This window comes from Parvularculales bacterium (assembly GCA_036881865.1).
Taxonomy (GTDB): domain Bacteria; phylum Pseudomonadota; class Alphaproteobacteria; order JAPOUT01; family JBAJNM01; genus JBAJNM01.
In genome coordinates this window covers 1-55,750 of sequence record JBAJNM010000008.1, presented here as the reverse complement: position 1 = coordinate 55,750, position 55,750 = coordinate 1, and the positions used below count along the sequence as shown (strand labels likewise).

Below are 55,750 nucleotides of genomic sequence, written 5' to 3'. Positions count from 1 at the left end.
TTCATGGTGGTGGCCACAGGAGTCGCGGTTATGGATGACAGCCGTAATTTTATTGTTGCTGCAGTTTTGTGCATGTTGGTTCTGGTTGGCTGGCAGTATTTTGTGGCGGGGCCACAGATGGAGGCCGAGCGGGCGCGTCAGGAGGCTGTACAAGCGCAACGGGATTCTGATGAGAGTAAGGAAGCCGATAGAGTGCCGCAGGTATCGGATGTAACGCCGCGCACAGGTCCTATAGGCACGCCGGGGGTAACCCGGGCCGAGGTGCTTTCTGCCGGTGGTCAGCGGCTTAAAATTATCACTCCCGATATACAAGGCTCTATTGCTCTTAAAGGCGGGCGCTTTGATGATTTGACCTTGAATCGTTATCGGGAGACGGTAGCACCCACTAGTCCTGATATTGTGTTGTTGTCTCCGGGGGGTGTGCACCATACTTATTTTGCCGAGTTTGGCTGGACGGCAGCGGAAACGGCGCGAAGTAATTTGCCGGGGCCGGAAACAATATGGAGCGTTTCCTCGGATGCAGCCCTGACACCGGAAACCCCTGTGACGCTCTCGTGGGATAACGGCAAGGGTCTGCTGTTTAAGCGAATTATAATGGTGGATGAACATTATATGTTCACTATTAAGCAGTCTGTTGAAAACAATACTGGTGGGGAAGTTACGTTATTTCCTTATGGCCGTATCTCCCGTCATGGTGCACCACCAACAACGGGCTTTTGGATTTTGCATGAGGGGTTGATCGGAGTCTTTGACGGAGCAGGCCTTCAGGAAATTGATTATGATGATCTTCATGATACGTCACCGCAATCGCACCGCTCGATGGGTGGTTGGCTCGGCATTACGGATAAATATTGGAGTGCTGTTTTGGTGCCGGAGCAGACAGCCTCTTTTCGGGGTAGTTTCACCGGTCCCGTCAACAATGATAATATTTATCAGGCGGATTATCTGCGGGATGCTGTTACCATAAGGTCTAATAACACCGCTATAGTGACTAATTATCTGTTTGCTGGTGCAAAAGAGGTTTCAGTTATTGATGAGTATGAAACCCGCTTGGGTATATTGAATTTTGATTTACTGATTGATTGGGGTTGGTTTTATTTTTTAACCAAGCCGTTGTTTCAGGCTCTTGATTTTCTCTATCGGTTGGCGGGCAATTTTGGCATTGCCATTTTGTTGGTGACGATTGCTATTAAGCTGGTGTTTTTTCCATTGGCCAATCGTTCTTACGTGGCCATGAGCCGGATGAAAAAGCTACAACCCGAGATGATGCGTTTGCGCGAGGTCTATCAGGATGACAAAATGCAGCAACAGCAGAAATTGATGGAGTTGTATCGCAAAGAAAAGGTTAATCCGGCGGCGGGGTGTTTGCCGATTTTGATTCAGATACCGGTGTTTTTTGCCTTGTATAAAGTGTTGTTTGTCACGATTGAAATGCGCCATGCCCCTTTTTTTGGCTGGGTACATGACCTTTCCGCTCCTGACCCCACAACGATTTTTAATCTGTTCGGGCTTATCCCATGGACTCCCCCGGGGTTCCTGATTATAGGTGTGTGGCCGCTTATCATGGGAGTCACCATGATGATACAGATGAAAATGAACCCCGCGCCTCCGGACCCCATACAGCAAAAGATTTTCACATGGATGCCGGTCTTTTTCGTGTTTTTGCTAGCGAGTTTTCCGGCGGGTCTTGTTATTTACTGGGCGTGGAATAATTTACTGTCCATTATTCAGCAAGGCGTGATTATGCGCCGACAGGGAGTTCCGATTGAACTGTTTGATAATCTGCGCCCCAGTTGGATGACGGAAACAAAATCAGATAGCGCCGGGTCAGAGAGTAAGCCGGATGACGGGAGACAATGATAGGGGAGAGTGGCTATTCGCTCGTCCATTTGTGTTTGTGCGTGGCGTTGCCTCATTGGATGGGCTGCCGGAAGGTGATCGGCCGGAGGTTGCTTTTATTGGACGCTCCAACTGCGGTAAATCCAGTTTTCTAAACGGTCTTACGGGGCGGCGTAAGTTGGCGATTGTTTCGGTAACGCCCGGGCGTACGCGGCAGTTGAATTATTTTGCGCCTGAGATTGATAAGCCCGCCCTTTATATGGTCGATATGCCGGGCTATGGCCATGCCCGTGCGGGCCGGGAGGAGGTGCGCCGTTGGACGTCTTTAAGTCGAACGTATGTTCAGGGGCGTGCGTCGTTGGTTCGGATATTTCTTCTGGTGGATGCGCGGCGGGGTATTATGAATGTTGACCGGTCTTTCATGGAGATGATGGACGAGGTGGCGGTATCTTTTCAATTGGTTTTGACCAAGATAGATTGTCTAAAAACGGGTGAGTTAGAGGCGCGGCTTGAGGAGGTGGGTGCTGAATTATTGTGCCATGGAGCGGCGCATCCGGAGGTGTTGGCGACTTCTGGCCGGACGGGTGCAGGTATGGATGAAGCCCGCCGTGAGGTTGCTACGTTGGCTAATTTGGAGGTGATGGGGTATAACCCGCATTCTGGATTAACAGGTTAGCAAGGCCATGGTGATGCCTGACAAAGCGAAAACAGATGCAAGTGGTGAAAATGCCGATGATAATGATGTGCATCCGCTCTGGTTGGAGAAGGCTGATGCTCTTGTAGAGGCGTTACCTTTTATGCAGCGCTATGAGGGCGAGGTCGTGCTTATCAAGTACGGCGGTCAGGTGATGAGCGACGAGGGCTTAGCGGCTTCGTGCGCACGGGACATTGCCTTGTTAAGGCAAAGTGGTGTTTATCCTGTTGTGGTGCATGGTGGTGCTCCTCAGATTGGCACCATGTTGAGGGAGCTTGGTATTGATACTCGTTTTGAGGATGGCTTGCGGGTAACAGATTCTAAAACCATCAAGGTTGTTGAGATGGTTTTAGCAGGGTCTATCAACAAGCATATTGTGAATGCGATAACACAGGCGGGTGCGCGTGCGGTTGGGTTGTGTGGCAAGGATGGAGGCTTGATGGTAGCGCGTAAATTGGTTCATGAGGGGGGGGTTGATCTTGGTTTTGTTGGAGAACCGGCGCGGATTGACACGGAGATGGTGTGGTCTGTTTTGGAGGCTGGATTAATTCCGGTTATTGCGCCTATTGCGGCGTGTGATGGGGGGGATACGTATAACATTAACGCGGATACGGCGGCCGGGGCCATAGCGGTAGCGATGCAGGCGAGGCGTTTGCTTTTGTTAACAGATGTTTCCGGCGTATTGGGGGAGGATGGAGCGCTTGTTCCGGCGCTGAATTGTACCGAGGCGCGTACCATGATTGAAAAACAGATTATTACAGGCGGTATGATACCTAAAATGCAGACGTCTATTCGGGCTTTGGAGGAGGGTGTTGAGGCGGTGGCGATATTGGACGGTCGGCAACCCCATGCCGTTTTGCTGGAATTACTGACTAATCATGGTGCAGGAACGTTGATAAGCGCATCTTGAGGTTTGGGGTGGGTATTTTTTTAAGACTTGGATCTCTTGGGGTGTGGGTGATTTCTTTTTTGGGGATGCTTGTAGCGCAAGGCGCAACGGCGCAGGGCGGTTATCGGTTGTGCAATGAGACAAGTTACGTCCTCAAGAGTGCCATTGTTGTGGTCGATGGAGGATTAGCTCGTTCTCGTGGTTGGTTTGATATATTCCCGGGGGATTGCCGGGAGGTTTTACCTGATTCTCTTGGTGGTGGGCTTTCAGAAAATGAAGTCTATAGGGAAGGGAAACGTTATTATGTCTATGCCCGCACGTTTGATGTTTATCATGGGGGTGTAGGCCAGTTTGTGGGGGAGCATCCTTTCTGTGTAGGGGAGGGGAGTTTTGACATTGAGAATGCGGTAGCCATCGTAGGTGATGGTGTTAATTGCTCCCAAAGAGGGTTGGAGGTGGTGTCTTTTCGTGCGGCTGATGTTGACGGAGATGATTGGACGACGAATTTTGCGGAAGCTGAAGGATACAGCCTGCAGCGTGCAAAAGTTGCGGGCATTCAGCGGTTACTTGTAGAGAGGGGTAATAGAAAAATCCGGGTGGATGGCTATAAGGGTCGGTATACGATGCGGACCATTAAGGCATTTCAGCGTGTTCAGGACATGGCTGTCGAGGATAGTATCTCCGAGGCGCTTTTTGAGGTACTCCTCATTGAGGCTGAAAAAATTCGCAGTGATTATGGGCTTAAGTTGTGCAATACAACGCAATATCAGGTCTGGAGTGCGGTTGGCATTGAGGGGGAGGATAATTTTATCACCCGTGGCTGGATGATGATTGAGCCGGGTGATTGTTTGAAGGTGGTGCGTGATTCATTGGGGCAGGACAATTATTATATATTCGCCGAGGCTGTAGATGAGCAGGGTTTGGTGATTCATGGTGAGGATGGTCCACTTGCGTGGTGGGGCGAACGGTCATTGTGTGTTAAGCCGACACGTTTTATTATTCGCGGTCAGGATAATTGTCTTGCACGCGGGTTTGAGTATCAGGGTTTTAGGGCTGTTGAAAGCAAGGGAAAGCCGGGCATCACCATGACTTTGAGCGAGGGAAGTAAGAATTAGCGTTGGGGGGTTTCTTCGCGGTTTTTTCTGCGCCATACTTCCGGATAGGTGAAGGCCCATCCCCAGACCCCTTGGTCTCCTTTTTGGGCTTCACGTTCTTGCTCAATATATTTGTCACTGTAGCGGCGATAAGCAACGGCCCAGCCATGGCGAACAGACCATGCGCCTATGTCCTCGCCTTCTACGGTGCAGCTGGCTAACAGGCGGTTATAATTGTCGCGCCCTTCTGCATGGCAAGTGACGGGGCGGTTGTTGATGAAGGTTTCAAGAGCTTGTGCTGCTATTTGGCCACACGGAAATTCTCCCTCATTATCATTGCAGAGTTGTTGCATTTCGAGTGCATCTATACCGCGAAGTCTTATCTGTTCACCATTGATGATGAGGTCGTCGCCATCAACAATTTGTGCGTGCCCTGTAATGCGAGGCTCCTCTTTTGGCTGAGCGGACAGGCTGGCAATAACGGCAAGGGTAGCCGTTAATAGAGATAAAGTTATGAGGATAATGCGCTGCATGGTTTCTGGTTTTCTTTCTTATAAAGCAAAACGGCACTTATGCTCATCACCGCTCCGGTTATAGGGTCAATCTATAAGAAAACCGTTTAAGGGGTGACGTTTCAACTCCGATATTCTTTTCTGGAATACTTTACTTTTTGACTTTTTAGGAAATTGCTTTAACCATAGAGACCATGGACAATCATGAGACAATCATCAATCAGGCGTTTGATAACATAAATACTATTACACCTGAAACTCAAGGGCCAGTACGTGATGCTGTTAATGTAGCACTAAATGGTCTAGATGATGGGCAGCTACGGGTCGCCGAAAAAAGAGGGAATGAGTGGATAACTCATCAATGGCTCAAAAAAGCCGTTCTGCTGTCTTTTCGACTCAACGATATGACCGGCATTGATGGAGCACCGGGCCGCAAGGCGCAATGGTGGGATAAAGTTTCCCTCAAGTTTGAGGGCTGGGGAGAGACAGAGTTCAACGCTGCCGGATTTCGTGCTGTACCGGGGGCTATCGTGCGCCACTCCGCTTATATTGCACCGGGCGTGGTGATGATGCCTTGCTTCATTAATATAGGTGCGAGGGTTGATAGCGGGACCATGATAGATACATGGTCAACGGTAGGTTCTTGCGCGCAAATTGGCAAAAACGTTCACATTTCCGGTGGTGTCGGTATCGGGGGAGTGTTGGAACCTCTGCAAGCCAACCCTGTCATCATTGAGGACGATTGCTTTATTGGCGCACGTTCAGAGGTTGCCGAAGGCGTTATTTTGGGTGCCGGGTCAGTGCTGGCAACGGGTGTCTTTTTGACAGCATCTACAAAAATTATAGACCGTGCTACGGGAGAAACCCATCAAGGATATGTACCGTCAGGCTCCGTGGTGGTATCTGGCACTCTGCCGGGTAAACCCTTGCCCAACGGGAATGGAGAGCCCGGGCCCGGGTTAGCCTGTGCCGTTATTGTTAAAACGGTGGATGCTCAAACCCGTGCTAAAACTTCCGTTAATGATTTACTGCGGGAGACTCCCGTGCAATGACCACACCTGTTTCCGGTGATGGTCTTCATGACCCCGTTGAGTTGGTAACGGCGCTCATAGCGTGCCCCAGCGTCACGCCGGATGTCACAACAGGTCTGGATGTATTGCAGTCGTGGCTTGAGACGTTGGGCTTTTCATGCCGCCGCATGGTTTTTTCTGAAGCGGGGCAGTCGGACGTTGATAATCTTTACGGACGTCTTGGCTCTGACGCTCCTCATTTGTGCTTTGCAGGCCACATGGACGTAGTGCCGCCGGGAGATACATCCGAGTGGGGGAGTGATCCTTTTGCGGCTACCGTCCGCGATGGCATGCTTTATGGCCGGGGCGCGGCAGATATGAAAGGTGGCATTGCGGCTTTTGTTGCTGCCGTTGCCGCCTACCGCGAGCGTGCAGGCAACCCCCGTGGCTCCGTTAGTCTGCTGATTACCGGAGATGAAGAAGGCCCTGCCGTTAATGGCACCCGAAAAACGCTGATGTCTCTCGCCGCAGATGGTGAAACTATCGACGATTGCCTTGTGGGTGAACCAAGCAGCAAAGATGCATTAGGTGATGTCATTAAAATTGGCCGCCGGGGAAGTATGAACGCCGTACTGATGGTGTATGGTACGCAGGGTCATGTAGCCTACCCCCATTTAGCAGAAAATCCGTTAACTCACCTTGCCTCTATGTTAAGCGCGCTGACATCTTTGCATCTTGATGAGGGTACGGATCATTTTGAACCGAGCAATTTGGAACTCACCAGTATTGATACGGGCAATGATGCATCTAATGTCATACCGGCGAGTGTTCAGGTGCGGTTTAATATACGTTTCAATGACACACATTCTTCCTCTGATCTGGAAAAACAAATACGCGCTTTGCTTGATGAGGTGGTAGCTAAGACCGGTGGCCGCTACAAGTTAGATTTCACCGTCAGTGGAGAGGCATTTTTAACGCCGCCCGGTCCTTTTATTGACTTAGTCAAGGACGCTATTCATGAGACAATTGGACGTATGCCCGTGCTTTCCACCGGTGGTGGTACATCTGACGCACGTTTTATAAAAGATTATGCCCGCGTTCTTGAGTTTGGCTTGGTGGGTCAAACTATGCACAAAAAAAATGAAAGCATAGCCGTGGAGGACTTAACCGCTCTGGCCCGTGTTTATGGTAAAATATTGGACGATTATTTCGCGGGAGCGGAAACATCCCCATAAGAAACGGCCACCAAATATAATCCTTCCGCCGGAGCTACCGGTCCACAGGCTGTGCGATCTTGTACCTTAAGAGCTTGTGCCAATGTGGCTTCCGGCCATTTTCCGGAGCCTACCATCTTCAAACTACCCACCATGGAGCGCACTTGATGGTGCAAAAAAGACCGCGCTTGACATTCAATAACAATACTGTCGTTTGTTTGCTGCACCGTAATGGCATCCAGAGTTTTCACGGGCGAGCGTGCCTGACAACAGCTAGAACGAAACGTTGTGAAATCATGCTGTCCCACCAAACATTGCGCGGCACTATTCATGACGTTGATATCAAGGGGAGTGCTTACATGCCACGCCTGCCCCAGCTCTACTGAAAGCCGCGCACGGCGATTGATAATGCGATAGCGATAGTCGCGCCGTCGGGCACTAAAACGGGCATCAAAATCATCTGCTGTAGGGGTTACGGATAAAACGCTAACAGGTAAAGGACGGCTGTGAAAGTTTACGGCCTCTCGAATAACGTCCGGGTTATGCCTGCGGGTTAAGTCAATATGGGCCGTTTGACCAAGGGCGTGAACACCGGCATCGGTACGTCCGGCTCCATAGACGACAACTCGCTCGCCGCAAAAAGCCTCAATAGCATTTGTGAGAGCGTCCTGTACCGCACCGCCGTTGGCTTGAGATTGCCAACCGCAAAACGCACTGCCATCATATTCAATTGTTAACTTGTAGCGCGCCATGTAATTGTTACGCCTTACGTAAGGTGTGTGCCGCACCTCAAACGTGCGCCCCGCAAAAACACATCCACTGTCATGGCTTTGCGTCCGGCACGTTGAACTTCCAGAAGTTGCAATGCTCCCTGGCCACAGGCAATGGTTGCAGCGTCATCTAGGACTTCACCGCATACCCCCGCACTCTCAACAGGTTGTGCCCGTAGTACCCGAACCCGTTCGCCATCATTCATCTCAAACCACGCCCCGGGTGCGGGTGCCAAACCCCGCACGTGATACCATAAGTCTTGTGCGGGGCGACTCCAATCCAGACGAGTCTCGGACTTTTCAATGCGCCGCGCATATAAAGCATCGTTCTCTGATTGAGGCCGGGTCTTGAGACTCCCTCCCTCAAGATCTGACAACGCTTGCACCATCAAAAGCGCTCCGCACTCGGCTAGGCGCGCCCGCAACTGTTCTGCATTTTCCTGACGGTCAATAGAAACAGACTCAGACAATAAAACAGGCCCCGTATCCAACCCCTCATCCATCTTCATAATGTTAACACCTGTGATTTCATCTCCTGCCATTAAGGCTCGCTCAACCGGAGCCGCTCCCCGCCAGCGTGGTAGCAGGGAGGGGTGCAGATTCAAACATCCAAAATTAGGTTGATGTAAAATAGCAGATGGTAAAAGACATCCATAGGCTACGACCACGGTCGCGTCCACATTTAGAGCGGCGAACTCTTTGTGAGTTTCTTCTGACTTGAAATTATAGGGAGCCTTAAGGGGTAACCCATGAATTTGCGCTGTTTGCTCAACCGGAGAGGGGGTTATTTTAAGAGAGCGTCCGGCGGGTCGGGCAGGGCGTACATAAACGGCGGCTACATCATGGCCTGCTTCTATTACTTTCTCAAGGGTGGGGACGGCAAATTTGGGCGTTCCCATAAAGGCAATCCGTAGGGCCATAAGAGACTATGCCTGCACGGCGTTATTATCAGAGTCGTTCTGTCGCTTTTCCTTAGCCAGACGTTTTAAGATCATGTCCCTCTTTAATCGGGATAAATGATCCACAAACAAAACGCCATTCATGTGATCAACTTCATGTTGCATACAGACGGACATCAACCCTTGGCATTCCATCTCTTGGGACGTGCCTTCGCGATCCAGATACTGCACCCGACAGGTGGCGTGGCGTTCAATCTCCTCATAAACTCCGGGCACTGAAAGACAGCCCTCTTTACGGATAGACATCTCCGGTGAGATATCCAGAATCTCCGGATTAATAAAAAAATGTGGCTCCGGTTCAGATCTTGGCCGATCCCTGAAGTCTTCCTCTTCTGTGCTCTTATCTGCTTCGGCCTCATCCAGAGGTTCGCCGTAGGCCATGTTCATGACAACAATCCGCTTGGGCACGTTAATCTGGATTGCCGTTAACCCAACACCATCGGCATGGTTCATGGTTTCTACCATGTCATCCATCAGGGAGCGTATGTCATCGTCCACTGTCTCTACCGGCGTGCTGACCTGCCGTAATCGGGGGTCGGGTGCTACAAGAATTTCTCTTATTGCCATGTCTGTTACCTAAGTATTGAGTGCTCCTGCGTCAAGAGCCATTTTGACGCGGCATCTTGAGTGTGTCACAGTCATCTTTTACCATAGATTAACGGGTAGTGTAGGCTCGCACCACATTATTTTGCGCTGTCTTTCTGGGTTGTGTTTTTATGGATATTTTTATCTTGGTTATTGCGTTAGCGGTTATTCTGCTTGTAGGGACTGCGTTTTTCTTTGTGAGGCGCCTATCGGATCAGAAGACGGTAGAAAGTTTGCAGCAGTTGGTGGGGCAGGTGCAAACCTTGACCACCAATCAGGCTTCTATGCAGACGGCCTTAAATCAGCAGATGAGTCAATCGGCAAAAGAGACAGCTGAAACGTTGGGATCCATCACCACGCGTCTTAATGTCATTGACGAGGCTCAAAAAAAATTGACGGATTTATCCAGTCAGGTCTTAGGACTTCAGGATATTCTGGACAACAAGCAAGCGCGGGGTGCTTTTGGTGAGGTGCAGTTAGAGAACATCGTACGCAATGCGTTGCCGGAGCAGGCATATGATTTTCAGGCTGGTTTGAGTAACGGCAAGCGTGCGGATTGTCTTATACGCTTGCCGTATCCGCCTGGACCTATTGTGATTGATGCTAAGTTTCCGCTAGAGGCATATCATGCCTTGCGTAATGCTGAAGATGAGATGGATCGCAAACAGGCTGAGCGGCAATTTGCCGGCGATATAGGCAAACACGTGTCTGCTATTGCTGAGCGGTATATTATTCCGGGTGAGACGGCGGAATCAGCTCTAATGTTTTTGCCTTCTGAAGCGGTTTATGCGGAGCTTCATGCCAATCACCCTAATGTTGTAGAATCTTCTTATCAAACGCGGGTGTGGATTGTATCGCCCACAACTTTGATGGCAACGTTGAATACTATCCGCGCCGTTTTGCGAGATGTAAAGATGCGTGAACAGGCGGGACTTATTCAACAGGAGGTGGCAAGATTGATGGATGACGTAGAGCGGCTTGCTAAACGTGCCAGCAATCTAAAGCGTCATTTTAATCAGGCAGAGGATGATGTGAGACAGATTGAGACGTCTGCTGAAAAAATTATCCGGCGGGGCGAAAAAATACAGGCTTTGGATATGGAGGAAACCCCGCCTCCCTCTATTACGGGTGAGTAAGGATTACTCCGCGTTGACACCCGTCCCACCATTCATGGGGCGGCGGGCCCGGATGGCAGTGGTTAGAGTTCCTTCATCCATATAATCCAACTCACCGCCCACCGGTACGCCGTGGGCCAGACGCGAGAGGACGACATTACTTTCCTCCAAACTATCGGCAATATAATGAGCCGTTGTTTGACCGTCCACCGTGGCACTTAAGGCAAGAATAACCTCGCGGGCGCGTGCTGCACGTCTTACAAGGTCGGGAATACGCAAATCATCCGGCCCCACGCCATCAATGGCCGACAGTGCGCCCCCTAGAACATGATAGTGACCCTGAATAGCTCCCGCTCTCTCCAGCGCCCATAAATCGGCGACTGATTCCACCACACAAATCAGTTGGTTATCACGCTCACCGTTGGTGCAGATAGTGCAGGGGTTTTGGCTGTCTACATTGCCGCATTCTTGACACTCTGTGATGGTCTCCAGAACCGCATGTATCGCATCTCCCAAAGGTGCCATTAGAGTATCACGGCGGCGGATAAGAGCCAGCGCTGCCCTGCGAGCAGAGCGCGGCCCTAACCCCGGTAAGCGTGCGAGAAGTTGAATGAGACGTTCAACGTCAGATCCGGCAGACAAGCCCCGTGGCGCCATCAGGATTGACCAGTCGAGTCAGATGCGGGACGCACGGCCTTGATTTGTGCGCCGGGAAATATATCCATAACGCGGGTAACAAGGGGTGCCTTGTGGGCAGCCTCCCATAATTGCGCTTCACGGGCCTTGTTTTGTTCATGGATCGTAGGTGCACCGGCTTCTTCTGAGAGGTGAATATTCCATTGCTCGCCGGTCCATTCGTGTAAGCGGGTAATAAGGGTGCAAATGAAGTCATCCCGTCTGGATAAATCTTTCACCCGTACCGTCATAGTTCTCGGAGCAAAAGAGACCAGATGGATATTTCTTTCCAGCGCCGTGCTAAGACGAATATCACGCTTTTCTTTTACCAGCGCCACAAGAGCATCAAACGTTTCCGGTGAGGGAGATAAAGGCGTGTCAGGAGCAGGTCTCTGAATTTTTTGGTGTGATGCTACTTTTGTTGGAGAGGTAATTTTTTGAGTAGATAAATTTTGAGCGTGTGGATTTTCTCTTGGAGAAGGGGGTGGAGTACTATTATCTCCCCCGGATGGTATAGACCCTTCAGGTGTTTCAGAGAGTTGCCGTATAATATCGTCAGGGGTTGGCATGGTAGCCCCATGAGCCAAACGTATAAGTGCCATCTCGGCGGCTATAACAGGCCACGGCGCATTTTGTACCTCTAGAAGGCCCTTAAGCAGCATCTGCCAGGCACGGGTTAAAGCGCCTAGAGAAAATTGATCCGCCATGGCTTGTGCACGTTGCTCCTCTAAACCGGCTAAGGTCATCTCTTCACCGGCTCCCCCCAACCTTACCCGCGTTACCCAATGGGTGATGGTTGCCAAATCGCTCATAATCGCCACCGGAACAGCACCGGCATTATACTGCTCTCTCAACTCATCAAGGGCAGCATTTATATCGCCCTGCATCAAACTATCAAACAAATCCACCATGCGGGCTCTGTCGGCAAGGCCCAACATGTGATGCACCGGTGCTTCTTCAATGATTCCATCTCCCTGAACAATGGCTTGATCTAAAAGCGATAAAGCATCCCGCGCTGAACCATCTGCTGCCCGGGCGATAAGACGTAACGCGCCTTCTGTAATGGACACATCTTCGCTCTTGGCAACAGACGTCAAAAGACGACTAATATCATCCATGCCTAAACGCCGTAAATCAAACCGCTGACACCGAGAGAGCACTGTCACCGGCACTTTGCGAATTTCCGTGGTAGCAAAGATAAACTTTACATAGGGTGGGGGTTCCTCCAGCGTTTTTAGCAAGCCATTGAAAGCCGCTGTAGAGAGCATGTGAACCTCGTCAATAATATAAACTTTGTAACGCGCTGAAACCGGCAGATAGCGCACGGTGTCGAGAATCTCGCGAATGTCAGCAATGCCGGTATGAGAGGCGGCATCCATCTCCAGAACATCCATGTGGCGGGATTCCATTATGGCTTCGCAATGAGATCCAAAGGTAGGCATGGTGAGTGTCGGCCCGCTTTCCTTGTCTCCTGACGGGTCTTCATAATTAAGAGCGCGGGCTAAAATACGGGCGGTGGTCGTCTTGCCAACTCCACGCACTCCGGTCAGCATAAAAGCATGGGCAATGCGTCCGGTAGCAAACGCGTTATCAAGAGTGCGCACCATAGCATCTTGGCCGATGAGGTCGTCAAACGAGAGAGGTCGATATTTGCGCGCCAGCACTCTGTAACCGCCATCGGATTGGGTGGCGGGGGTTTCTGGTGTGCCGAGGTTAAACCCCTCTTGATTGGGTTCAACGTCAGGAACAAGACTCGAAGTGGTATCAGGTGTGCTATCTGTCACGGTATGGTTTATGGTCAATGAAAAAAGAACAAAGGCGGAAGGCTGAACAGCAACCCGCACCACACCCGTCTGGGCTGCTTCCTTCCGGACCTGACCCGATGGGCGGGGGATGCGTCCACCGCCAACCTTCCAGCCGGGAGTATATCATTGGCGCTACCGACTCTGGCAAGGGAAAGCACATCCGCCTACGCCTTGGAGCACCTTAGGGCCGTCTGGGTAAATCCCTTGCCTATCATTTCCATTCATGGCAAGCATGGAGACCATGGTCTTAACCCGTAATCCCAACATATTTGCCAATAATCCACTGGACCGCATGGGCCACAAACGGGGCGATGCGGCATGGCTTGAGGGCAAGCGTTGTGAGCCGGAAACGTTGGTGGTTCCGCTTTGGCATCTTATGCCTCTTGTTTTGCCGGAGCACACCCCGGGGGCTGGACGGGATACTGGCTGGCTACCGTTTACTTTGTTGGAAAGCATGTTCTTGCCGGAATCCTTGTTTGTTTTCCTTGGTATCAACCGCCGAGGCAAGGCTTTATTTGCGTTGGATATTAGCCATGCGAGAGATCCGGAGAATGAAGGTCCTGTTAGTGGCATGGGACGCTTTGAAGATTTGCGGGAACTGGCTATGGCGGGAGATATGCCCTCAGGTGAGTTAGCCATTATGGCGCAGGCCAGAGGCATGTTAGAGTGGCATCGGCGGCATGGTTTTTGTGCGGTTTGTGGGGGGGCTACCATCGTTGTGGAGGGGGGCTATAAAAGACACTGTGAGGCTTGTGGTGCGGAGCATTTTCCACGCACGGACCCCGTGGTGATTATGGCGGCTCTTCATCAGGGGCGGTGCTTTTTGGGGCGTCAAAGTGGCTGGCCACCGGGTATGTTTTCAGCGTTAGCGGGTTTTATGGAGCCAGGCGAGACCATTGAAGAGGCGGTTGCGCGAGAACTCCATGAAGAAGCCGGTCTTGAGATTAGTTCGGTGCGGTATCATTCCACGCAACCATGGCCGTGGCCGTCCTCTTTAATGATTGGCTGTTTTGCCGATGCAGTCTCGGAGGAAATTTATATTGACGGGGTGGAGCTTGAAGAAGGCCGGTGGTTTGAGCAGGCCGAACTTCGAGAGATGATAAACCGCCGTGCAGATCCGGAAGCGAACGAGGGTGGATTGATGGCCCCTCCGCCTATGGCGATAGCGCATCAGATTATCAAAGCTTTGGTGGATGAATAACACCTTATGAGCTGAATTCTTGGCGCAGGGGAGAAGCTTTGTAGACGCCCAGAATGCGCAATCTGGACGTAAAAAAAGAAAGGTCCTCTAAAGCCAGCTGAACAGAGCGATCTTCGGGGTGTCCTTCAATATCTGCATAGAATTGAGTGGCGTTAAAACTGCCTTCCAACTGATAGCTTTCCAGCTTGGTTATGTTAACACCGTTGGTAGCAAAACCCCCTAGTGCTTTGTAGAGGGCAGCGGGCACGTTGCGCACCTGAAACACGAGGCTGGTAATAATCGGCCCGTCGGTGACGTTGGCTTTATTGGGTTGGTTAGCAACAATAATAAAGCGTGTTGTGTTGTGACTGGCATCTTCTATGTTGGTGCGTACAATCTGAAGGCCATATAATGAAGCAGCCAGTTCGGTTGCAATAGCTGCGCATGATTTGTCGCCTTTTTCTGCTATCTCACGGGCAGAGCCTGCCGTGTCAGCTGCCGGTATGGGCTCTAAATCCATCTCTTGGATGATATCGCGGCATTGGCTCAACGCTTGTTCGTGACTTTGCACACTCTTTAATTTCTCAACGGGTGCATTAGGCAGAGTTAGTAATTGATGGTGCACCTTAAGGAAATGCTCTCCCACAATGAACAAATCCGAACGGGGCATGAGGTGATGAATATCGGCTACTCGCCCGGCAAGAGAGTTTTCAATAGGAATCATACCAAGTTGTGCTGTACCGGAAGAAACCGCCGTTAGAGTATCTTCAAAGGTGCGGCATGGCACAGGGGTCATATCCGGAAAAACTGCCTGACAGGCAATGTGAGAGTTGGCCCCTTGCTCGCCCTGAAAGACGATATTGTTGTTGGTAACGTTTGTCATATTGGTTTTCAATGGGTGTGATTGTGCACCTGATGGTATTTATGCCATCATTGAGCGTATCTTCTCAAGATCATCGGAAGTATCAACGCCGAGGGCTGTTTGTGCGACGCGGCGCACTATGATCTTTAATCCGGCTTCTAGAGCGCGCAACTGCTCAAGCTTTTCACGCTGCTCCAAAGGTGAGGGCGGGGTAGTCACAAATTTTTTGAGGGCAGCGCGTCGATAGCCGTAAAGGCCGATGTGATGATAATAAGGCCCCTCACCCCATGGAGCAGTAGCGCGGGTGAAGTAAAGGGCTTTGCCCCAATCGTCTCCCTCTTGAAAAGATACCACGGCTTTTACAACGGCGGAGTTATCCAACTCTGAGGGATCTGTTAGGGGGGCTGCCAAGGTTGATATATCGCACACCTCGCTGTATGCCTCAGTAAAAGGCTCCATGACCGCCTGCACAAGGGCAGGGTCTAAAGTTGGCATGTCTCCTTGCAGATTTATTACCGGATCATAGCGCTCTTCAGGGTCAAGATGGGCTAGGGTTGCGGCTATTCTGTCAGAGCCGGAGGCATGGGAGCCGTTTTCCACAATGGCTTTCCCTCCAGCCTTCCGCACCGCTTGTGCTATGGCCTCAGCGCTGGCGGCTACTACCACAGGACCACATTTTGCCTTCATAGCCTGTCGCCAGACATGAACAATCATGGGGGTTCCATGGATGTCTGCGAGAGGTTTGTCTGGTAGACGTTGAGACTCCATACGAGCGGGAATAACAATAATCGGATTCATTGTAAGGTTTCGCGGGGCTTTCTTGAGGATTTCTGCTGAACTTATAGCATGCTTCGGAGCGCAGAAGGAGGGTATGTAGACAAATGGTGGACGGAGGCCACCATTTCGGCTATAAAAACCTTCATATATTTCCGACAGGAGAAACCCCCAATGGCCGTTCCAAAAAGAAAAGTAACCCCATCCAAGCGCGGTATGCGTCGTGCTTCTCAGGCTCTTAAGCGTCCGGCCTATGTAGAAAACCCGGATAGCGGAGAGTTGCATCGCCCTCATCATATTGATTTAAAGAGTGGTATGTACCGCGGGCGGCAGGTTTTGCAGCCTCAGGGAGAGTAATTAGGGGTGAGTGCTGTGGCTTTCCTCTCATTAAGAGGAGATCGGCCGTACCGGTTTCGGTAACAAATCCAAACAACGGCACAGAGAGATAAGTCATGGATATTTTCTGGACTATCGTTCTACCAACATTTGTTACGTTATTTATCGTTATTGACCCTATAGGTATGTTGCCGGTCTTTGTGTCTTTGACTCAGGATGCTGATGCGGCGAAGAAACGTATTGTTGCAATACGCACCATTGTTGTTTCTGTGGGTGTCTTGATGTTTTTCGGCCTGTTGGGAACACCATTTCTTAAAGCCATAGGTGTTGGCTTGCCCGCTTTTCGGATTGCGGGGGGGACTCTTTTGTTTTTGATTGCTGTTGAGATGTTGTTTGGGCGGCGTACTGAGCGACGCAAGCGGTCTGTTGAAGAAGCACAGACGGAGTTTGATTATGATATTTCGGTTTTTCCGTTGGCTATACCCATGATCACCGGACCGGGGGCGGTTGCTACCATATTACTACTAATGAACGCTCAGGTCGGTGATGTCGTAGCACAGGGAGTTATTTTGTCTATTGGCATTGTCGTTTTGTTGCTGTGCTATATTTTGTTTCGGTTGTCTGATTTTATACAGAAAATTATCGGGGAGACTATAAGCAAGGTCATATCGCGTGTTTCGGGAATTATTCTGGCAGCTCTGGCCACACAATATGTTTTGGATGGTCTTCGGGCCTATTGGCTGGTTGCATAAAACAAAGTGTTGAAGTTCCGGAGAAGACCCGAAAGAGAATCTGGCTGTTGCAAGGAATGACCATTACAGCTTTTGGCAAATACCGCACCAGTGAGAGAATTAGTTAGCACTATGGCAGTGCATTGTTCCAACTGTGATGATGCGATGGATGTTTCTTGATACTGAATGCCGGATTTGTGAGCGGCATCTATAAAATGGCGTCGTGTTATGCCGGGCAGACAACCGTCATGGCAGGGCGGAGTCAGAAGTGTATTATCAATCCATATAAAAACATTGGCGGTGGTAGCACACGCCAAATTTCCTGCCGTGTTTAGCATTAAGGCATCATCGGAGTCAGCGGTAATGGCCTCTTGGCGTGCGATAATGTTGTCTGTATAGGAAAGGGTCTTAAGTTGGGCTGTGGGGTTTTTTTCGTTTCGGGTGGTAGTGTGTGCCGTGATGAGGGAAGGAGGTGTAGGCATGGGTCCAACTTCCGCCGTTGTGATGAGAAGTGTGGGAGAGACATCATCAGGCGGAGGAGCCAGACCACGTGGACCGGCACCACGGGTAAGAGTGATACGTATTCCTTGGTAGTTTTTGGCTTTGTTCGCTTCTATAACATCGCTACAAGCGGTCAGCAAATCGTCTTGTGAATAGGGTGTGGGTATGCCCAGTGTGAGTGCCCCATGAAAAAGGCGCCTGATATGCTCTTCTCCCCATATAATTTTTCCGTCAATGGTGAGCAGAGTTTCAAAGACGCCGTGAGCGAGCAAAAAGCCTCTATCGGCTGGATCAAGAGAGGTTGTTGTGGGTACGAGCGCTCCGTTATACCAGAAAGAATGTGTCATAGCCCTGTCTCATGCAGAAAATTACTCAGGAGTTGATGTCCGCCCTCACTGATAACAGACTCAGGGTGAAACTGAACTCCGTAAAGAGGGTGTGTCCGGTGGCGAAAAGCCATGATGATGTTGTCCATACTACAGGCAAGAGGCATCAGAGGGGTGTGGTCAGGTAAATCTATGGCTAGGGAATGATAACGGGCGGCCATCAAAGGAGAAGGGAGACCCGTAAACAATCCGATACCATCATGAGAAAGGGCGGTGGATATGCCGTGTGCGGGCTCAACGCGTAGCACACGTGCTCCATAAGCTCGTGCGATAATTTGATGACCAAGGCAAATACCAAGCATGGGTAGGGACGCCCCAAAATGACGCACAAGATCAAGAGAGGTGGGGGTGTCCTCAGGCGCTCCCGGGCCGGGAGATAAAATAAGAGCGCTAGGCCTAAGGTTTTCAATAAGCGACTCATCAACATCGTCATGACGCATTACGCAGGTGGCGAACCCTAACTCCTCTACATAACGTGCTAGCGTGTAGACAAAAGAATCGTAATAATCTACGAGCAAAATCATGCAGCACTACTCTTCGTGAGTGCTAGGCAGAGTTAAGGCTTGTGCCATAGGGGCGGCCTTGACCAGAGTTTCTTCATATTCGGCGGTGGGATCAGAGGCTGCAGTGATGCCTCCACCGGCCTGAAAAAACGCACGTTGCCCCTCGATGGTTATGGTGCGGATGGCAATGTTGGTATCCATCGTGCCGTCAACGCCAATATAACCAAGTGCTCCGCAATAAGCGCCTCGTCTGCTATTTTCCGAACTGGTAATAATTTCCATAGCGCGTATTTTTGGAGCTCCGGTAATAGAACCACCGGGGAAACACGCCGTCAATAAATCTACCGGCCCTAACCCTGACCGCAGACGTCCACTGATGGTAGAAACCAGATGATGCACAGAGGGATACGCTTCATGAGCGCACAATTTTTCTGTTTTGACAGAATAGTTTGTGCACACTTTTGATAAATCATTGCGCAACAAATCCACAATCATGATGTTTTCTGCTCTGTCTTTGGAGTTGGTTTTTAGCTCTTCTGCAAGCGCTTTATCCTGAGCGGGTGTTTTGCCACGAGGACGGGTTCCTTTTATGGGGCGGGTCTCTACAACACCATCCCTGCAGGAAACAAACCGCTCCGGTGATGAAGAGAGAATAGAGACCTCGCCTAAATTGAAAAATCCTGCAAAGGGAGCCGGAGAAATTCGCCTTAGCCGGGCATAGACAGCCAAAGGTGTGTCATCCGGCATAAGGGGGGTTTCGAACCGTTGTGAGAGGTTAGCCTGAAAAATATCTCCGGCTCTGATGTGCTCAATAATGCGGGCAATGGCGTTTTCATAATCCGTCCGTGTGAAGTTTGAATTCATACAATCCGGCACGGCAAACACATCAGCATTATGGACTTGAGGATTGATGGTGGGGCTTGCCTCTGGCTGTGCTTGCAAGAAATCCGCATCGTCCGAGTTGCCGTCAGCGCTCAATAAAAAAGCGCGGTAGGTTTTATGGTCAAAGGCTATGACTCTGGTATAAAAACCAACCGCCATATCAGGCGTGGAGACACCACCTTCTACTATCGGCAAACGCTCTAAGGCATGACCCAGTTCATATCCAAACAGGCCTGCTACACCTCCCACAAAGGGAGGGGGCGGGGTATTTAACCGTTCCTTGAAGGTCTGGGTTATGGCCGCAGCAAATTCTATCATGTGAGGGTCGGGAGCACACATGGCACGCAAGGAATCAAAGGGCCGCCTGCTATGAGATTCTCCGGCGGGTACAATAATGCGGGAGCGTGGAGCTGTTAGAATAAAGCTCCAGCGCCCGCCCTGCGGGTCGTGGGCGCGGGCAGACTCTAAAAGCAGTGCAAAAGGCTGGTCAGCAAATGGTGCAAAAAGGGTAAGGGGGTCAGCAAAAGGCAGTTCTGCAATTAAGCCGCCGCACTTGAGAGATAGGGGAGAGAAACCCGCACTCATCCGGAACTAAAAACGGTCAAGAACATAATAGGCTAACGCTTCGCGCTCTGCATCGCTGATGGGAGGGGCAGGCATGTTGCCTGGTGGCACTTTGAGAATACTGACAATATCGTCAATGTTATAGCGGGTGGACAGATTATCAAGACGAACATAGGCTATGTCCGTTGAGGCTTCTGACAGGCTATGGCAGACGGCACACATGTTGTCTTGCCATAGTTTAGCTCCTGTGCGTATTAAATCCGCCGTGAGTGCTATTGGCCGTTCCGGTTTAGCAGAGGCCGGTGTTGTATGGCGGGTGGTTTTGGTTGGGCTTGCAGTGCCGTGGGCGGATTCCATACTCTCGTGGGTAATGCGGTATATGGCGCCTGCATAATCATCAGAAACATATATAGCGCCATCGGGACCAATGGTAACATCCACGGGGCGGCCGATGACGTCTTCGTCTTTTTCAAATCCGGTGAAAAAATCACGATCCTCAATAGAACCATCTGTCCTCCAATGAAGAGAGATAACCTTGTAACCTGCCTTGCGGGTGCGGTTCCATGATCCGTGTTGGGTTACAAGAGCGGCTCCTTCCAATCCCGGCGGAGCATCGTTCCCCATAAACGTGATGGCCAGAGGTGCTATATGAGCGGTCATCCCGTATGCCGGTTCAATGGCGTCTTTAATGCGCGGGTCGGATATATCGCCGAAATCCGGGTCGGGTTTGTTGAAGCCGTTCAGGAATGGCCATCCGTAAAATCCACCCCTGCGGATAAGATTAACCTCTTCGGGTGGCTCATTATCACCCAGCAGGTCGCGGCCATTATCCACGCCGTAGAGGTTGCCTGTTCCCGGCTGCCAGTCCCAGCCTACCGTGTTACGCAAACCCTCGGCGAAAATTTCAATATCGCTGCCATCGGGCCTGAAGCGCATCAAAGTGCTACGACGCTCATCATCCTCAAGGCACACATTGCACGATGAGCCGATATTAACATACAACCAGCCGTCTGGCCCTTGTTTGACAGTACGTGTCCAGTGATTACCACCGCCGGGCAGGTCCGTGACGATATACTCGGCCTCTCCGGTAAGTATGCCCCGGGCGTTATCAAAAGGTATGTGCAAGATAGCGTCTGTCTCTCCGATATAAAGATAATCCCCTACAATCTCGACGCCATGAGGACGGTTAAGCCCATCAATAAGAACCTCCACCGCTCCGCCGCGCTCACTGCCGGAGGCTCCGGCCCGTATAATTTTAATCTCACCGGTGCGCGGGGTTGATAAAAGCAAATCTCCGCCTTTGGTCCAGCGCATGATGCGTGCGTGACCAAGGCCCTCGGCATAAACATTAAAGTCATACCCGTCTGGTAGCATGAGGCGGGTTTGCAAAACATCTGCCGGTTCAAGTTCAGCTCCCCAGCCAAACAGAGAGTTCATAATCGGTGCGTTGACGGCAAATCGTTCCGGCAGAAAAATTGTACATCCACCGATGGCAATCACGATAATAGCAAGAGTGCCAAGAATGATTTTCATAAGCATGGAGGGTCCTTCACAGAGTTAAGGGGGGTCGCATAAACACTTCTCTTATACTCTTTTTTGGGGGTTAATATAATAATGCCGCTCAGAATAAACTAAAAACTCCGCGCTGGTCTTCTTTACTCATCCCCATTCCTTATGGTGAATCTTATCAATATTGAGCCTCGTTAAGCCGCCAATAGGCTTTGGTATCCTTAAGAGTCTCATTGTCCTGAATGAGATCAAAAGGTGTTTTTCCATCTTTATCCCGCGCCGTGCCATCTGCCCCATGGTCCAGTAACACCTCCACTACTGTCGATGTTTTGCTCTTGAGCGCTGCTATATGCAGGGGCGTTGAGTTATTCTTATCATGGGCCTCTATGTCGGCCCCATAATCCAGTAACATTTCCACCACCGCCGGTGTTTCGCTATTAGCTGCCGCCTGATGTAGGGGTGTTGAGCCATTTTTACTGCGGGCCTCTATATCGGCTCCATGATCCAGTAATACTTTTACCATCACTGGTGTTGCGTTACTAGCCGCCACATGCGCCGAATGCAGGGGCGTTAAGCCATTCTTATCACGGGCCTCTATATCGGCTCCATAATCCAGTAATACTTTCACCATCATTGGTGTTGCGTTATTGGCTGCCACATGCAGGGGTGTTTCTCCACCCGCATCACGGGCCTCTATATCGGCCCCGTGATCCAGCAGTAGTTTCACCACCGCTGGTGTTTGGTTAAAGATAGCTGCCGCTGCCCAATGCAAGGGCGTTACGCCATCCTTGTCACGGGCTTCTATATCGGCCCCGTGATCCAGCAACAGTTTCACCACCACTGGTGTTTGGCTCGCGACAGCTGCCCAATGCAGCGGCGTCCATCCAGCCTCATCGCGGGCGTTGATATTCGCTCCACCCTCAAGAACGGCTTCAACATCCGCCACCGTGGCCGTACGCCAAAAAGTTCCCAACCACGCATTATCATCTTGCGCCTGAAGGAGGTATACCAAGACAGACAATAAAAGCAGACACCCCAGAAAGATACTCACTTTTGTTCTCATATCCTATTCCTTGAGTTACGCTCTTCAATGAGAGCTATCATATCTGCCATGATGGCATCTAACCAAAAATCACGGAGGTGTAAACCATGGTTACGCCACGGTGTTTGATTCCGGCTTTTGGGCACTATTATAATGTAGCCTCTTTTGGGGGTGGCGATAAGTAAGAGCTATGAAAAAATAGTTTGGGTTGCGCGGGGATTGATTTTATGACAGTTCTGGATGCGGTATTGATAGAGGCAAGGAGAAACCCATGATGGAAAAATCTGGTTCTGCTATGCGGAAAAAGGCGCTGACTTCCCTTACGGGATGGCGCAAGGTAAAGGGGCGGGAGGCCATTGAAAAAACCTATCAGTTCAAAAATTTCAATGAAGCCTTTGGATGGATGAGCCGCATCGCCATGATTGCCGAGAAGATGGACCATCATCCTGAATGGTTTAATGTTTATCGCACGGTGGACGTTGTTCTCACCACCCATGATACGGGCGGTGTGAGCGAGAAGGATATTGCCCTTGCCCGCGCAATGGACCGCCTTGCCGGTTCTGCCGGCCGTCACGATAGACGCAAGCCGGAAGGTTCAGATTAGGCGGCGTTGCGGGCCTTGGCTTTGCCCCATTCAGTGCAGAAGAACTGTCCTATTTCATTGAGAGAGTCAACGCCTTCCGGCAATATAGAGTGGAAGACCTGAAAGACATGAATCATCTCATCCCATACCTTTAGGCGTGAGGGAACATTTGCCTTTAGTGCATTATCGTGAAGTGTCAGGCTGTCGTCTAGCAGCACTTCCGCATCACCCACATGAATAAGCAGGGGAGGTAGGCCGGTAAGGTCAGCAAATATGGGCGAGACCAGAGGATGCCGCGCATCGCCGCTTGCGCCTGTGTAATGGGCTGCCATCTCCAGTAGGGGTTCACGTGAGATCATGGGGTCGGCATCTGCTCGGGTTTCTATGCTGGCAGCCTCACCGGTTAAATCCACCCACGGGCTGATAGGTGCTGCCGCTGCAGGAAGGCTTACTCCTTTATCCCGTGCCTCCAGCAAAAGGGCCATGGTTAGCCCCCCACCGGCAGAATCGCCGCTTATACCCATAGAGCGGGACGAAAGCCCCTGACCCAATAGCCATTGCCATGCCGTGAGGGCGTCTTCTACAGCTGCCGGAAAGGGATGCTCCGGTGCCAGACGATAATCAATCGCGAGGACACGTGCTCCGGCCGTCTCGGAAAGTTTGGCAGTAAGTGTTCGGTGGGTTTTGGGAGAACCAATCACATAACCTCCTCCGTGGAGATATAAAATCACCCGGTCTTCGGCTACGCCGGGAGCAGCCACCCATTCCGCTGACACACCGTCTGCATCAACCGGCGTGATGCTCACTCCGTCGGGAACGGGAAAAGCACCGAGCGCCTCTTCCATGCCAGCGCGGCGTTCTTGCGGCGTTTCGTTGGGATTGGTGGGTTGATTTTCTGCTAAAAAAGCGAGGACTTGTTCAATGGGTTTCATGATACTTCTCCTATAGGTTTTTATCTTAACGAGGTGCCATGCGAATAGCGCCATCCAGACGGATGGACTCACCATTTAACATATCATTTTCACAAATCTGGCGGGCCAGCAAAGCATACTCCGGGGGATGACCCAACCGCGGTGGAAAGGGAACCTGAGCGCCCAGCGCTTGCTTAACTTTGTCAGAAGCCCCTGCAAACAAAGGCGTGTTAAATAATCCTGGCAAAATTGTGTTAACGCGAATGCCCTCACGGGATAAATCACGGGCGATGGGCAACGTCATGCCCACAATACCACCCTTAGAGGCAGAATAAGCCGCCTGACCGATCTGTCCGTCTTGGGCCGCTACAGAAGCCGTGTTGATAATAACGCCGCGTCCACCATCGGGCGTTACGGGACCCAGAGACATCATGCCTGCCGCAGATTTAGCTAGGCAACGGAAAGAACCCACAAGATTAATTTGAATGATACGGTCAAAATGTTCCAGAGGATGAACCTTAATTTCGCCGGTTTCTTTGTCGCGGGAGGCTGTCTTGACCGCAATACCCGTACCGGCACAACTCACAAGAATGCGCTCTTGACCGATTGCCGCACGTGCTTTTTTAAAACCCGCATCCACACTGGCTTCATCCGTAACATTGACCTCACAAAAAACGCCACCAATATCCTTGGCGGTTTTCTCACCTAAATCGCCGTTCAAATCAAACAATGCCACTTTGACCCCATGGGCTGCCAACTCGCGGGCGGTGGCTTCTCCCAACCCCGATGCCCCCCCTGTTATCACTGCGCCGATGCTGTTATCTAATTTCATGATGGGTATCCTCTCTCTGTTTGTCTGTTGGGGGTTGTGTGTTCTGAGTGGCTGTTTGCGCCTCGTGGCGCACAATGTAGAACGTAGAGCCTACAATAAGACAGGCACCGGAAACAATCCAGAAGTCCGGGAAGGTAGAAAAGAAAAAATATCCTGCAATTGCTGCAAATAAAAGCCGCGTATAATCAAATGGCGCAATGGCCGTAGGCTCTCCCGCCCTGTAAGCGCGAATAAAACAATTATGAGCCCCCGCCGCTACAGTCCCCATCGCCAAAAGCAATACCAACTCCCAAATAGTAGGTGCCACCCACGCCCAAAGAGCGGGGCCGATGGTAACGAGAGATCCCACCACACCTGTATAAAACATAAGGGTTACCGGTTGATCGCGGTGCGATACAATTTTCACAAGAATAACGGCTAGGGCTACCAACGCTGCTCCACCTACTGCAACCGGTGCTGCGGGGTCCGTGATTGTTTCGGTACCGGGACGCAACATGATAAGGACGCCGGCGAACCCTACCAGCGTTGCTGCAATGCGTGGTAGTCCGGCTACTTCTCTGAGGATGAGCCAGGCCAAAGGCACCACAAATAATGCACGGGCAAAACTAAACGCTTGGGCATCGGCGAGAGGCAAATGAATAACGGCGTAAAACCCACATATCATGCCGACGCTACCGACAATGCCACGAACAATTTGCAATACCGGATAATGGGTACGAATACCACCGTCTGCAAATCCGACGCGTATCAAAAAAGGAAGGATGACCAGAAGGCTAAACAGGGCACGAAAAAAAGCAACTTGAAAAACACCCAACCGCCCACCGATATGTTTTACTAGGATTGTCATCACCGTAAACAAAACGGCAGACATTAGAAGCCAGATTGCACCTCTTACGTTACCGGGAAGTTTTTCAAAGGCGCGGCGACCTATACGTAACCTGAGTGAAAGGCGTGCACCTTTTGCACTCATGGTGCTTCGCAGTGAGTATTCACGAACCGGGGACCACGACTATTTTTCCGATAACTTTGCGGGCTGCCATATCGTTGAGCGCTTGTGCCGTTTTCTCCAGTGGATAGGTTACAGATACGTGAGGTTTTATCTTGCCGTCAAGATAAAGAGCCATCAGTTCCTCGCAATTTTTTGCATGACCGACTGGGTCACGTCCCACAAAAGCACCCCAGAACACACCAACAATTTGGCATCCCTTAAGGAGAGCAAGGTTAAGGGGAATACGGGGGATATCTCCTGCCGCAAAACCGATAACAAGATATCGCCCTTCCCAGTTCGTAGCCCGTAAGGCCGGTTCGGCATAAGCGCCACCTACCGGATCATAAACAACATCGGCACCTTGACCGCCGGTTTTCTCTTTAATGGCATTTGAGAATTCTTTTTGTTGATCCCTGTCCAAATCTCCCGATGAATAAAGTATGGCATCGTCAGCGCCATGTTGTCGGGTGATCTCCAGTTTTTCCTCCGTCGAGGCCGCCGCAATAACTCGCGCCCCCATAGCCTTGCCCAACTCCACTGCTGCTAAGCCTACGCCCCCCGCAGCGCCTAACACCAGAAGGGTCTCGCCCGGTTTGATGGCGGCTCTGTCTTTCAGGGCGTGGTGAGACGTACCATAGGTTAACAAAAATGCGGATGCGGAAATAAAATCCATAGCGTCAGGAATCTTCAACATCCGTGCACCATCCATGACAATCTGCTCGGCAAAGCCGCCGACCCCGCTGGACCCCAGAATCCTGTCACCGACTTTCAGGTTTTTGACATTTTCCCCACATTGGATAACCTCGCCCGCTACCTCGCTACCCGGCGTAAAAGGTGTCTCGTGGCTAAACTGATATTTATTCTGTATTATTAGGACATCAGGAAAATTAACCGCTGCCGCATGGACCTTAAGCAACACCTGATCCGGCCCGGGCTCAGGGGTGGGAATATCCTCCACTACTAAAGCGTCAGGAGGGCCGTATTCTTTACATAAAACTGCTTTCATGAGAGTTTTCTCCTCTGGCGACCCGTTGTCATCTCTCTTGTGATGCTATCTCTACTATAATTATGTTTAGCACAGGTGCGGTTTTACTCCAATAGTCCGGTAGAAATTCGGTCGGGGGCGCTTGGCTTCATGCTGACATAGCCATACAATTTGGGTTATAATATTGGCAGTCATGAACAATAAGCAGGAAACACCCATGAGTCCCACTAAAATCAGGCGTAGAGTAATAGAGCAAGGCAGACTGTGGCTTATGTTGAGCGCAACCTTTCTGGTTTTTGGGTTTATGATTTCTCCCGTTGCGGCCGAACCTGAGTTGGTCAATACGTTTCAGGACTGGAAAGTCTATGTTGATGGTGAGGCAGGCAACAAGATCTGCTATGCTCTTTCCGAGCCTATTGATATGCGGCCTGCACGAGTGAACCGGGGTGAGGTGGCTTTGATGGTTGCCAATCGTCCGGCAGAAGGCGTACGCAATGAGGTGAGTGTTCGGGCGGGTTATATCTACAAGAAAACCAGTCGTCCTTATGCCAGCGTTGGAAATAAATCTTATCAGCTTTTCACAGGCGTTAGAGATGGCGGAGAGCGGGCTCATTGGGCGTGGGTGCAAGATTTGAAAGTTGAAAAAAATCTTATCACTGCCATGAAGAAAGGCAGCAGTTTGACCGTAAAGGGTACATCGAGCCGGGGAACTCTAACTACAGATCGTTATTCTCTTTCCGGTATATCACGGGCTATTGCTGCGATTGATGATGCCTGTCGCTGATTTGGTTACTTCTTTGACGGTTCAACCGGAAGGGGAGAATCTTACGGGTTTAACGCGGGAGCAATTGGCCACAGCCCTTGAGGCTACGACCATAGCGCCCCGCAGCCGCTCTATGCGCCGTGATCAAATATGGAATGGGCTTTATATTAGGGGCTGGCGGTCTATTGATGACATTACCACCCTCTCCAAGGGGTTGCGGGCTGAACTGGTAGAGCAGTTTGTCATTGAGCGTCCGGAGATTGTTCATGAGCAGCGATCGGAAGATGGCACTATAAAATGGTTGTTGCGCGTCAATGATGGCCGGGAGATTGAGACGGTTTATATCCCCGAAGAGACGCGGGGGACGTTGTGTTTATCTAGTCAGGTAGGTTGCACTCTTACTTGTCGCTTTTGTCATACGGGTACGCAAAAGCTGGTGCGCAATCTAACGGTAGCGGAGATCGTAGGACAGATTTTGGTTGCCCGTGATGTTTTGGGAGAATGGCCCAGACCAACAGACAATCGGAAAATATCTAACATTGTTATGATGGGCATGGGGGAGCCCCTTTATAATGCGGAAAATGTAAGAGATGCGCTCCGGATTGCCGCCGATGGTGATGGTCTGGCTATATCTCGTCGGCGTATTACGCTTTCTACGGCGGGGGTGGTGCCGGTGATACCGTGGATTGGGCGGGAAGCCGAGGTTATGTTGGCTATTTCCCTCCATGCGGTGCGAGATGATTTGCGTGACGAACTGGTACCCTTAAACCGAAAATATCCGATTGCTGATGTTCTGGAGGCCTGTCGGGCGTATCCGGGCCTTTCCAATGCACGGCGGATTACGTTTGAATATGTCATGTTGCAGGATGTCAACGACAGCGTTGCGGATGCACGGGAGTTGGTGCGGTTGCTGAAAGGTATACCGGCAAAAATTAATCTCATACCGTTTAACCCATGGCCCGGTGCGCCGTATGAGTGCTCGTCGAAAACGCGTATTAAAAACTTTGCTGATGTGATTAGCAGAGCGGGGTATGCCAGCCCTGTGCGGACCCCGCGCGGACGCGATATTATGGCCGCTTGCGGTCAACTGAAAAGCGCGAGCCTGAAACTCGGCGCTCGTCGGAGACGTCTTGAGGCCGTCCGGGAGGTGTCGGCCGCCTCTTAAGACCTAAAAGAGGTGCAAACGCTCCCTTAATTGTTTGTCTTCAAAAGAAACCCGTCCCCATCGCGCTCAATAGTGCCCGCCGTGGGATAGGGAAAGTGTGTGCCAATCATAAGAGCGGATTTACCCGCATAATTCTCAAACACCCGACGTCTTGTAATCACCGCCGCATCAGGGTCCGTATCTGCAATACTGGACCAGTGCACGCGAGCCAGTTGGCAGGGGTGGTGAATGAAATCTCCGGTAATTATGGCTTCTTCACCTTTTGAGCGGATCACCACGCTTACATGACCGGGTGTGTGACCATGGGTTGGGATGAGGCATACCTCTTTGCAGATTTTATGGTCCGGTGCGACTAAATCTACAAGACCGGCTTCAAAAACCGGTTGTACGGAATCGGCAAACACCTGACGGCTTCCGTCATCTTCTTCCTGATCGCGCCAGTGGGTGAATTCGGAGTCCGCCATGAGATAACGCGCATTGGGGAAAGTAGGTACCCATTGGCCCTCCACCAGACGCGTATTCCAGCCTACATGGTCAACATGAAGATGGGTGCAAAGCACAATATCAATGGACTCCGGTGGAAATCCGGCAGCGTGCATATCATCCATAAAACCAGTCTGCAAATTACTCCAGTTCAATATGCGGTCTTTCTTGTCGTTACCAATGCAGGTATCCACCATGATGCGCTTGGAGGGCGTTTCAACCACAAGACCGTGAATGCTCATCAGTAAATGACCCTCATCATCAACAAAATGGGGATGAAGCCATGAAATAGGCTTAAGAGCTTCCGGTGTGGCATCCGGTAGCAGGGCATCCAGTCCGCCTGCTTTTATCTCCATCTCCACAATTTTGGTAATGGTTACATCACCAATGGTCCAACGTAAAAAATCCATGACTGCTAAGCCGCCTGTTTTAGATAGTTAGCATTGAGCATCTCGGCAATCTGTATAGCATTAAGAGCCGCTCCCTTGCGCAGATTGTCGGATACCACCCACAAGTTCAATCCATTCTCAATGGTCGGGTCAAGACGAATACGTGAAATGAACGTGGCATATTCACCAATACACTCAACAGGGGTGACATATCCCCCATCCTCCTGCTTGTCTACCACCAGACAACCTGGAGCCTCCCGCAAAATCTCACGGGCCTCATCGGGGTCAAGAGGTTCGGCAAACTCGATGTTGACAGCCTCCGAATGACCCACAAATACGGGAACCCGCACACAGGTAGCCGTTAGGCGAATACCGGGATCTAGTATTTTTTCCACCTCGGCCATCATTTTCCATTCCTCCATGGTGACACCGTCATCGGTAAAGTCACCGCAGTGGGGGATGACATTAAACGCTATCTGCTTGGTGAACTCTTTGGATTCCGGCGGGTCATTAACGAAAATCCCGCGCGTCTGGGAGAACAATTCATCCATTGCAGCCCGTCCGCTGCCGGAAACCGATTGATACGTTGCGACCACTACACGGCGAATACAGGCACGGTCATGCAGAGGCTTAAGGGCTACCACCAACTGGGCCGTAGAGCAGTTAGGGTTGGCGATAATATTTTTGTTGGCATAGCCTGCCAGAGCCTCTCCGTTGACTTCCGGAACCACAAGAGGCACATCGGGGTCTGTGCGAAAGCAGGATGAATTATCAATCACCACAGCACCGGCATCGGCAACCTTTGGTCCCCATTCTTTGGCTACGGCGGAACCGGCAGAGAACAGGGCTATGTCTGTTTCGGAAAAATCATAATTTTCAAGAGCCCTAACTTTGAGGGTGTGGTCTTCGCCGAAAGAGACCTCCCGTCCTTGAGAACGGCGCGAGGCAAGAGCTACCACTTCCGCTGGAAAGTTACGTTCAGACAGAATGTTCAGCATTTCATGGCCGACATTTCCTGTAGCACCGACAACAGCAACTTTAAGGGTCATGAGGATCTCTCGCTTGGTAAATATTTCCGCAACTCTAGGCGTTTCACTCTCTTTTCACAAGTTTATTCAGGGGTTGGTAGTGTTGATAGTCATACCCTGTCTTAAGAGGGCTTGTTGCCCGGTAGTTTTTTGCGCATAATCTCGGGCGGGGCCTTTGTAATAGACGGTTGTCATAGGCGGTCCATAGCCAAAAAAGTAGAGAGGGAATAAAGATGGGACTTTTGCAGCGGATACGTGCGGATGCGGCTTTTCTTTACGGCACAGTCAGGGTGTTACGGCGCGTGAGAAAGGCGGCGACGGAAGAGGGGGATCGCACCATTGTAGATATCGTTGAAGAGTTTGCCCGCAAGACACCGGATAGTCCGGCTATTATTTTTGATAATCGCACGTGGACATACGGCGAATTTAATGCCGCTGCTAATCAATATGCACGTTGGGCACAGTCGCAAGGTATTGGCCGGGGCGATGTGGTAGCCCTCATGATGGAAAATCGCCCGGAATATCTCATAGCGTGGCTTGGTATTATTAAGGTGGGAGGTATAGCAGCATTGATTAACACGAATTTGTCGTCACAGCAGTTGGCCTATTCTTTAGGCATCTCCGGTGCGCGTTATATCGTGTTAGGGGCGGAGTTGGCAGAAAATTATGCAACGGCGGTTGATCAACTTGACTCACCCATCGAGGTGTGGGCTACCGGCGGCAAGGTGCAGGGGTCTCACGATCTTGATGAGGCTTTGGAGAGCATGTCCGGTGCGCCTCTTGGTCCGGAGGTTCGCGCCGCTGTAACTATGGATGATAAATGCCTCTACATATACACCAGCGGCACGACAGGTAACCCTAAAGCGGCCAATATCACTCACCGTCGGATTAAAAATATGATGATAGGGTTTGCTGCCCTGACCAACGCCAAAGCAAAAGACAGGATGATGATTGTGTTGCCCCTGTATCATTCGGCGGGAGGCGTGTGTGCCGTGGGGATAGCATTTATGGCGGGTGGATCTGTGATTATTCGGCAGCGTTTTTCGGTCTCGTCATTTTGGGAGGATGCGGTGCGCTTTGAGGCCACATTGTTTCAATATATTGGTGAATTATGCCGTTATTTACTCAACGGGCCGCAGAATTTCAATGAAAACCTGCATCAAATCCGTCTTGCGGTGGGTAATGGTTTGCGGCCTGATATCTGGGAGGATTTTAAGAAGCGGTTTAGGATACCTAAAGTTGTTGAGTTTTACGGCGCAACCGAGGGCAATGTAGCGCTATTTAATCAGGATGGTTCACCTGGGGCGGTGGGTCGGATTCCGCGTTGGGCGAGCAAGGCTTCTAATGTAGACATTGTTCGTTTTGATATTGAGACTGAGACGCCTGTTCGCGGTGTGGACGGATTCTGCATACGGTGCGAACCTAATGAGGTAGGAGAGATGATCGGTCAGATTGACAAAGATCCGGATGACCCCACCACTCGCTTTGAGGGATACGCCGATAGTGAAGCGACGGAGCGCAAGATTTTACGCAACGTCTTTCAAGAGGGCGATATGTGGTTTCGCACCGGCGATTTGTTGCAGCAGGATGAGCGGGGTTATTTTTATTTTGTTGATCGCATTGGAGATACTTTCCGTTGGAAAGGTGAGAATGTGGCCACTTCTGAAGTAGCGGAAGTCTTATCAGTGTTCCCCGGTGTGCAGGAGGCTAATGTCTACGGTGTTGAAGTGCCGGGTGCTGATGGGCGTGCCGGTATGGTCTCTCTTGTTGTGGAGAGTAATCCGGATTTTACTGCTTTGCAGGACCATCTTAACCGTGAGTTGGCCTCTTACGCGCGCCCTGTTTTCTTGAGGCTACAAAAACAGATAGGCGTTACCGGTACGTTTAAGCATCGCAAGGTAGATTTGGTAGCCGAGGGGTATGATCCGGAAAATATCAGCGACCCGCTTTATTTTAGGGATCCCGAAACAGACAAGTTCATACCCCTGGATACCGCACTTCACGGCCGCATCACCCGGGGTGATATCCGGCTTTAGTTTTTAGCAGCACCATCTATTCGGCGGCGTCGGACTTTTTGTCGCCCGCCATGGCCGCTCGCGCTGCCAGAATATCGGGATTGATATCGCCTTCGCCTTTTTCCTGAATGTGCTTCTCAATCTGCGCCCCGATGGCCGTCATGGCGGCCCCTGTGAAGGTGTCGTGATTTTCTCCTGCCCAGTTGTAACTGGCTTGCCGGGTGTCATTTTGCGACTGGAAGGCCGGCATGACATAACGTGCAATGAGTTCGTAGGAGCGTTTGGTGGCCTCAAAGTCCGCCCAATTATGGCTCATCTGGAGAAAACACCCAAAGCCGCCGGATGCTTCTTCCAACCGCTTAAGCTGGGCTATGCAATCATCCGGCGTACCAATCACTGCTAGGCCCGACTCAATCAGAGCATCTATCGGGTCGTCACCATCGGTGGGAGCCAGAGGCAGGGCTGCCACATCGCGGAAGTAGGCCAACCATTTTTCCAGACCAAAACGCACATTTTTTCGTGCCTGTTCGTTGCTTTCCGCAATATGCACGGGCCCCACAAGACGCCATGCGTTACGATCCATGGCCGCGGCATTTTCTTTTGCCATGTCTTCGGCGATGTTCCAGTTAGAGGCCAACGCGTTAAAGCCGCCTGCGGTGGTAGCGCCGATTGACAAAAGCCCAAGACCAAAATGGCCGGCTGCCCGCGCACCGGAGGGAGAAACCATGCTGGCAACTGCTATTTCTATATGCGGACGGCTGTAGGGCGTCATCTGAAGACGGGCTTCCTTGAGTTCAAACCAGTCGGTTTTTGCGGTGACCGTCTCGCCCCGCAAGAGAGGCACCAGAACCCGAATGGCTTCATCCATCATGTCGCGCTGTTTTTGTACGTCTATACCCATCATAAAGGCATCTGATGGCAGAGCGCCGGGCCCGACGCCAAACATGGTGCGTCCGCGTGTCATGTGGTCGAGTTGGTTAATGCGGTCCGCCAGTATGAGGGGATGGTGATAGGGCAATGAAGAAACACCCGTGCCAAGGCGAATATGACGTGTGCGCTCGGCCCCCGCTGCGATAAACACTTCCGGCGAGGCAATGGTCTCAAAACCGGCGGAATGATGTTCGCCAATCCACGCTTCGTCGTAGCCTAGCGTATCCATCCACTCAACCAGCTGCATATCGCGTTCCATGGCGAGAGTTGGGTTTTCATCAAGAGCATGGAAGGGTGCGATAAAAGCGCCAAAGCGTAGTTTGTTCCGGTAAGCGGTCATGGTTGTGTCCTTGTCTTGTGGCGTACAGGTCTGATTGGAGATCATAAACTTTGGGTGTAGCGAGATCAAATGTCGTGCGGGAATTTGTTTCTGGCCGGTTATTATTATGGCAGTGCTTTATGTAATAATTCAGACAATGCGCGAAAAAGTGCGCTTTACGTCGCGGGAGTCTTTACAATCACAGTCCATGCTTGTCAGACGCTTCAATCTGGGTAAACTTAAAGCCAAAGAGGTAAGCTAAAGAGGAGAGGGCTTCATGATTGACTTTGACCGAGTGCATTCCGTAGCAGATATTTTTCGCGTGCAGGCGGATAAAAACCCCGATGCTATTGCTCAGATTTTTGAGGGGCAGGAGACGACCTACAAAGAACTCTATGATTATGGGTGTCGGGTTGCTCAGGGAATGATAGCCGAGGGGTGCAAGCCGGATACCCGTGTCGGGTTCATGGGCAAGAATTCGGACTCTTACTTTGAGGTATTGGCGGGGTCTGCTCTTTCTAATACGGTCATTGTCGGGGTGAACTGGCGTTTGGCCCCAAAGGAAGTGGCCTATGTGCTCAAGGATGCCAAAGCGGAAATCTTGTTTGTCGGCGCTGAGTATTATGAATTGATCGAGGGAATAAAGGGCGGCTGCCCTGATTTGCGGACGATTATCGCCATGGATGGTGGTCACGCCGCCTGGCCTTCTTATAAGGAGTGGCGCGATAGTCATGAGGCAAAGGCTCCTGACTTATCTCAGGCACCGGAAAATGACGTTATCCAACTCTACACGAGTGGTACGACAGGGTATCCTAAGGGCGTCCAGCTGACCAATCATAACTACGTAGAGGTACTCAAGCAGGCGGTGGCCGCCGGATGGGGTGATTGGGAAGTAGACGAAGGCAACCTTGTTTGTATGCCGATTTTTCATGTGGCGGGCGTTAACGTAGGTGTTATAGGTTTCGCTCATGGGTGCAAGAACGTTGTGATGAAAGAGGTAGATCCTGCTGAAATTATACGCCTTGTGGAAACATACAAAATTGGCATTTTGTTTATGGTCCCTGCAGTGATTTTGTTTGTGACGATGCTTCCGGATATTGACAAGGCTGATCTATCCAGTGTGCGGGTGGTGATTTATGGTGCCTCTCCTATTGCCGAAGATCTGTTGCTTAAGGCCCAGGAAATTTTCAAATGTGATTTTATTCAGGTTTACGGGTTAACCGAAACCACTGGTGGGGCTACTTTTTTGCCGCCGGAAGATCATGATCCGGCCCGGGGTAAGTTGCGCTCTTGTGGCAAGGTTAGCCCGGGGATTGAGATACGCACGGTGGATGAAGATGGCAAGACTACAGGGGTCGATGAAGTCGGCGAGATTGTTTTGCGGGCGAAATGTGTCATGAAAGGCTATTGGAATCGTCCCGATGCTACCAAAGACGCTATTCGCGATGGCTGGTTTTATACTGGCGATGCGGGATATTTTGACGATGATGGATATCTCTATATTCATGATCGGGTCAAAGATATGATTGTTTCTGGCGGTGAGAATATATATCCCGCAGAGGTGGAGAATGCTCTGTTTTCTCATCCTTCTATTGCTGATGTTGCGGTTGTTGGTGTGCCGGATGAAAAGTGGGGCGAGGCGGTTAAGGCATTTGTTGTTCTTAAGCCGGAAGAGTCTGCAACGGAGGCGGATATTATTGAGTTCGCTCGGACTCATATTGCCGGATATAAAATCCCGAAGAGTATTGATTTCGTAGAGATGCTGCCTCGCAATCCAACCGGTAAGGTCTTGCGTCGGGAGTTGCGTGCACCTTATTGGGAAGGGCATGACCGTCAGGTCAGTTGAGCACATCGGGGCAAACACTCACACGTTCATGGAGGCATTAACATCTCGTGATGTGTTGAACTTCTGGGTTGGGGCGGGTCCGGAACGCTGGTTTTCTCCTGATGAGACGTTTGATGCGCAGGTGAAAGACAAATTCGCCTCTTTGTATGAGCAGGCAAAGGCCAGATATCTGAATGCATGGGAAGAGAATGTGGAAGGTGCCTTGGCGCTGGTGATTACCCTTGATCAGTTTCCGCGTAACATGTTTCGCGACACACCGCAGGCCTATGAAAGTGATGCTTTAGCGCTTGGTGTTGCGGAGCGTGCGATTGAGCGGCACTTTGATTTTGAGGTACCGGATGTGATGCGCAGGTGGTTTTATATGCCGTTTATGCATGCTGAAGATATTGAGATTCAGGAGCGTTGTGTTGGTTATTGTGAGCAGCGTTTGGATAGCGGGGAAACGTTAGAGTATGCGAAGGGTCATTGTGATATTATTCGAAAGTTTGGACGTTTTCCTCATCGCAACATGATATTGGGGCGGACATCAACAAAAGGCGAGGTTGAGTTTCTGGAAATGGGTGGATTTAGTGGCCGGTAGTGCAGGGGTAATGAAGCGATGATGAAATCTCTTGATGAGCAGATGCGTGCTCTCTTGGACGGGCTGGCACGTGACGTAGAGCCTGTACCAGAGGATGTAACGCCGGAAATAGCCAGACACTTATACAGAGAGAGGTTAAAGCATTTTGCCGCTGATGATGTAGCCATCGGGCGGGTTGAAGAGCTTGAGATAGAAGGCCCGGCGGGTGTTATTCCGGCACGGCTTTATGTCCCTGTTGCGGCGGGGGCACGGTCTTCGGCAGTTGTTTATTATCATGGGGGCGGGTGGAGTTTGGGTAGTCTTGACACTCATGACCGGATTTACCGGACACTGGCAAATGACAGCGGGAGCCGGGTGATAGGGGTCGGTTACCGCCGCGCACCGGAGCATTCCTTTCCGGCGGCGGTAGATGATGCCTATGCTGCAGCCGTTTGGGTAGAAGACAATGCGAGCACTCTGGATATTGATCCGGGCCGTATTGCGGTTGCGGGGGATTCTTCGGGAGGTAATTTGGCGGCTGTTGTAGCGCGTCGTGTGCGTGATATGGGTGGGCCTCGGTTAGCGTTTCAGTTGTTGTTTTATCCTTCTACGGATGTAGTTAATCGACGCGCGTCTTATGAAACATTTTCGGAGGGTTTTTATCTGGACTCTCAGACTATGGAGTGGTTCGTATCACAATATCTGCCTGACGAGAAAGATAGGTCTGATCCGGCAGCGTCTCCTTTGTTAGCGGAGGACCTTAGCAATTTACCGCCTGCCTGTATTGTTACGGCGAGCCATGATATGTTGCTGGATGAAGGTAAGGCCTATGCGGATGCTCTAAAGGAGGCTGGTGTTACTGTTGAATATCGGGTGTGTGAGGGCCTTGTTCATGGGTTTTTATTTTTTCAGGGCGCTGTTGCGGCGGCTCGCGAGGGCGCTCGTGATGCGGCGTTGGTTTTGACGGATGCTTTACGATAGGGTGGAGAGCAACAGAGTAGAATAGAGTAGAGATAATAATAGGGCAGACAGGAGAAATATTATGACGGCAATCAAGGTTGGTTCACTTACTCTGGAGTATGAGACGTTTGGTAACAAGGCGGACCCTGCGATCCTTCTTGTTATGGGGTTGGGGGCGCAAATGATTGCGTGGCGCGAACCTTTTTGTCAGATGCTGGCGGATAAAGGTTTTTTTGTCATTCGTTTTGATAATCGTGACGTTGGCATGTCGTCGCGGATGGATGATTTTCCCGTGCCGGACATGATGGAGATGGTGACGAAGAGTCAGGCGGGTGAACATGTAACGAGTGATTATTCTTTATCTGATATGGCGGCAGATGCGGCGGGGTTGTTGACGGCTCTGGGCATTGATAAGGCTCATGTTGTGGGGGCGTCTATGGGGGGTATGATTGCCCAGCTGGTGGCGGTTGAGCATGGCGGTAAGGTTTTGTCTTTGACGTCTATCATGTCCACGACAGGCAATTCGGATTTACCGCCCGGCACGCCGGAGGCAATGGGTGCGTTGATGGCTCCGGCCATTAATCCGGAGGAGGACTATGAGGGTGCGGTTGCGCGGGGTATTGATACGTTGCGGGCAATTGGCTCTCCGGGGTTTGACGTGCTGGAGACAGACTTGCGTGATTTGGTTGAGACGGCTTTCAGGCGCGGATTTTATCCTCAGGGCATGGTGAGGCAGATGGCGGCAATTTTGGCCGATGGTGACCGCAGAAAACGGTTGAAGTCTGTCAGTGCGCCGACTCTGGTTATTCACGGGGTTGACGATCCGCTGGTGAAGGTTGAGGGCGGCCGGGATACGGCGGCAGTTATTGGCCATGCCGAAATTTTAGAGATTGACGGCATGGGTCATAATTTACCCCCTCAACTGAATGAGCAGATTACCGGTGCGATTGCTGACCATGCTGCGCGGGCCATGGCTGTTTAGGCCTGATGGTTGCCGCTTCTCCGGTCATACAGGTTCCGGTGGGGCCGGGAGAGTTACTGGATAAAATAACCATTCTTGAAATTAAGGCGGTACGCATAAAGGGAGCGGCGTAGACTCATATTGCTCATGAGTTGGCCTTGTTGGAGGGCGTACGTAGGGATGCTGTTATCTCTTCGTCGCAGTTAGATGATTTGGTTGCAGCATTACGCTCGGTCAATGAGGCGTTGTGGGATATTGAGGATGATATTCGTGACCACGAAGCGCGGTGTGATTTTGGTGAGAGTTTTATAAAACTGGCACGCAGCGTTTATCATCACAATGATAAGCGGACGGCCTTGAAGAAAGAAATAAACCAACTGCTTAATTCAGACATTGTGGAGGAGAAATCCTACTGGGATTATAGTAAGTAGGAAGCTGGGGGTCGCAGGCTGGAGGTCAGGGGCCCTGTCTAAACCGTTAGAGGCGGTATCGTGACTCATGATTTTGATATAGCCGTTGTAGGTGGTGGCATTAACGGGGCGGCTGTGGCGCGCGATGCGGCGGGTCGTGGTTTGCGGGTTTTTTTAGCTGAGCGGGATGATTATGCGGCGGCAACGTCCTCGACGTCTTCAAAATTGATACATGGCGGTTTGCGGTATCTGGAGCAATTTAATGTGCGTCTGGTTCGGGAATCTTTGCGGGAGCGGCAGATTTTGCTGGCAAACGCGCCTCATCTGGTATGGCCTTTGCGGTTTTTGATGCCTCTTTATGCGGATTCGCCGCGTCCGGCGTGGATGGTGCGTCTTGGTTTGGGCTTGTATGACGGCTTGTCTTTTGGTGATGGTCTGGAGGCCTCCGGTGCTTTGGGGTCTGATGAGGTTGCAGGTTTACCTTATTTAAGGCGTTCCGGTTTGGGACGGGTTTTGCATTATGCGGACTGTTGGGGAAACGATGCGCGTCTGGTCGTAGAGTTGCTTATGGATGCCCGGGCGCATGGTGCCGATGTTGGTAATTATAGAGATGTTAATAGTGTGCGTCCGGTACCTGATGGTTGGCGGGTGGCGTATACGTATGCTTCAGGCAGGCAGGAGATAACCGCCCGTTTTGTTGTGAATGCGGCGGGGCCGTGGGTGAACGATATTCTGGAGCGTGTTCGGGGCGTTCCGGCAAAGCGGTCTGTTCGTTTGGTTCGTGGTAGCCATATTGTTGTTGAGATGCCTTTTGATGAGGGGGCTTTAGGGCTAGTGGATAGGGTGGCGTGGACGTTACAGGGTTCTGACCGGCGGGTGATTTTTATGTTGCCCTGGTTGGGGGGCAGGTTTTTGATTATTGGCACGACGGAAATTGTTGAGGAGGGTGACCCGGCGGAGGCGTATTGTTCTGAGGAGGAGCGGGATTATCTTTTGGGAATGAGTAATTATTTTTTTCGGTGGCCTCATGGCGATATGGGGGCGGGAGATATCGTGTCATCGTGGTCGGGGGTGAGACCTTTGCTGGACGACGGGCGGGCGGAGGTGCGCACGGTTAGTCGGGATTATCGTTTTGAGGTTGAGCGGAACGGGCGTGGTGGGCTGGTTTCTGTTTATGGGGGCAAACTGACGACTCATCGGGCGTTGGCGGAGAAGCTGATGAAAGTCTTGGGCCGTATGGGTCTGGAGGTTGGCGAGTCATGGACGGCACGGGGCGTGTTTCCGGGTGGGGAGTTGGCGCGTGTGGCGTTGGAGGAAGAGGCTGCTTGTGTGCCTGAGGGGGTTGCCTCCGGGGTATGGCGGCGTTGGTGTTTTACGTATGGGTCGCGGGCGCGTGCTGTCTTGGGTGCGGGACCGTTAGGAGAAATTGCTGAGGGTGTTCCGGAGGCGGAGTTGTGTTATGCGTGGGCGCAGGAGGGTGTGAAGAGGGCGGATGATTTTCTCAACCGCCGCACGCGTATGGCGTTGACGCTGAGTGATACCGGCAGGGGTGCGGTAGAGGCGTGGTTTGGGGATACGTCTGCCGCAGATAAAAACGTCGTCAGATAACCCATAAGAAGCCTTATAATTTTTTCGTGCTAGAATGTGCAAAAAGTTAAGGAGCATTGAGAGTGGCAAAAGACAGTCAACATCTTGACGTGGTTGTTATCGGAGCGGGCGTGGCCGGTATCTACCAGATCAAACGACTGGTGGATATGGGCGTAAAAGCCCTCGTGCTGGAAGCCGACAAAGATTTAGGCGGTACATGGTACCGCAACCGCTACCCGGGAGCACGTTTTGACTCCGAAAGCTATACCTACGGCTATTCTTTCTCAAAAGAAGTGCTGAATGAATGGCACTGGAAAGAATTATTCTCCTCCCAGCCAGAAAATCTGAAGTACCTCAACTTTGTAACCGATAAGTTTGATCTGCGCCGCCACATGCGCTTTAACGCTCCCGTCAAAACAATGGCATGGGACGATGATACCCGCCTCTGGACTCTGACACTGGAGGAAGGCGATACTGTTACGACCCGCTTTGTCATCACCAGCATCGGTGTTCTTTCTATTCCCGTCCTCCCTCAATTTGAGGGCATGGATACCTTTGAGGGCGAGGCTTTTCATAGCTATTGGTGGCCCCATGAAACAACACCTCTGGGGGGTCGGCAGGTGGGCATTGTCGGAACCGGCGCGACAGGCATTCAGATTATCGCCGATATTGCCGGTAAGGTGGGCAGTCTTACCGTCTTTCAACGCCGCCCCAACTGGAGTGTCCCTCTCAATAATGCTCCCATCACCGATGCGGACATGGAAAAAATCCGCCAACGCTTTGACGAGATATTCGCAAATTGCAATCAATCTATGGGCGGCTTTGAACATCTGCCCGACCGGCGGGGATATTGGGACCTCACGGAAGAAGAGCGCCACGCCACATGGGATAAACTCTACGAAACACCCGGGTTCGCCCTGCTACTGGCAAACTTTCCCGAAACATATCTGGATAAACAGGCCAACAAAGATTTAGGAGACTATGTCGCCGACCGCATCCGCCAACGCGTCAAAGACCCTCAGGTTGCAGAAAAGCTCATCCCCAGAGATCACGGCTTCGGAATGCAGCGTTTACCTCTTGAGACCAATTATTTTGAAGCCTACAACCGCGACAATGTGCATCTTGTAGATTTAAGTGAAACGCCTATAGAGCGCGTAACTGCCAAAGGAATTGAGACGTCTGCTTCTCATTATGATTTGGATCTTATCATTTACGCCACCGGATTTGATGCCATCACCGGCGCGTTTGATCGCATAACGATTACCGGCGCAAACGGAGAAACTCTGGGTGAAAAATGGCGCGATAACCCCCGCACTTATATTGGAGTGATGACCCACGGCTTTCCCAACATGTTGATGGTTGCCGGTCCGCAAAGCGTGTCGGGCTCCACGAATTATCCCCGCGCCATTGAAGTAGGCGTTGATTGGATAACCAACCTGCTCACTCATGTGTTTGATAAAGGATACACTTATATTGAGGCTCGGAAGCAGGCCGAAGATCAATGGGTAAGACACGTCATAGCTGCCCAGAAAAGAATGCCCTTCGGCAAAAGCAAAGGCTGGTTCACTGGCTATAACACCAACATAGAAGGCCGTGAAGAGGGAAAAGTTCGCTACCACGCCTATTGGGGCGGCGCTCCCCGGTACAGAGAGTTTCTGGAGGCCGCTGTGGCAGAAGGTTACAGCCACATCACAATGCAATGACAATGCGCCGGAGAGGGCGCTGGTGGTGACCCCGACAGGATTCGAACCTGTGACCTACGGATTAGGAATCCGTCGCTCTATCCTGCTGAGCTACGGGGCCTCGTTAGTGAAATGTATAATAGCGGAGATGGTAAAACAAAACAGGAGCAACTCCGTGGACATCCACCACACTTATTGTTTATGCTGCAATCTTTCCGTAAAAGCTCATGGTGAGCCCTAATGTTGTGGGCCTGCCGGGGTGCGCCCGTCAGGGCTACTCTCGGGATTGCCGGGGCGGAGTCGGAAGCCGGTTACAACATCGCCCGACGGTGATATTGGTATTAACAAAGCTGGGAGATCTAATATGATAGATCCCGTTGAGAGATGTAAGGCAAGGAATTCGACATGAAAACAAAAGCGAGTATCTTTTTGGGGTGTCTGTTATTGTTAGCGGTCTCACACTCCCACCTCTGGGCGCAAGACAATGCGTTGCTGGATATATCATTTTGGAAGACGGCCACGGCGGCCGATGTAGAGACCGCTCTCGGCCGGGGCGCTGATATCAATGGACGCAATAAGAATGGTTTAACGCCCCTTCACGGGGCCGCAGCGGTCAGCCAGACGCCGGCAGTGGTGGAACTGTTGCTGGACCATGGGGCTGATATAGAGGCTCGTGATAAGGTTAATGGGTTAACGCCTCTGCATGTTGCGGGGCGCTTTAGCAAAACACCGGCGGTAGTGGAAGCGTTACTGAACCGTGGGGCCGATGGCGCGGCGCGTGATTCAGCGGGGTACACACCTTTTTATTATGCCAGGATCAATGAGGCTCTCAAAAATACTGAAGTTTTCCAGCGCCTTAAAGAGGCTCAACACCGTTAAAAATAAGGTTGAATCAAGGGATTTCGGGTTGGTTACTAAAGTGTAGAATGACCAAATACTTAAAATAATCAAACAAATAGAAGCTCTATTCTAACTCTGGAGAATCTCTGGATATTTTCATCCTTTTACTGATTTCTCTTGTTGTTGTGACGTGAATCAGCACCGTCCCCTCTGGAGAACTGGGGGTGATAACAACTATATAACCGAATTGTGAAGCGGTTTGATGTTGTGTTATGGATTAAGGTGGTAATATGGAAATCAGCCGGATTTTCCGGTTTAGCTAACTAGGACTAAAGGAGTCTCTAATCATGAAAACATTACTTTCAATTGCTTTTGTAATGGCGTTTACGGCCTCAACGGCCCATGCCACCCACGTTGGAACCGGGTTCAAAAATGAGTTTGAATCCTGGGGCAACACCATTGAAAACTGGTGGGACGACGGCGGACAGCTTAACCGCCTGATTGAAGACCTCGACGAGATTGGCAGTCTGGGTGTTATTACGCCTGCTCATGCCACCCACGTTGGAGCTGGATTCAAAAGTGAGTTTGAATCCTGGGGCAACACCATTGAGAATTGGTGGGACGACGGCGGACAGCTTAACCGCCTGATTGAAGACCTCGAAGAAGTCGAGGGTGCCCGGTAACCCTAAAAGCGGTTATATAATTTGAGAAAAGGCGGCTCTGCGTTAGCAGTGTCGCCTTTTTTTATGTCTTCCGGCATGCCGAAAACAGCCGGTCACTTTTCCTTTTTTTGAAGCCGGGTTAAACCGCTACACCCACAATAAGGGCAAGAACCGTTAAAAAGGCTATTCCAAAGCAGCCGATAAGCATTGTCGGATCATTCTGTTGTTTCAAAAATTCTGGTGGTAGTTCCAGCGCTGCCCCGCAGTTAGGGCAGGTCTCTCCGTCCGGCTTCACCGGCTTTTCACATGCCGGACATTCAAAGAGTTTGGTCATAAAAACCCCCCTCTTTTGGCGTATTAAATGTAATTCTTATAACTCTCGTTTTCATTTCATCCTGTTCCTTACGCGTCAATTCATCGAAACCTTTGAACCCTCTGCTATCATAAGGCTTTCAACCGGCCAGGAAATGAGGGCGGATATCTTTTCCCCGTGTTCATGGTCTAACACGTAACAGGAGGCAATCAAACCGCTGGGGTTATGTTGTTTATAACTCGCCATAAGATAAACAAAAATTATTTTTGCTATCTGTCCTTTGTGTTTACCATCCGGAACTATATTCCCTGTTACGTACAAGGAGATCAAAGTCCGGCGGTTAAATATTGGGGCAAAGCTGCACACAGTTTGTCCAGCGCCCGTTGCTCAATCTGACGCACACGCTGTTTTGAAACGCCCAGATATTCTCCCAGACGTTCCAGAGTGACGGTCTCCTCCTGAAGACGCCGCAAGCGTATGACAATCTGCTCCCGCTCGCTCAGCTGCTTGAGAGCCGAATACAACCAGTCACGCCATACGGCTCTGTCGTGGTTTTCGATGGCGGTCTCTTCCGGCAGAGGCTGTGGGCAATGCAAAATATCCTGATGGGTATCCAGCGACTGGTCCCGTGCTGAAAGGCGCGCCTCCATCGCATCCACCTCAGCCGGAGGCACCTGTAACCGGCGCGCAATCTCCTGCCTGTTTTGCAGACTAAGAGGCATATCGCCGGTCTCGTTTAGAAGAGCCTTCAGACGATTGAGGTTAAAAAACAACGCTCTATGCGCTTTTGTCGTACCGGTGCGTACGATAGACCAGTTACGCAACACGTAATCCTGAATCGTAGAGCGAATCCACAGACCCGCATAAACCGAAAATCGCACGCCGCGGTCCGGCTCAAAACGTTGCGCCGCCTGCATCAAACCCACGCTGGCTTCCTGCACCAGATCACTAACGGGCAAACCATAATGTCGAAAACGCTTAGCCATGGCGATAGCAAGGCGCAAATAAGAATTGACCAGCTCGTGAAGAGCGGTTTCGTCTTGCTCCGTAATCCACAGGCGGGCCAGTTCCCTCTCTCGGTAGGGAGTCAGGATAGACGCCTGGGTTGCACGTCTGATTAAAAAACGGCAACTACGCCAGATATTTGCTTCTTCACTCACCATGTGTCCGCTCACTCGTAACCGGATCATTATAGAGTCTGGTTTATGATTAATCTACTTTGTGACTAATCTACGTCTTGGCCTTATCGGTGGATGCCGCACCATCGGCCGCTTTTTTTTCCGCATTTTCGGCCACCTCGCTGGCACGGCCTAAAATACCCTCCAGATACTCAACGGCTTCCTCAACGGTCATATCCTTGATAACCGCTATCTCGCAAGCCATGCGGTTGAGGGCCGCCTCATAAAGCTGGCGCTCGGAATAAGACTGCTCGGGCTGGCTGTCGGAGCGGAATAAATCGCGCACCACTTCAGAAATGGCAAGCAAATTGCCCGAATTGATTTTGGCTTCATATCCTTGAGCACGGCGGCTCCACATGGTGCGCTTGATGCGGGCCCGTCCTTGCAGTTTGGTCTCAGCCGCCTTCACGGTCTCGGGGTTTGCCAGTTTACGCATTCCCGCCTGAACCGCCTTGCCGGTGGGAATGTGCAATGTCATTTTGTCACGCTCAAAATTAACGACGTAAAATTCCAGTTTGATGCCCGCAATCTCCTTATTGTCGATGTTGATAATCTGCCCGACACCATGGGCTGGGTAGACGATATGCTCCTGAGCGGTGAACCTCTGTTCGCTATCTTGCGCGGCTGGGGGAGTGGTCTTGGGCTTGGCGGCTGCTTGAGGCGGCGCTTTCCGGGTTTGTGTTTTGGCATCTGTTGTTTTCGCCGCAACATTTTTGGCTGCTGTTTTGGGTGCTGTCTTTTTTGATGTGGCTTTTTTGGCCGGTGTTTTTTTTGCGGCTACTTTTTTAGCGGCCGTTTTTTTGGCAACCGCCTTTTTGGCTACGGTTTTTTTAGCCGCTGTTTTTTTAGAGGCAGATTTCACCGCCGCTTTTTTAGTGGCAGATGTCTTGGCGGCAGCCTTTTTCACCGCCGGGTTCTTGGCGGTCTTCGCGGCCTTCTTGGTTACGGCTTTTTTGGTGGCTACCTTTTTAGGGGCCGTTTTTTTGGCAACCGCCTTTTTGGCTACGGTTTTTTTAGCCGCTGTTTTTTTAGCCGTGGATTTCACCGCCGCTTTTTTAGCGGCAGATGTCTTCGTGACGGCCTTTTTCACGGCCGCTTTTTTAGCGATCGGCTTTTTAGCCGCTGTTTTTTTGGCCATGACTTTCTTCTTTGTGGTTGGCTTTTTGCGCACGGATTTGGAGGATACGGACGCCTTGCCGCCTCCGCCCTTGCTGCCGGACGCTACCTTCCCCTTAGGGGTTTTGGCGCTTCCCTTGGTTGTTTTTACCCCGATTTTACGGACCATGCCCGACACCGCACCCGATTACACCTGTTTTTCCTGAACCCCTCGCCCGGAAAATGCCACAGTATCACAGGTTTGCGTTAAACGCTAGTCCCCATCGCCCGGCTCCGCACTGAAAAAGCGTTTATATTTATCAGCAACCCCGTCATACTGCTCGCCATCCGCCGGAGGCTCCCGTGACACGGAAATGTTAGGCCACCGGCTCGCATATTCGGTGTTTATGGCCAGCCATTCCTCAAGACCTGGCTCGGTATCGGCCTTGATAGCCTCCGCCGGACATTCCGGCTCGCACACCCCGCAGTCAATACATTCATCCGGGTGAATAACCAGCATGTTCTCGCCTTCATAAAAGCAATCCACGGGGCAGACTTCCACACAGTCCATGTATTTGCACTTGATGCAATTCTCCGTAACGATATAGGTCATGATCTCCCTGCCGGTGTCAGCCGGTCTGTAATTGGTATATTTATAGTAGCATACTATTATGTAGGCATCACATCGGCTTTGCCAAGACGCGCCATAACCCGCTGCCGCGCTACGCCCGACTCACGATCAGGAATGTATATCAGTCCTGTAACCCGCCGCAATAGGTTTGCTTCATAATGATGAATACCCCCCTCGCTGACCGCAATTTGCCATAGGCCCTCAAGGAGGTGGATTTTTTCCTCTTCCGTGAAAGCCCGGTTGATGTGGCGGGTCCAGCGGTATAAATCGCTGGCATCATGTTCATCCTTCTCGGCTCTGGCGATGAGGTCGTGCAGGTCATCGTCAGTCAGGCCGGTTAGGGTGTGTGCCGCATCGCGCACGCTCGCCTGCTCACGGTCTGTATAATCGCCGTCAATACGTGCCGCCCTGATCATCAGGCACACACAGGCCAGATGAACCTCGGAGGGGTCGTTATCGGCCTCAACAGGAGGTGTCTGGCGGAATAGATCACGAAGTTTGTTTAGCATGGCAATAATCTCTACAGGGAAAAACGGCTAACGGCAATGGCTCTTGAGAATACCCCTCCAGGGTGAACCTATGGAGAATAAACAGTGTACGAATCAGTTCAGGCCTGGTTTCGTCCTTTGTTCACTACTAAATATTGTGCCTTATCAATGTTTTATACATATAGACTACCCTCTTCGGGAGGCGTTTTGACAGGCCAAAAACAGGGGAAAAAAACAAAGTGACGCGGACGGGGCTTGCTCCCATAATAATTGCGGTAGTGGCTCACGGGGAGCGGCTCACGGCGAGTGGCCGGTCACGTCATGAAAAGTAGAGAGCGGAGAGCGGGCAACATTTATGGATTTCACAATACCTTCGGAAATTAAGACCTATCTTGCGGAGTTGGATGAGTTCATCGCCCGCGAGATTAAACCTCTTGAGCAGCAGGACGACAATATCCGCTTCTTTGACCATCGCCGGGAATACGCCCGCACGGATTGGGATAAGGGCGGCTTGCCGCATGAGGACTGGGAGGCCTTGCTGGCCGAGATGCGTCGCCGCGCCGATGCGGCGGGTCATTTGCGCTTTGCCTTGCCCGTGGAATATGGCGGCCAAAATGGGTCTAACCTTGCCATGGCGGTCATTCGTGAACACCTCGCGGCCAAAGGACTGGGCCTGCACAATGATTTGCAAAACGAGAGTTCTATTGTCGGTAATTTCCCGCAGGTTTTGATGTTCCGTGATTTCGGCACGCCCGCCCAGAAAGAAGAGTTCATCGGCGGCATGTTGGCGGGCACCCACCGCGTGGCTTTCGGGTTGACCGAACCCGCCCACGGGTCCGATGCCACATGGATGGAAACCGCCGCCGTGCCGGAACAGCGCAACGGAGTCGATGGCTGGCTGATTAATGGCGAGAAAATGTGGAACACGGGGCTTCATGTCGCCACCCACGATATGATTTTCGCCCGCACCGGTGGCGCTCCGGGTGATGCTTCCGGCATAACATGCTTGCTCACGCCGACCGGCACCCCGGGATTTAAAATTGAGGAATATCTCTGGACATTCAACATGCCGACAGACCATCCGCGCATCTCGCTGACGGATGTATGGGTGCCGGAGGACGCCGTGTTCGGCCGGCCCGGCGGAGGGCTTGCCTTGGCGCAGCATTTTGTTCATGAAAACCGCATCCGTCAGGCCGCGTCCGGAGTGGGAGCGGCGCAATATTGCATCAACGAGAGCGTCGCCTATGCCCGCGCCCGCAAACCGTTCGGCAAACCGTTGGCGGCCAATCAGGCAATCCAGTTTCCCCTTGTGGAACTGCACACCGAATGCGAATTATTGCGCACGCTGATATACAAGACCGCCTGGCAGATGGACCACATGGAAAAAAAGGACGTAGCGGTCAACCTGTCCGACAAGGTCTCCATGTGTAACTACCGTGCCAACCGGTTGGTCTGTCAGGCCGCCGATACGGCCATGCAGGTGCACGGCGGCATGGGGTACTCGCGTCACATGCCTTTCGAGCACATCTACCGCCATCACCGGCGGTACAGAATTACCGAAGGGTCGGAAGAAATTCAGATGCGCCGCGTGGCAGGGCATCTGTTTGGCTTCACGGGCCCGCGTCCTTCAGGGAAGTCTCAACCGGCGGCAAACTAAAACGGCAGACCGGAAAATCCGGCCCGCCGTTAGTGGTGTTAACTCTCTTGAATGAGAGGCCGTTTAACCTCCAATTCTGCTTTACCGGCAACTGGCGGGGTCAGGGTCAGACCAGCCGTCAACAAAACAGTCCCATGATGGTAGCTGGTCACCGGCATGAGCAGGGGTGATCAGGCTCAGCTCTCCAAGCAGTTGGCTGCCGGGTGCACAATCTCCACCTCCGGTCCAGTTATATTCGACGTTGCACCAGAAATTATCATTGGCATGAGCGGGGCTTCCGAAAGCAAAAGCCATCGTAAGCGCAAAAGCAATAGCTGTTAAGGTTTTCATGTTCTTTCTCCATTTGTTTACTTCTATAGAAGACAGGCTGGCTTCTGACCATGCCACAGGCGCGCCTGCGGTGATCCGGCCTCCTTCTGGATTAGTGCCGGATGCCATAGACCCGGCACATCTGTGATTATTACATTATCCCATAATCATGGTGTGACCACATCAATTACAGGTCACAAATTTGTTAGATATCCGCCATCATCGAAGGTGCTCCATCACCCCGCACAAATATCCCGTTGAAGAAATTCGGCCAATCAGGTACGATGATGCCATCCGTGAATGCCATTCAAGAGCCTTATGTTTTAACCCGTTAGGGAGTATGCCCCATGTTTGTGCAGACCGAATCCACGCCTAATCCGGCGACATTGAAGTTCTTGCCGGGCTGTGAAGTCCTGGGCTCCGGCGCGGCGGATTTCCCTGATCCAGAAGCGGCCCGCCGTTCCCCTTTGGCCGAAAGATTATTCGCCATTGATGGCGTTACCGGTGTTTTCTTTGGCGCCGACTTCATCACCGTGACGAAAGCGCCTGAGTCGGGGGATGACTGGCAACAACTCAAGCCGGCCGTCTTGATGGCGATTGTTGACCATTTCTCGGCCGGGCAGCCTCTTTTGCTGGACGATGAAGCGCGCAGTGCTCATGCCGAGCATGGCGGGGCCGATTCTGAAACCGCCACCGCCATTCAGGAAATACTGGATACCAGAATACGTCCCGCCGTCGCTCAGGATGGCGGTGATGTTCTCTTTCATGGCTTTGAGGAGGGCGTCGTCTATCTTCACATGCAGGGCGCGTGTGCGGGCTGTCCCAGTGCGACCGAGACCCTGAAACATGGCATTGAAAATCTGTTGCGCCATTTCGTCCCTGAAGTAACCGAAGTACGGGCCGTCTGAATGGCTGAACCCCTTTCTGAAGCGGCGCGGGAACAGTTGTTTAGCGGGGCGCACACCCATAACGGATGGACGTCTGACCGGATTACTGAAAAAACGATGCGCGCCCTTTATGATTTGATGAAGTGGCCGCCGACAAGTTTCAACTGCTCTCCGGCGCGGCTGGTCTTTGTCGTGACAAAAATGGAAAAAGAACGCCTGCGCCCCATGCTGATGGAGACCAATCAGGAAAAAAGCATGGCCGCTCCGGCAACCGTCATTGTGGCTTACGATAAGCGCTTTTATGAACACTTGCCTGATATCTTTCCCGCTATGGAGGGTGTGGATGCTCTGTTTTCAGGCAATGAAGACTTTGCCGAACAGACGGCCTTTCGCAACAGTTCCATTCAGGGGGGATATTTCATACTGGCGGCGCGCGCCTTGGGTCTTGATTGCGGCCCCATGTCGGGTTTTGACTCCGCAGCGGTGGACAAGGCATATTTTCCCGATGGCCGCTTCACGGCAAACTTCCTGTGCAATATAGGATACGGCGACCCCGAGGGGATACATCCCCGTTCGCCCCGGCTTGATTTTGAAAAAGCTTGCCAGATCGTTTGACGCCAATTCGTTTGGCATTTTCCTGTACGTAACAGCATGAACATTCTGGCGTTAGAAAGTTGCGGAGGGGCGTGTTCCGTAGCCCTGTGCAAGGGAGAGAACGGCTCCCTGATTTACCGCAACACCCCGATGCGGCGCGGTCACGCCGAGGCGCTTCTTCCCATGGTGCAGGATGTCATGACAGAGGCGGCGGTGGCCTATGACGATCTTGAATCCATCGTCGTCACTCGCGGACCGGGGACATTTGCCGGAGTGCGCGTTGGCCTTGCCGCCGCGCGCGGGTTGGCGCTGGCACACGATATACCCGTAAGGGGAGTCAGCGTGTTTGAGGCCATCCTTGTCGGCCACAAGGTTCATTATGGGTCTGTTGATCATGATTATGATTACGAACCAAGGGCTCACGAAGAACATATTATGGTTCTGTTGAATGCCCCGAGGGGCGCTCTTTATGCTCAGCTTTTTCCGTACCAGCCCTCTTCTGAAAAGAGCGTTGAAAGTGGGGCGCAGGCTCCTTTCATGGCAAGCCCGCAGGAGGTGACGGATCTTCTTAAGCGTGGCACCGTTTTGGTAGGCGAGGGCGTTGAGCGCCTGCGAATCATATCGGCGGATGGAGTGCCGGACAGGGTGGCAGAGTGGCTGCGGGAGGGATATATTACCCTTTCCGAAGCGTCCGGTGTGCCCGATACCCGTGTTATGGCATCCAATTATGATCTGTTCCAACGGCGCGTTGCGGGTAATGAGGAGAGTGAAGAAAGTGCGTCGCCGCTTTATTTGCGTCCTCCTGATGCGCGGTTACCGCAGAGGGTGAGCGGATGGTAAAAAACGTAAAAGCAGAAAAAGAAAAAAACCAGAAGAACAAAGCGGGCAAACTGTCTCTGGAAGAACGGTGCGTTGCCAGAGGGTTGCGCATGACCGGCCAGCGCCGGATTGTAGCGCAGGTGTTGTCTGAGGCTGACGATCACCCTGACGTAGAAGAACTGCACCGGCGGGCGAGCGTTTTGGATAGCCGGATTTCTCTGGCGACCGTTTACCGGGCCGTGCGTCTGTTTGAAGAGGTGGGGATTCTGGAACGCCATGATTTTCGCGATGGCAGGTCGCGTTATGAAGCCATACCCGACGAGCATCATGACCATCTGATTGATTTGCAGTCGGGTAAGGTTGTCGAGTTTCGCGATGACACGATTGAGGAATTGCAAAAGGAGGTTGCCCGCAAATTAGGCTACCGCCTTATGGACCATCGTCTGGAACTCTATGGTGTGCCTCTTTCCAAGGGTAAAGGCAAAAAAACTAAGTGATAAATGGAGTTTGAGTCCGGCGGATTGCAATCTGCCTTAAATCCGCATGTGGGTACTTCGATTCCGCCATAGAGAGCCATTTTTGATGATGAACACAGACAGCTATGGACGGATGATGTAAAGAATCATTTATAAATTTCTACTCCGCAGTTAGTTAGTTAATTGACGTACTTGTCAAGTGTACGAGAACGCCGGGAGAGGATACAGCTCTCCCCGAATATCGCTATCGGAACAATGAAAGCGGTCCACTGAACCAAAATGTGGGAGGTACTGGCATTCTGTAGTGCCTGCAGGCGGTTAACAGTAACGGGTACAAGTTGCGTTTCATTGCGCTTATTTCACTAATCGCATTATACTTGTCGTAGGCATTATTTAACGCCTCAGACATCTTCTCCCGTCCTATTTTTGGATTCAGCCCTATTATACAGACACCGTGATTTGTTCCACCGGACCACAACTGGTCGTCTGTTTTCTCATCTGGCAACCATGCTTGATGTGTACAATCAGGAATACTATCTGATAGTCTAGAGACAAATGTAGCAATATCTGATTCTTTGTTAATGTTGTGTAACCAGAGAAACAAAAATGGATAAAGAATGCTGCCCGCGCATGCCTCCTTGCGATAATCCTCACTCGCATCAACTGGGTGCGATAAAAGGTCAGCGTAATCTCTAATACATGTAGGATATGGCCCGTTCGTAAGTAGCGCCCCGGAAGTAAGGATTCCGACATTATGAAGCCAGCCCAAAAACCTGTCGACCATATTGGTTTGTTGAGCAAGCATCATAATTAATGCCATTTCAATCATGTGATCGTCTTTTAACGGGCTATTCAAAATTGGGTTATTGTTGATTACATCAACGATTGTATCAATAGATTTTTGAATTAAATCAGTGAGATGTTTTGTGGTTTCTTCATTTTCATCTTGTATCAATTTTGCAAGACGGTTGGCCCAAATACCGCGTATAGCCAACCTGCCAACTAATTCAAACATCGCCAAATTGACATCAACAGGTTCGCGTGACTTTACCGCCACTGATAAAGCATGTAGTTTATCTGCATATGGGTAAGTGGTTTTTCTGAAATATTTTTCAGACATTTGAATATAGAGATGAATAAACTGCAATTGAATAGTTACAAGCTCATTATAATGTTTAGTTCTTCTATTAGGAATTTTTTCCTTTCGTATGACATCCCAACTGAGTAATAAGCCCAACTCTGAAATTGTGTAAATGCTTTCTAAGTTGCCAGCTTCAATTGCCCAGCCATTGATAGTATGAATACAGATATATGCCTGCCTGAGTTTAAATAGCCTTTGTTTGATGTTATCAAACTCTAGAGATAATAGCGCTTTCAAAAACCTAAAGGCATAGGCGTAGCAAGTACTGGGTTCAGTGACAGTCGCAACGGCTTTTTGAAAATTGCTGCGCAAATCGTCCTCCAATAATTCCCGTGCTAGAAAGACTTTCATCATATATTCTGCTAATCTGTCTCCGTTCCATAACTCAAAATTAATTTTATTACTTGAGTAGTTTTCAGTGTATCCAGCCCAGTCCATGAGAATTGTTTCTTCTAGCTCTCCACCACAACACAGACAGATTTTTATTGGCAAATCTGTGTGTTCACTGGAGACATTGCTGCGTATATAAACATCCCTTATCTGATTTAATTCCTGATAAACGGATTGCGGACTAGCTGACCAATCGTTTCTTGATATATTTCCGGCTTTTATACAAAATAGATATAGACATTTCTTATCATCCTCCCCTCTTATTTTTCCTACTGCCGCTATGTCTACACCGTTCTGGCGTGTACCAATCATTGGTGTATTCAAAACCGTTAGGCCAAGTTCAGACAGCAGATTAGGTAGAACAGCATGATCAAGATCACCACGCTCTCTTAGCGAAGCCAGATATTCTTTCAATATTATTTTCATTGTGGGACTCTTTTTTCAACTCTAAACGATGAAATCATCTGCTGGAATCTTGCGGGTTCAACTACCATCAGTCGTGGTAATTCAGTGGTGACGGATATTTCACGTAATGGTGCTACCCTTGAAGAAGTTTTGCCATCCTCGCGGTGTACGGTCGTAAATGCCATACGCCCATAAAGCAAAGTCTCAGTTGATGCAATAACAGCAAACATAGATTGCTCACGAGCCATCTTTTGAATTTCTCTATTTCGTTCTTGATCTTTGAGGGCAGCTGCACGTCGTTGTTCTGTAGATGGATAAAACTCTACAAGATCGTCGGACGGTCTTATTCCCTTAAGATAATCATCTTGTCGATTCAAAACTCGCCCAACAAGGGCACCAACATGTTTAGGTCGACTGGTTCTTTGAGTTTCCATATAGTCGCGTAGTTCTTAATTATAGCTTACTAACAATGGATCAAATAATAATTCCTCAATAACTGTTTGCGCTTCCTTTGAGCTGTATTTATATAGGGATAGTAGTATTGAAGCAGCTGTAACTTCATTCTTCCAAAGAAATCCAATGCATTTTTTCGCTATGAATATTTGATCATTGGCATATTCTGGGACATGTTGTTTAAGAAATGATAAGGTGACGTCGTTACCACCTTTTTCATCAATCGCATATGCTAATTTTGTACATTGTTGTATATCTCCGAGATAAAGCCAGGATGAAAACACATAGGATGTATTACTTGGAGCGTTCCAAACCATATCGAAGAAATAGGATAAGTCGCGTATATCAAAGTTATCTGATACATGTGGCATATGAGAGTTAAAAACGTCTACAACCTGCTCAAAATTCCAGCGCTCATCAAAACCACCTAACGCCTGATCTAGCATCCGTAGTAACGCCTCAGAATTTTCTGAATTGTTAGTTGCATGTTTAAGAATTGACTCTATGGACTTTTCTGTGAGCCCACCAACATAACGATACAGGCAATATACCAGCATTTGTCGTTCCTCATCGACGTTAGAGGCGGTGACCGCTTTGATAAATGGGGTTTGTAAGTAATGGCCTATCTTCTTATTCTCATTCCAAATTCGGAATGCGCTTTCTATAGATGTGAGTCTGGCTTCGCCGTTATCTAAATTATTCAACGTTTCAAGACATTTTTTTATAGATTCTTTGGCTGATATCACTGGTAATTCATTACCCAATAGCCCCATGGCTCTTATTCCAATTATTGATAAAGCCGTATCATCATTGCTGGCAAATTCTCTGATTAGTTTAAAATTTCCCAATCCCTCTAATGCGCAAACACAATATTGCAGACACAGTTCGTCCGACTGCCTTGAGCCTTCTATGATTTCATACGCCTGTGCAGAGTTATGGCTACACCATTTTGTGAGCGATGATACAGGCGAATATGCCGCTAGGTCGTTTCCTGCCTTTTCGACCATAGTCCTCACAAAATGGAGAAGTGCTGTTGTCTCGCATTTTAATGTTGGAATGATCTCGGACAGAGAATTTTGAATTGACCAAAAATCATCATGTCTAAGATTTTTTATGGCATCCAAATTCCTTGTTGCAAGTAACGCGATTTTCCCATCATTATTTAGATTAGATATTATTTCAGTGATGCTGGACACGCCACGGCGATCAAAATTACATAACTGAGTTATCAATTTCCCTTGCCTATCAGCGTTGATCAACATCTCACATAATTCTTGATCATGCGGCGGTTCTTCTTTCATAGGAAATTCCGTTACATTCTGACCTTCCCCCTATTAACTGGTCCACCCTGAATGTTAGTAAATATATGAAACAGGAGGAGTACCAGTATGGGAAAGAGATGGCACAAACCCGAAGAGATCGTTAGCAAACTACGCCAGATTGAGGTTCTGGTCGGCCAGGGGAGAGGTCGTGTTGACGCAATCCGCCAGGTCGGGGTCACGGAACAGACATACTATCGCTGGCGGAAGCAGTATGGCGGGATGGGGACGGACCAGTTGCGCGAGCTGAAGCGTCTACAGAAGGA

The 55,750-nt window shown here is 50.7% G+C and carries 61 protein-coding genes, 1 tRNA gene and 1 other RNA gene (1 of these 63 cut by a window edge); 32 read left to right on the top strand and 31 right to left on the bottom strand.

Annotated features, from left to right (window positions below):
• The 5 genes in view from rnpA to V6Z81_03560 are tightly spaced (at most 13 nt apart) and all read left to right on the top strand, a layout consistent with a single transcriptional unit that may run on beyond the window.
• Window positions 1-38, top strand: the final stretch of a protein-coding gene (rnpA, locus tag V6Z81_03580) for a ribonuclease P protein component (protein MEG9861568.1). The gene continues 367 nt to the left of window position 1, outside the view; 38 of the gene's 405 nt are visible here — the last part of the coding sequence; its start codon lies off the left edge, out of view; it ends in the stop codon at window positions 36-38.
• On the top strand, window positions 31-1,860 hold the full coding sequence (gene yidC / locus V6Z81_03575; protein ID MEG9861567.1) for a membrane protein insertase YidC: 1,830 nt from the start codon (window positions 31-33) through the stop codon (window positions 1,858-1,860). The genes rnpA and yidC overlap by 8 nt, the downstream gene beginning before the upstream one ends.
• Entirely contained in the window at window positions 1,844-2,515 is a 672-nt protein-coding gene (gene yihA / locus V6Z81_03570) for a ribosome biogenesis GTP-binding protein YihA/YsxC (protein ID MEG9861566.1), read from the top strand. Before yidC ends, yihA begins: the two co-directional genes overlap by 17 nt.
• Window positions 2,516-2,528: 13 nt before the next feature.
• The gene (argB, locus tag V6Z81_03565; protein ID MEG9861565.1) at window positions 2,529-3,443 is read left to right on the top strand and encodes an acetylglutamate kinase; all 915 of its coding nucleotides are present in this window, start codon (window positions 2,529-2,531) and stop codon (window positions 3,441-3,443) included.
• Window positions 3,444-3,451: 8 nt separating this feature from the next.
• Window positions 3,452-4,537 carry a DUF1036 domain-containing protein gene (locus tag V6Z81_03560; protein MEG9861564.1) on the top strand — a complete coding sequence of 362 codons (1,086 nt, stop codon included), beginning with the start codon at window positions 3,452-3,454 and terminating at the stop codon, window positions 4,535-4,537.
• Here the strand turns inward: V6Z81_03560 and V6Z81_03555 are convergent.
• On the bottom strand, window positions 4,534-5,049 hold the full coding sequence (locus V6Z81_03555) for a thermonuclease family protein (GenBank protein ID MEG9861563.1): 516 nt from the start codon (window positions 5,047-5,049) through the stop codon (window positions 4,534-4,536). The two genes, V6Z81_03560 and V6Z81_03555, sit on opposite strands and share 4 nt — an antisense overlap.
• A 173-nt stretch (window positions 5,050-5,222) precedes the next feature.
• Here V6Z81_03555 and dapD point away from each other — a divergent pair, with 173 nt between their 5' ends.
• Entirely contained in the window at window positions 5,223-6,080 is an 858-nt protein-coding gene (dapD, locus tag V6Z81_03550; GenBank protein MEG9861562.1) for a 2,3,4,5-tetrahydropyridine-2,6-dicarboxylate N-succinyltransferase, read from the top strand.
• Window positions 6,077-7,273 (top strand): succinyl-diaminopimelate desuccinylase, encoded by a 1,197-nt coding sequence (gene dapE, locus V6Z81_03545; GenBank protein ID MEG9861561.1) that lies wholly within the window; start codon window positions 6,077-6,079, stop codon window positions 7,271-7,273. Before dapD ends, dapE begins: the two co-directional genes overlap by 4 nt.
• Here dapE and truA read toward each other — a convergent pair.
• The 3 genes from truA to V6Z81_03530 are packed head-to-tail and all read right to left on the bottom strand — an operon-like array spanning window position 7,243 to window position 9,548.
• Window positions 7,243-8,004 carry a tRNA pseudouridine(38-40) synthase TruA gene (gene truA, locus V6Z81_03540; GenBank protein ID MEG9861560.1) on the bottom strand — a complete coding sequence of 254 codons (762 nt, stop codon included), beginning with the start codon at window positions 8,002-8,004 and terminating at the stop codon, window positions 7,243-7,245. The two genes, dapE and truA, sit on opposite strands and share 31 nt — an antisense overlap.
• Before the next feature lie 14 nt (window positions 8,005-8,018).
• Window positions 8,019-8,942, bottom strand: coding sequence for a methionyl-tRNA formyltransferase (fmt, locus tag V6Z81_03535; protein ID MEG9861559.1), 924 nt, complete (start codon window positions 8,940-8,942; stop codon window positions 8,019-8,021).
• A 6-nt stretch (window positions 8,943-8,948) separates the two neighbouring features.
• Window positions 8,949-9,548, bottom strand: coding sequence for a peptide deformylase (locus tag V6Z81_03530; protein ID MEG9861558.1), 600 nt, complete (start codon window positions 9,546-9,548; stop codon window positions 8,949-8,951).
• 149 nt (window positions 9,549-9,697) lie between these two features.
• Between V6Z81_03530 and rmuC the strand changes: the two genes are divergently transcribed.
• Window positions 9,698-10,702, top strand: a complete 1,005-nt coding sequence (gene rmuC, locus V6Z81_03525) for a DNA recombination protein RmuC (protein ID MEG9861557.1) — start codon at window positions 9,698-9,700, stop codon at window positions 10,700-10,702.
• Window positions 10,703-10,705: 3 nt separating this feature from the next.
• On the opposite strand, the gene recR is transcribed toward rmuC, so the two are convergent.
• The 3 genes from recR to ffs form a co-directional block, all read right to left on the bottom strand.
• On the bottom strand, window positions 10,706-11,338 hold the full coding sequence (gene recR / locus V6Z81_03520) for a recombination mediator RecR (GenBank protein MEG9861556.1): 633 nt from the start codon (window positions 11,336-11,338) through the stop codon (window positions 10,706-10,708).
• A complete protein-coding gene (locus V6Z81_03515; protein ID MEG9861555.1) occupies window positions 11,338-13,140 on the bottom strand; it encodes a DNA polymerase III subunit gamma/tau in 1,803 nt (600 codons plus the stop codon). The genes recR and V6Z81_03515 overlap by 1 nt, the downstream gene beginning before the upstream one ends.
• Window positions 13,141-13,173: 33 nt before the next feature.
• An RNA gene (gene ffs / locus V6Z81_03510) (signal recognition particle sRNA small type) lies at window positions 13,174-13,271 on the bottom strand.
• Window positions 13,272-13,384: 113 nt separating this feature from the next.
• Between ffs and nudC the strand changes: the two genes are divergently transcribed.
• Entirely contained in the window at window positions 13,385-14,362 is a 978-nt protein-coding gene (gene nudC / locus V6Z81_03505) for an NAD(+) diphosphatase (GenBank protein ID MEG9861554.1), read from the top strand.
• A gap of 4 nt (window positions 14,363-14,366) precedes the next feature.
• On the opposite strand, the gene V6Z81_03500 is transcribed toward nudC, so the two are convergent.
• Window positions 14,367-15,224, bottom strand: coding sequence for a prephenate dehydratase (locus V6Z81_03500; GenBank protein MEG9861553.1), 858 nt, complete (start codon window positions 15,222-15,224; stop codon window positions 14,367-14,369).
• A 39-nt stretch (window positions 15,225-15,263) separates the two neighbouring features.
• Window positions 15,264-16,001: a 3-deoxy-manno-octulosonate cytidylyltransferase gene (locus V6Z81_03495; protein MEG9861552.1), complete on the bottom strand. Its 738-nt coding sequence runs from the start codon at window positions 15,999-16,001 to the stop codon at window positions 15,264-15,266.
• A gap of 150 nt (window positions 16,002-16,151) precedes the next feature.
• On the opposite strand from V6Z81_03495, the gene rpmF reads away from it, so the two are divergent.
• A complete protein-coding gene (rpmF, locus tag V6Z81_03490; protein MEG9861551.1) occupies window positions 16,152-16,334 on the top strand; it encodes a 50S ribosomal protein L32 in 183 nt (60 codons plus the stop codon).
• Window positions 16,335-16,429: 95 nt separating this feature from the next.
• Window positions 16,430-17,065, top strand: a complete 636-nt coding sequence (locus V6Z81_03485; protein ID MEG9861550.1) for a MarC family protein — start codon at window positions 16,430-16,432, stop codon at window positions 17,063-17,065.
• On the opposite strand, the gene V6Z81_03480 is transcribed toward V6Z81_03485, so the two are convergent.
• The 5 genes from V6Z81_03480 to V6Z81_03460 all read right to left on the bottom strand — a co-directional run bounded on the left by V6Z81_03480 (window position 17,047) and on the right by V6Z81_03460 (window position 22,452).
• Window positions 17,047-17,892: an aminotransferase class IV gene (locus V6Z81_03480; GenBank protein MEG9861549.1), complete on the bottom strand. Its 846-nt coding sequence runs from the start codon at window positions 17,890-17,892 to the stop codon at window positions 17,047-17,049. The genes V6Z81_03485 and V6Z81_03480 overlap by 19 nt on opposite strands.
• Complete coding sequence (locus V6Z81_03475) at window positions 17,889-18,455, bottom strand: aminodeoxychorismate/anthranilate synthase component II (protein ID MEG9861548.1); 567 nt, start codon at window positions 18,453-18,455, stop codon at window positions 17,889-17,891. The genes V6Z81_03480 and V6Z81_03475 overlap by 4 nt, the downstream gene beginning before the upstream one ends.
• A gap of 6 nt (window positions 18,456-18,461) precedes the next feature.
• Entirely contained in the window at window positions 18,462-19,901 is a 1,440-nt protein-coding gene (pabB, locus tag V6Z81_03470) for an aminodeoxychorismate synthase component I (protein MEG9861547.1), read from the bottom strand.
• A 6-nt stretch (window positions 19,902-19,907) separates the two neighbouring features.
• Window positions 19,908-21,413 (bottom strand): PQQ-dependent sugar dehydrogenase, encoded by a 1,506-nt coding sequence (locus tag V6Z81_03465; protein MEG9861546.1) that lies wholly within the window; start codon window positions 21,411-21,413, stop codon window positions 19,908-19,910.
• A 154-nt stretch (window positions 21,414-21,567) separates the two neighbouring features.
• Window positions 21,568-22,452, bottom strand: a complete 885-nt coding sequence (locus V6Z81_03460) for an ankyrin repeat domain-containing protein (protein MEG9861545.1) — start codon at window positions 22,450-22,452, stop codon at window positions 21,568-21,570.
• A gap of 226 nt (window positions 22,453-22,678) precedes the next feature.
• On the opposite strand from V6Z81_03460, the gene V6Z81_03455 reads away from it, so the two are divergent.
• The gene (locus tag V6Z81_03455; protein MEG9861544.1) at window positions 22,679-23,035 is read left to right on the top strand and encodes a 4a-hydroxytetrahydrobiopterin dehydratase; all 357 of its coding nucleotides are present in this window, start codon (window positions 22,679-22,681) and stop codon (window positions 23,033-23,035) included.
• Here the strand turns inward: V6Z81_03455 and V6Z81_03450 are convergent.
• From V6Z81_03450 to V6Z81_03435, 4 genes are read right to left on the bottom strand one after another with little or no spacing between them, the layout of a single operon-like run.
• The gene (locus tag V6Z81_03450) at window positions 23,032-23,946 is read right to left on the bottom strand and encodes an alpha/beta hydrolase (GenBank protein ID MEG9861543.1); all 915 of its coding nucleotides are present in this window, start codon (window positions 23,944-23,946) and stop codon (window positions 23,032-23,034) included. The two genes, V6Z81_03455 and V6Z81_03450, sit on opposite strands and share 4 nt — an antisense overlap.
• A gap of 25 nt (window positions 23,947-23,971) precedes the next feature.
• Entirely contained in the window at window positions 23,972-24,757 is a 786-nt protein-coding gene (locus V6Z81_03445) for an SDR family NAD(P)-dependent oxidoreductase (protein ID MEG9861542.1), read from the bottom strand.
• Window positions 24,744-25,727, bottom strand: a complete 984-nt coding sequence (locus V6Z81_03440) for a DMT family transporter (protein MEG9861541.1) — start codon at window positions 25,725-25,727, stop codon at window positions 24,744-24,746. Before V6Z81_03440 ends, V6Z81_03445 begins: the two co-directional genes overlap by 14 nt.
• A 19-nt stretch (window positions 25,728-25,746) precedes the next feature.
• Entirely contained in the window at window positions 25,747-26,751 is a 1,005-nt protein-coding gene (locus V6Z81_03435; GenBank protein ID MEG9861540.1) for an NADPH:quinone oxidoreductase family protein, read from the bottom strand.
• Window positions 26,752-26,947: 196 nt separating this feature from the next.
• Between V6Z81_03435 and V6Z81_03430 the strand changes: the two genes are divergently transcribed.
• Window positions 26,948-27,514, top strand: coding sequence for an invasion associated locus B family protein (locus V6Z81_03430; GenBank protein MEG9861539.1), 567 nt, complete (start codon window positions 26,948-26,950; stop codon window positions 27,512-27,514).
• Window positions 27,498-28,658, top strand: coding sequence for a 23S rRNA (adenine(2503)-C(2))-methyltransferase RlmN (gene rlmN, locus V6Z81_03425; GenBank protein MEG9861538.1), 1,161 nt, complete (start codon window positions 27,498-27,500; stop codon window positions 28,656-28,658). The genes V6Z81_03430 and rlmN overlap by 17 nt, the downstream gene beginning before the upstream one ends.
• A 26-nt stretch (window positions 28,659-28,684) precedes the next feature.
• Here the strand turns inward: rlmN and V6Z81_03420 are convergent, their stop codons facing one another.
• Window positions 28,685-29,551 (bottom strand): MBL fold metallo-hydrolase, encoded by an 867-nt coding sequence (locus V6Z81_03420; GenBank protein MEG9861537.1) that lies wholly within the window; start codon window positions 29,549-29,551, stop codon window positions 28,685-28,687.
• 5 nt (window positions 29,552-29,556) lie between these two features.
• Window positions 29,557-30,579, bottom strand: coding sequence for an aspartate-semialdehyde dehydrogenase (locus V6Z81_03415; GenBank protein MEG9861536.1), 1,023 nt, complete (start codon window positions 30,577-30,579; stop codon window positions 29,557-29,559).
• Between the two features lie 212 nt (window positions 30,580-30,791).
• Between V6Z81_03415 and V6Z81_03410 the strand changes: the two genes are divergently transcribed.
• Window positions 30,792-32,594, top strand: coding sequence for a long-chain-acyl-CoA synthetase (locus V6Z81_03410; protein MEG9861535.1), 1,803 nt, complete (start codon window positions 30,792-30,794; stop codon window positions 32,592-32,594).
• 16 nt (window positions 32,595-32,610) lie between these two features.
• On the opposite strand, the gene V6Z81_03405 is transcribed toward V6Z81_03410, so the two are convergent.
• A complete protein-coding gene (locus V6Z81_03405; GenBank protein MEG9861534.1) occupies window positions 32,611-33,843 on the bottom strand; it encodes an LLM class flavin-dependent oxidoreductase in 1,233 nt (410 codons plus the stop codon).
• Between the two features lie 256 nt (window positions 33,844-34,099).
• Between V6Z81_03405 and V6Z81_03400 the strand changes: the two genes are divergently transcribed.
• The 7 genes from V6Z81_03400 (at window position 34,100) to V6Z81_03370 (ending at window position 41,848) form a co-directional block, all read left to right on the top strand.
• On the top strand, window positions 34,100-35,668 hold the full coding sequence (locus V6Z81_03400) for a long-chain-fatty-acid--CoA ligase (protein ID MEG9861533.1): 1,569 nt from the start codon (window positions 34,100-34,102) through the stop codon (window positions 35,666-35,668).
• Complete coding sequence (locus V6Z81_03395) at window positions 35,649-36,248, top strand: DUF924 family protein (protein ID MEG9861532.1); 600 nt, start codon at window positions 35,649-35,651, stop codon at window positions 36,246-36,248. Before V6Z81_03400 ends, V6Z81_03395 begins: the two co-directional genes overlap by 20 nt.
• Window positions 36,249-36,266: 18 nt before the next feature.
• Window positions 36,267-37,208: an alpha/beta hydrolase gene (locus V6Z81_03390; GenBank protein ID MEG9861531.1), complete on the top strand. Its 942-nt coding sequence runs from the start codon at window positions 36,267-36,269 to the stop codon at window positions 37,206-37,208.
• Window positions 37,209-37,269: 61 nt separating this feature from the next.
• Complete coding sequence (locus V6Z81_03385) at window positions 37,270-38,169, top strand: alpha/beta hydrolase (GenBank protein MEG9861530.1); 900 nt, start codon at window positions 37,270-37,272, stop codon at window positions 38,167-38,169.
• A gap of 137 nt (window positions 38,170-38,306) precedes the next feature.
• Window positions 38,307-38,579, top strand: coding sequence for a hypothetical protein (locus tag V6Z81_03380; protein MEG9861529.1), 273 nt, complete (start codon window positions 38,307-38,309; stop codon window positions 38,577-38,579).
• 60 nt (window positions 38,580-38,639) lie between these two features.
• Window positions 38,640-40,166 carry a glycerol-3-phosphate dehydrogenase gene (glpD, locus tag V6Z81_03375; GenBank protein MEG9861528.1) on the top strand — a complete coding sequence of 509 codons (1,527 nt, stop codon included), beginning with the start codon at window positions 38,640-38,642 and terminating at the stop codon, window positions 40,164-40,166.
• A gap of 62 nt (window positions 40,167-40,228) precedes the next feature.
• The gene (locus V6Z81_03370; GenBank protein MEG9861527.1) at window positions 40,229-41,848 is read left to right on the top strand and encodes an NAD(P)/FAD-dependent oxidoreductase; all 1,620 of its coding nucleotides are present in this window, start codon (window positions 40,229-40,231) and stop codon (window positions 41,846-41,848) included.
• A gap of 23 nt (window positions 41,849-41,871) precedes the next feature.
• Here V6Z81_03370 and V6Z81_03365 read toward each other — a convergent pair.
• A tRNA-Arg gene (locus V6Z81_03365) sits at window positions 41,872-41,948 on the bottom strand.
• Between the two features lie 284 nt (window positions 41,949-42,232).
• Between V6Z81_03365 and V6Z81_03360 the strand changes: the two genes are divergently transcribed.
• On the top strand, window positions 42,233-42,706 hold the full coding sequence (locus V6Z81_03360; protein MEG9861526.1) for an ankyrin repeat domain-containing protein: 474 nt from the start codon (window positions 42,233-42,235) through the stop codon (window positions 42,704-42,706).
• A gap of 308 nt (window positions 42,707-43,014) precedes the next feature.
• Window positions 43,015-43,350, top strand: coding sequence for a hypothetical protein (locus tag V6Z81_03355; protein ID MEG9861525.1), 336 nt, complete (start codon window positions 43,015-43,017; stop codon window positions 43,348-43,350).
• A 118-nt stretch (window positions 43,351-43,468) separates the two neighbouring features.
• Here V6Z81_03355 and V6Z81_03350 read toward each other — a convergent pair whose 3' ends face one another.
• The 3 genes from V6Z81_03350 to V6Z81_03340 all read right to left on the bottom strand — a co-directional run bounded on the left by V6Z81_03350 (window position 43,469) and on the right by V6Z81_03340 (window position 45,958).
• Entirely contained in the window at window positions 43,469-43,663 is a 195-nt protein-coding gene (locus tag V6Z81_03350; protein MEG9861524.1) for a zinc ribbon domain-containing protein, read from the bottom strand.
• Between the two features lie 305 nt (window positions 43,664-43,968).
• Window positions 43,969-44,805, bottom strand: a complete 837-nt coding sequence (locus V6Z81_03345) for an RNA polymerase factor sigma-32 (protein MEG9861523.1) — start codon at window positions 44,803-44,805, stop codon at window positions 43,969-43,971.
• Between the two features lie 67 nt (window positions 44,806-44,872).
• Window positions 44,873-45,958: a histone H1-like repetitive region-containing protein gene (locus V6Z81_03340; protein MEG9861522.1), complete on the bottom strand. Its 1,086-nt coding sequence runs from the start codon at window positions 45,956-45,958 to the stop codon at window positions 44,873-44,875.
• On the opposite strand from V6Z81_03340, the gene V6Z81_03335 reads away from it, so the two are divergent.
• Window positions 45,957-46,142, top strand: a complete 186-nt coding sequence (locus V6Z81_03335) for a hypothetical protein (GenBank protein MEG9861521.1) — start codon at window positions 45,957-45,959, stop codon at window positions 46,140-46,142. The genes V6Z81_03340 and V6Z81_03335 overlap by 2 nt on opposite strands.
• Window positions 46,143-46,189: 47 nt before the next feature.
• On the opposite strand, the gene fdxA is transcribed toward V6Z81_03335, so the two are convergent.
• Complete coding sequence (gene fdxA, locus V6Z81_03330) at window positions 46,190-46,528, bottom strand: ferredoxin FdxA (protein ID MEG9861520.1); 339 nt, start codon at window positions 46,526-46,528, stop codon at window positions 46,190-46,192.
• Between the two features lie 56 nt (window positions 46,529-46,584).
• Window positions 46,585-47,055 (bottom strand): TerB family tellurite resistance protein, encoded by a 471-nt coding sequence (locus V6Z81_03325; GenBank protein ID MEG9861519.1) that lies wholly within the window; start codon window positions 47,053-47,055, stop codon window positions 46,585-46,587.
• Between the two features lie 334 nt (window positions 47,056-47,389).
• Between V6Z81_03325 and V6Z81_03320 the strand changes: the two genes are divergently transcribed.
• Entirely contained in the window at window positions 47,390-48,691 is a 1,302-nt protein-coding gene (locus V6Z81_03320; protein ID MEG9861518.1) for an acyl-CoA dehydrogenase family protein, read from the top strand.
• An 81-nt stretch (window positions 48,692-48,772) separates the two neighbouring features.
• On the opposite strand, the gene V6Z81_03315 is transcribed toward V6Z81_03320, so the two are convergent.
• Window positions 48,773-49,021: a hypothetical protein gene (locus tag V6Z81_03315; GenBank protein ID MEG9861517.1), complete on the bottom strand. Its 249-nt coding sequence runs from the start codon at window positions 49,019-49,021 to the stop codon at window positions 48,773-48,775.
• On the opposite strand from V6Z81_03315, the gene V6Z81_03310 reads away from it, so the two are divergent.
• The 5 genes from V6Z81_03310 (at window position 49,020) to V6Z81_03290 (ending at window position 51,797) form a co-directional block, all read left to right on the top strand.
• Entirely contained in the window at window positions 49,020-49,148 is a 129-nt protein-coding gene (locus tag V6Z81_03310; GenBank protein ID MEG9861516.1) for a hypothetical protein, read from the top strand. The genes V6Z81_03315 and V6Z81_03310 overlap by 2 nt on opposite strands.
• A 199-nt stretch (window positions 49,149-49,347) precedes the next feature.
• Window positions 49,348-49,908 (top strand): NifU family protein, encoded by a 561-nt coding sequence (locus V6Z81_03305; protein MEG9861515.1) that lies wholly within the window; start codon window positions 49,348-49,350, stop codon window positions 49,906-49,908.
• Window positions 49,909-50,502: a malonic semialdehyde reductase gene (locus V6Z81_03300; protein MEG9861514.1), complete on the top strand. Its 594-nt coding sequence runs from the start codon at window positions 49,909-49,911 to the stop codon at window positions 50,500-50,502.
• A 36-nt stretch (window positions 50,503-50,538) separates the two neighbouring features.
• Window positions 50,539-51,321, top strand: a complete 783-nt coding sequence (gene tsaB, locus V6Z81_03295) for a tRNA (adenosine(37)-N6)-threonylcarbamoyltransferase complex dimerization subunit type 1 TsaB (GenBank protein MEG9861513.1) — start codon at window positions 50,539-50,541, stop codon at window positions 51,319-51,321.
• Window positions 51,315-51,797 carry a Fur family transcriptional regulator gene (locus V6Z81_03290; protein ID MEG9861512.1) on the top strand — a complete coding sequence of 161 codons (483 nt, stop codon included), beginning with the start codon at window positions 51,315-51,317 and terminating at the stop codon, window positions 51,795-51,797. The genes tsaB and V6Z81_03290 overlap by 7 nt, the downstream gene beginning before the upstream one ends.
• 223 nt (window positions 51,798-52,020) lie before the next feature.
• On the opposite strand, the gene V6Z81_03285 is transcribed toward V6Z81_03290, so the two are convergent.
• The 3 genes from V6Z81_03285 to V6Z81_03275 are packed head-to-tail and all read right to left on the bottom strand — an operon-like array spanning window position 52,021 to window position 55,466.
• Window positions 52,021-53,733: a hypothetical protein gene (locus V6Z81_03285; protein ID MEG9861511.1), complete on the bottom strand. Its 1,713-nt coding sequence runs from the start codon at window positions 53,731-53,733 to the stop codon at window positions 52,021-52,023.
• Entirely contained in the window at window positions 53,730-54,146 is a 417-nt protein-coding gene (locus V6Z81_03280) for a hypothetical protein (protein MEG9861510.1), read from the bottom strand. Before V6Z81_03280 ends, V6Z81_03285 begins: the two co-directional genes overlap by 4 nt.
• Window positions 54,147-54,161: 15 nt before the next feature.
• Window positions 54,162-55,466, bottom strand: coding sequence for a hypothetical protein (locus V6Z81_03275; protein ID MEG9861509.1), 1,305 nt, complete (start codon window positions 55,464-55,466; stop codon window positions 54,162-54,164).
• Between the two features lie 87 nt (window positions 55,467-55,553).
• On the opposite strand from V6Z81_03275, the gene V6Z81_03270 reads away from it, so the two are divergent.
• Window positions 55,554-55,750, top strand: a 197-nt coding sequence (locus tag V6Z81_03270; protein MEG9861508.1) for a transposase, incomplete at its 3' end; no start/stop codon positions are given.

Coding starts and splice junctions, on each gene's coding strand:
- fmt (MEG9861559.1), bottom strand. CDS start 8,942: ATGGCCCTACGGATTGCCTTTATGGGAACGCCCAAATTTGCCGTCCCC.
- V6Z81_03300 (MEG9861514.1), top strand. CDS start 49,909: ATGGCTGAACCCCTTTCTGAAGCGGCGCGGGAACAGTTGTTTAGCGGG.
- V6Z81_03430 (MEG9861539.1), top strand. CDS start 26,948: ATGAGTCCCACTAAAATCAGGCGTAGAGTAATAGAGCAAGGCAGACTG.
- V6Z81_03500 (MEG9861553.1), bottom strand. CDS start 15,224: ATGACAAACGTTACCAACAACAATATCGTCTTTCAGGGCGAGCAAGGG.
- V6Z81_03495 (MEG9861552.1), bottom strand. CDS start 16,001: ATGAATCCGATTATTGTTATTCCCGCTCGTATGGAGTCTCAACGTCTA.
- V6Z81_03420 (MEG9861537.1), bottom strand. CDS start 29,551: ATGGATTTTTTACGTTGGACCATTGGTGATGTAACCATTACCAAAATT.
- yihA (MEG9861566.1), top strand. CDS start 1,844: ATGACGGGAGACAATGATAGGGGAGAGTGGCTATTCGCTCGTCCATTT.
- V6Z81_03275 (MEG9861509.1), bottom strand. CDS start 55,466: ATGAAAGAAGAACCGCCGCATGATCAAGAATTATGTGAGATGTTGATC.
- rpmF (MEG9861551.1), top strand. CDS start 16,152: ATGGCCGTTCCAAAAAGAAAAGTAACCCCATCCAAGCGCGGTATGCGT.
- tsaB (MEG9861513.1), top strand. CDS start 50,539: ATGAACATTCTGGCGTTAGAAAGTTGCGGAGGGGCGTGTTCCGTAGCC.
- V6Z81_03350 (MEG9861524.1), bottom strand. CDS start 43,663: ATGACCAAACTCTTTGAATGTCCGGCATGTGAAAAGCCGGTGAAGCCG.
- V6Z81_03360 (MEG9861526.1), top strand. CDS start 42,233: ATGAAAACAAAAGCGAGTATCTTTTTGGGGTGTCTGTTATTGTTAGCG.
- V6Z81_03310 (MEG9861516.1), top strand. CDS start 49,020: ATGTTCTTTCTCCATTTGTTTACTTCTATAGAAGACAGGCTGGCTTCT.
- V6Z81_03435 (MEG9861540.1), bottom strand. CDS start 26,751: ATGAAAGCAGTTTTATGTAAAGAATACGGCCCTCCTGACGCTTTAGTA.
- V6Z81_03400 (MEG9861533.1), top strand. CDS start 34,100: ATGATTGACTTTGACCGAGTGCATTCCGTAGCAGATATTTTTCGCGTG.
- nudC (MEG9861554.1), top strand. CDS start 13,385: ATGGCAAGCATGGAGACCATGGTCTTAACCCGTAATCCCAACATATTT.
- V6Z81_03290 (MEG9861512.1), top strand. CDS start 51,315: ATGGTAAAAAACGTAAAAGCAGAAAAAGAAAAAAACCAGAAGAACAAA.
- V6Z81_03530 (MEG9861558.1), bottom strand. CDS start 9,548: ATGGCAATAAGAGAAATTCTTGTAGCACCCGACCCCCGATTACGGCAG.
- fdxA (MEG9861520.1), bottom strand. CDS start 46,528: ATGACCTATATCGTTACGGAGAATTGCATCAAGTGCAAATACATGGAC.
- rmuC (MEG9861557.1), top strand. CDS start 9,698: ATGGATATTTTTATCTTGGTTATTGCGTTAGCGGTTATTCTGCTTGTA.
- V6Z81_03325 (MEG9861519.1), bottom strand. CDS start 47,055: ATGCTAAACAAACTTCGTGATCTATTCCGCCAGACACCTCCTGTTGAG.
- dapD (MEG9861562.1), top strand. CDS start 5,223: ATGGACAATCATGAGACAATCATCAATCAGGCGTTTGATAACATAAAT.
- V6Z81_03335 (MEG9861521.1), top strand. CDS start 45,957: ATGACTTTCTTCTTTGTGGTTGGCTTTTTGCGCACGGATTTGGAGGAT.
- V6Z81_03280 (MEG9861510.1), bottom strand. CDS start 54,146: ATGGAAACTCAAAGAACCAGTCGACCTAAACATGTTGGTGCCCTTGTT.
- V6Z81_03345 (MEG9861523.1), bottom strand. CDS start 44,805: ATGGTGAGTGAAGAAGCAAATATCTGGCGTAGTTGCCGTTTTTTAATC.
- V6Z81_03320 (MEG9861518.1), top strand. CDS start 47,390: ATGGATTTCACAATACCTTCGGAAATTAAGACCTATCTTGCGGAGTTG.
- V6Z81_03440 (MEG9861541.1), bottom strand. CDS start 25,727: ATGAGTGCAAAAGGTGCACGCCTTTCACTCAGGTTACGTATAGGTCGC.
- V6Z81_03315 (MEG9861517.1), bottom strand. CDS start 49,021: ATGAAAACCTTAACAGCTATTGCTTTTGCGCTTACGATGGCTTTTGCT.
- V6Z81_03385 (MEG9861530.1), top strand. CDS start 37,270: ATGACGGCAATCAAGGTTGGTTCACTTACTCTGGAGTATGAGACGTTT.
- truA (MEG9861560.1), bottom strand. CDS start 8,004: ATGGCGCGCTACAAGTTAACAATTGAATATGATGGCAGTGCGTTTTGC.
- V6Z81_03285 (MEG9861511.1), bottom strand. CDS start 53,733: ATGAAAATAATATTGAAAGAATATCTGGCTTCGCTAAGAGAGCGTGGT.
- argB (MEG9861565.1), top strand. CDS start 2,529: ATGCCTGACAAAGCGAAAACAGATGCAAGTGGTGAAAATGCCGATGAT.
- V6Z81_03555 (MEG9861563.1), bottom strand. CDS start 5,049: ATGCAGCGCATTATCCTCATAACTTTATCTCTATTAACGGCTACCCTT.
- V6Z81_03355 (MEG9861525.1), top strand. CDS start 43,015: ATGAAAACATTACTTTCAATTGCTTTTGTAATGGCGTTTACGGCCTCA.
- V6Z81_03390 (MEG9861531.1), top strand. CDS start 36,267: ATGATGAAATCTCTTGATGAGCAGATGCGTGCTCTCTTGGACGGGCTG.
- pabB (MEG9861547.1), bottom strand. CDS start 19,901: ATGAGTGCGGGTTTCTCTCCCCTATCTCTCAAGTGCGGCGGCTTAATT.
- V6Z81_03305 (MEG9861515.1), top strand. CDS start 49,348: ATGTTTGTGCAGACCGAATCCACGCCTAATCCGGCGACATTGAAGTTC.
- V6Z81_03450 (MEG9861543.1), bottom strand. CDS start 23,946: ATGAAACCCATTGAACAAGTCCTCGCTTTTTTAGCAGAAAATCAACCC.
- V6Z81_03465 (MEG9861546.1), bottom strand. CDS start 21,413: ATGAAAATCATTCTTGGCACTCTTGCTATTATCGTGATTGCCATCGGT.
- V6Z81_03475 (MEG9861548.1), bottom strand. CDS start 18,455: ATGATTTTGCTCGTAGATTATTACGATTCTTTTGTCTACACGCTAGCA.
- V6Z81_03445 (MEG9861542.1), bottom strand. CDS start 24,757: ATGAAATTAGATAACAGCATCGGCGCAGTGATAACAGGGGGGGCATCG.
- V6Z81_03480 (MEG9861549.1), bottom strand. CDS start 17,892: ATGACACATTCTTTCTGGTATAACGGAGCGCTCGTACCCACAACAACC.
- V6Z81_03460 (MEG9861545.1), bottom strand. CDS start 22,452: ATGAGAACAAAAGTGAGTATCTTTCTGGGGTGTCTGCTTTTATTGTCT.
- rlmN (MEG9861538.1), top strand. CDS start 27,498: ATGATGCCTGTCGCTGATTTGGTTACTTCTTTGACGGTTCAACCGGAA.
- V6Z81_03405 (MEG9861534.1), bottom strand. CDS start 33,843: ATGACCGCTTACCGGAACAAACTACGCTTTGGCGCTTTTATCGCACCC.
- V6Z81_03395 (MEG9861532.1), top strand. CDS start 35,649: ATGACCGTCAGGTCAGTTGAGCACATCGGGGCAAACACTCACACGTTC.
- recR (MEG9861556.1), bottom strand. CDS start 11,338: ATGGCGCCACGGGGCTTGTCTGCCGGATCTGACGTTGAACGTCTCATT.
- V6Z81_03340 (MEG9861522.1), bottom strand. CDS start 45,958: ATGGCCAAAAAAACAGCGGCTAAAAAGCCGATCGCTAAAAAAGCGGCC.
- V6Z81_03415 (MEG9861536.1), bottom strand. CDS start 30,579: ATGACCCTTAAAGTTGCTGTTGTCGGTGCTACAGGAAATGTCGGCCAT.
- V6Z81_03485 (MEG9861550.1), top strand. CDS start 16,430: ATGGATATTTTCTGGACTATCGTTCTACCAACATTTGTTACGTTATTT.
- yidC (MEG9861567.1), top strand. CDS start 31: ATGGATGACAGCCGTAATTTTATTGTTGCTGCAGTTTTGTGCATGTTG.
- V6Z81_03410 (MEG9861535.1), top strand. CDS start 30,792: ATGGGACTTTTGCAGCGGATACGTGCGGATGCGGCTTTTCTTTACGGC.
- dapE (MEG9861561.1), top strand. CDS start 6,077: ATGACCACACCTGTTTCCGGTGATGGTCTTCATGACCCCGTTGAGTTG.